Source organism: Arthrobacter mangrovi, from assembly GCF_026011795.1.
Taxonomy (GTDB): domain Bacteria; phylum Actinomycetota; class Actinomycetes; order Actinomycetales; family Micrococcaceae; genus Crystallibacter; species Crystallibacter mangrovi.
The window spans coordinates 1-47,583 of the sequence record NZ_BRVS01000037.1; the positions used below are offsets into that span (position 1 = coordinate 1).

A 47,583-nucleotide genomic window follows, 5' to 3' on the forward strand; every position below is an offset into this window, starting at 1 on the left:
CCGTCGTTATTCTTTGCCTTCTTTGCCTTCCTGCCTTCTTGCCTATTTAGGGGTGTTACTGCGGCTAGCGGGCGAGGTACTCCTCGTGCTGCCGATGCGCCTCGGCCACCTGCTCGCGGATCTTGTCCACGTCCTTGGCCTTGTTGCGGTACTTCGGCTCCATCTGCAGGATCTGGCGTTCTTCTTCGACCAGGGCCTTGAAGATGCGCTCGCGCTCCGCCAGGTCGGCGGTGTACCCGAGGTCCAGGTAGTTGACTGCGTGCCGGCGGGCGTTGTTGATGGCCGTCTGGGCCTTGCCGGCCTTGCTGAGCAGCGAGGCGATGACGGTGACCAGCAGGACGCCGATGATGACGGTCAGCGACAGCCCGGTGGTGATCTCGATGACCTCGACGGGCTCGCCGCCGTTGATGAACGGCAGGTTGTTCTCGTGCAGCGCGTGCAGGATCAGCTTCACGCCGATGAACGCCAGGATCGCGGCCAGGCCGTAGGAGAGGTAGATCAGGCGGTCCAGCAGGCCGTCGATCAGGAAGTACAGCTGGCGCAGGCCCATCAGCGAGAAGGCCGTGGCGGTGAAGACGATGTACACGTTCTGGGTCAGGCCGAAGATCGCCGGAATGGAGTCCAGCGCGAACAGGATGTCCGTTCCGCCGATGGCCACCATGACCAGCAGCATCGGGGTCAGGGCCCGCTTGCCGTCCACCTGGGTGAAGAGCTTGTCGCCGTCGTAGTAGTCAGTGGTGTGGAACATCTTCCGGGCCAGCCGGATGATGAAGTTGTCCGCCTCGTCGCCGTCCTTTTCCGGCTTGAGCAGGTTGCCCGCGGTGAGGATCAGGATGAGGCCGAAGGCGTAGAACACCCAGGCGAAGGAGTTGATCAGGGCCGCGCCGAGGAAGATGAAGCCAGTCCGCGCGATCAGCGAGAACACGATGCCGAACAGCAGCACCTTCTGCTGGTCCTCGCGGGGGACGTGGAAGCTGGCGATGATGATCAGGAAGACGAAGAGGTTGTCCACGGAGAGCGCCTTCTCCGTGATGTAGCCGGCGAAGTACTCCGAGCCCATGGCGCTGCCGCCGAAGATGAGCACCAGGATGCCGAAGACAATCGCGATGCCGACGTAGATGGACGACCAGACGGCCGCTTCCTTGAGCGTCGGCACGTGCGCCTTGCGGATGTGGAAGAAGTAGTCGAAGGCCAGCAGGGCCAGGATCACGACGATCGTGATGCCCCAGATCAGGGGTGGAACTGTCATCAGGTTCCTCTTTCGTAAGGTGGGTAGCAGCGTACCCGCAAGTCTCTTCCCCGGCTGCTGCCAGGCACTGCATCCGGCAGGGCATCGGTGCCCGACGTGTTGACGGCTGCAGCGCTTCGGAATACTCCCTTACGCACTGCCCATTGTATCGGCACCCGCGCCGTGCGGACGAATCGGGGAGGTCCTGCGGTTTTCGGCCGGTCGCGGACGAAGGTCCCGCTGCAGCCTCGGTCTGTCACTGGTCGAGCAATATCTCGGAGGCTTCGGTGGAACGGTCTTCGACTGTGGTCGGCGCCTCCAGGTGCACCGCCCCGGACGGAATGATGCCGGCGCCGCCGAAGCGTTCCATGACCCTCAGCTGCGCCACGACGTCCTCGCCGGCATGGGCCGCGGGCAGGTCCTTCCAGAAGGCGAAGCCGCCGCAGTCCAGCAGGGCCTGCCGGTCGAAAAGGACACAGCCGCCCACCCAGGCCACACGGTACAGCCGCCAGCTTCCCGCCGGAATGCGCAGCCGGGCGGCGATGTGCGCGAGGTTGGCGGCGTTGTGCAGCGTCCAGCGCCCGAACGCCTCGTCCTCGCGGCGGATCCGCTCCGGCCGCACGGGTCCGTCCCACAGCTCGAACGGCCGCTGTTCGTCCGGCCGGACGTCGTCCAGGTAGGACAGGCCCTGCACGGCCGAACCGACGAACCCGCAGCCGGCCTCGCGCAGGGCGGCGGTGAGCCGGGCCAGCATGCCAGGTTCCAGCCAGACGTCGTTATCGAGGAACAGCACCAGCGGCGCCTCGGCCAGGCCCAGCAGGAAGTCGCGCTGTTCGGCCATGCCCCGGCGCGGCAGGTGGTGCTCCAGCCGGACGGGCCGGCCCTGGGCCTGCAGCACGCGGACCATGGCGGCGGCCGAGGGCTGCTCCCAAGCGGGCCCGGGTTCCGTCTGGTCGCTGATGATGACGCCGAAGGAGGGGCCGTCCTGGGCGGCCAGGCCGGCGAGCGTCACCGCCAGCGCGTCCTCGCGTCCGTAGCTGGGGATCAGCACCTGCAGCTCGGGCGTGTCCGCTGGCGGCAGGGGGCTGGCCCACTCGGCCGCGCCGCGGCGGCCGGGACGCCCGGGAACGTCGCCTGACAGGACGCCGGGCCCCTGGCCGGCGGCGTCAGGGCCGGGGCTCATGCCGGACCCGTCCCGGCGGCCGGTTCCCCCGCCCCGTCCTGGGCCCGGATCCGCCTGACCACCGCCGTCGTCGAATGGTCCGAGACGTAGTCCAGGATGGCCAGCTGCCCGCCGTAGGCTTCCACCGCCGGGGTTTCGGCCAGCATCTGGGCCGAATAGTCCCCGCCCTTGGCGTAGATGTCCGGCCTCAGGGATTCGATCAGCGGGATCGGCGTGTCCGTATCGAAGACGGTCACGTAGTCCACGCAGCTCAGCGCGGCCACGACGCCGGCCCGGTCGGCCGCCGGATTGATCGGCCGGTCCGGTCCCTTCAGCCGGCGCGCGGACGCGTCGCTGTTGAGGGCCACCACCAGCACGTCCCCGAGCTGCTTAGCCTGCGTCAGGTAGCTGGTGTGCCCGCGGTGCAGCACGTCGAAGCAGCCGTTGGTCAGCACGATCCGTTTGCCCGCGGCGCGTTCCGTCGCGATGGCGCGGGCCAGCTCGTCCGCGCCCAGCGCGGCCTCGGTGAAGGCGCCCAGGTGTCCGGCGAGGTCCGCAGTGCTGCAGACGGAGGTGCCCGGACGGTGGACGACGACGTCCGCGGCCACCTGCGCCAGGTCCTGGCTGGTGGTCAGCGGCAGCCCGGCCGCGCGGGCCAGCGTCAGGCACGCCACGAAGGTGTCGCCTGCGCCGGACGCCTGCTTCTCGCTCACCGGAGATGCCCACGTCCGGTGCGTGCCGCCGTCGTGCGTCAGCAGCAGGGTACCGTCCCGGTCCAGGGTGGACACCACGGCGCGGGCGCCGGTCGCCGCGAGCAGGTCCGGCGCGGCCTCTGCCAGCAGGCCGGCCCGGTCCGTCTCCGGCTCGAACGCCAGCTCCAGCAGGCGCGCAGTCTCCTGGGCATTGGGGGTCACCAGGTCGGGCCCCAGGGTGCGCCAGCGGCGGAGATCGTGGGCATCCACCACCAGCAGCTTGCCCTCGCGCTGCAGGTGGAGCACGTCCGCCAACGGTCCTTCCAGGGCGCCGGAACCGTAGTCGCACAGCACGACGGCGTCCGAGCCCGCCACCGCGTCCGGCAGCGCGGCGGCCAGCTGCTGCAGGGCCTCGGCCGGCGGCCGCGGGGTGCTCTCGTCCATCCGCAGCATGATCTGGTCGCCGCCAATCACGCGGTACTTGGTCGTGGTGAGAACGTCCGGGTGCTCGATGAGCCCGGCCGTATCCACGCCCGCGGCGGAAAGGAGGCCGCGCAGCCTGCTGCCGGCATCGTCCGGTCCAACGAGGCCGACCATCCGCACCTTCGCACCGAGGGCCGCCAGGTTCATGGCGGTGTTGGCGGCGCCGCCCGGGGCGTAGTCGCGGTGCGCCATGTCCACCACCGGCGCAGGAGCTTCGCGGCAGAAGCGGTCGATCCGGCCGCTGAACCAGCCGTCCAGCATCACGTCGCCGACCACGGTCACCAGCGGCGCCGCCTCGGCCAGCCGCTCCGGCAGCCAGGCGGCCAGCCCGGAGATGCCGGAGAGCCCGGCGCTCATCGTGTGGCTCCGCCGGGCAGGCCCAGATGGACCACCTTGACCTGGACGAATTCGTCCAGCAGTTCCGGCCCGTAGCCGAATCCGTGGCCGCTGTCCCGCCGCGGCTGGGCGGAGCCGCCCGGCGCCCCGCCGAAGACGGCATTGACCTTCACGGTGCCGACGTCCAGGGCGGCAATGGCGCGCTGCGCGTGCTCCATGTCGGCGGTCAGTACGGTGGCGGCCAGCCCGTACCGGCCGGCGGCGGCCAGTTCCAGTCCTTCCTCGAAGCTGTCCACCACGCGCACGGGGGCCACCGGGCCGAAGGTTTCCTCCTGCATGACGGCCATGCTCTCGGTGCAGCCAAGCAGCACCGTGGCCGGGTAGTACGAGCCCGGCCCCTCGGGCAGGGCCCCGCCTTCCGCGGCGACGGCGCCGGCGGCGATGGCCTCGTCAACCTGGCGGTGCACCTCGCGGCGCAGCCGGTCATCCACGAGCGGGCCGAGCAGGGCGCCGGCATTGCGCTGCCTGGCCTCGGCCACCAGCGCCTCGCAGAACGCGTCGGCCACCGCGCGGTGCACGTAGATCCGCTCCACCGAGGTGCAGATCTGCCCGCTGTTGGCGAAGGCCCCCAGCGCTGCCTGCCCGGCGGCCCATACCGGATCCACGCCGTCGTCGACGAGCAGCGGATCATTGCCGCCGTTCTCGCGGACCACATGGGCGCCGCGCTCGGCCGCGGCCCGCGCGATCCGTGCACCGGTGGCGCTGGAGCCGACGTGGGCGTAGACGTCGATGCCGGGCAGGCCGGTCAGGGCCTCCCCCACCGCGGGTCCGCCGGTCAGCGTGATCAGGACGTCGGGTGGCAGGACGGCGCCGAGCATGTCGCCGAGCCGCTGGCCCAGCTGCGGGCAGCGCTCGCTCGGCTTGTGCAGCACCGTGTTGCCGGTGGCCAGCGCCGCACCGAGCAGGCCCGCGGCCACGGCCACGGGATCGTTCCACGGCGTGAGCAGGGCCGCCACGCCACGGGGCTCCGCCACGGTGTAGTCCGCGGCCAGCCGCCCGCCGAGCAGGCTGTGGCCGCGGTGCACCGGGGCCAGCTCGGCATACTGGCGCAGCGTGGAGGCTCCGGCGAGGACTCCCTCCAGCGCCTGGTCCTCGGGGCGGCCCGTCTCCCGCGCATTCAGCGCCGCAAGCTCGGCGGCCCCGGCCTGGAGCGCGTCCGCAGCGGCGTGCAGGAAGCCGCCGCGCTCGGCGGCGTCGCGCTGAGCCCATCCAGCCTGCGCCCGCCGGGAGGCCGCAACGGCCTGTTCCACCTCGGCGGGGCCGGCCTCGCAGACGGTTCCGGCCACGCTGCCGTCGCGGGGGTCGAGGATCGTGATGGTGGCCTCGCCTGCGTGCAAGGCGGTCCCTGAAACCGTTGTCATTACGCTCCCTACTGTTCGGATCCGGCCGCGGTTCCCGGGCCTCTTCCCTTCTCTCCGTACCCCGTTGGAGGCCCTCTCAGACGGAAGGAACGAACCTTTTGACAGCTCTGGCCACCGCCCGGTCCAGCACTTAGGGTGAAGCTGGAAACCGCCCTTGCCGCGAGCCGCCGGCAGCCGGGACACCAGCCGACCCTGAAGGAGGAGCCCATGCAGCACCAGCCACCCGCCCAGGGCAACGGAACCGAGGAGCGCGGCGCCGGTGGCCGTTCCGCCGGAGCCGCCGCAGATGCCACCGGCGGTGCGTCTTTCGGGGGCGAGCGCCTCGCGCCGGACGCCGCCCACGGGCCGGGCATCGGGCCGATCCTCGAACGCTTCGAGGGCGTGCGCCGCATCGCGGTGCTGCGCGGCGGCGGCCTGGGGGACATGATGTTCGCTGTACCCGCCATCGAGTCCCTCGCGGCGGCCTACCCGGAGGCGGAAGTTACGCTGCTGGGCACCGAAGCCCACGCCGTGCTGTTCCGCGGCCGGCCCGGTCCGGTGCACCGGGTCGAGCCGCTGCCCTTCGCCGAGGGCGTGCGTCCCGGCCCGGAAGATCCGGAAGCCGTGGAGGACTTCATGGAGCGGATGCGGGCCCGGAAGTTCGACCTGGCGGTGCAGCTGCACGGCGGCGGCCGCAACTCCAACCCCTTCCTGCTGCGCCTCGGTGCCCGGCACACCGTGGGAACGCGGACCGAGGACGCCGCCGCGCTGGAGCGCAGCGTCCCGTACCTCTACTACCAGCACGAGGTCCTGCGCGCGCTGGAAGTCGTCGGCCTTGCCGGCGCCGCCCCGGCCGCCCTGCAACCGCAGCTGGCCCCGCTCCCGGACGAAGAGGAGCTGGCCTCCGGCTGGCTCGATCCGGGCCGGCCCTCACTGGTGACCATCCACCCGGGCGCCACCGACGCCCGCCGCCGCTGGCCGGCGTCGTCCTTTGCCCGGGTGGCCGCCCGGGCGGCTGCGGACGGCAGCCAGGTGCTGCTGGTCGGCGACAAGACGGACGTCCCGCTCGCCGACGAGGTCGTGGCCTTGGCACGGGAACACACGGACGACGGCGGCAGCATCCGTTCCGCGGCGGGGCGCCTGTCGCTGGCCGAGCTGTCGGCCGTGCTGCGGGCCAGCGACGTCATGCTGGGAAACGACAGCGGCCCGCGCCATCTGGCGCAGGCCGTGGGGACCCCGACGGTCGGGATCTACTGGGTCGGGAACCTGATCATGGCCGGGCCGCTGGGGCGGACCCTGCACCGGGTGCACCTGTCCTGGATGACGCACTGCCCGCAGTGCGGGGCGGACGTGACCCAGGTGGGCTGGACCGCACCGCACTGCGGGCACGAGTTCGCGCTGACCGAGCAGGTCCGCGCAGAGGATGTCTACGCGGACCTGGCCCAGCTTAGGGCCACGAGTCTTCTTCTTCGTGGCAAATAACCATCTCGCGCACCTCGCAGCCGCGCGGCTGGCCGAGCGCGAACAGGATCGCCTCGGCCACCCGCTCCGGGTCGTTCAGGCGTGAATCGTCCTGCGGCTTGTACTGCTCGGTGCGGTCGTCGAAGAAACGCGTTTTCATGCCCGCGGGAATCATCGTGGTGACCCCGATGCGGCCGCGGGTCTCCGCGGCGAGGGCGCGGCTGAAGCCGACCACGCCGAATTTCGACGCGCAGTAGGCGGTGGCGTCGGAAACCGCCTTGATGCCGAGCGAGGAGGCGACGGTGATGACGCGGCCGTGGTTCGCTTCCAGGTAGGGCAGCGCGGCCCGGACCACGGAGACCGTGCCCAGCAGGTTGACGCCGATCACCTTCTCCCATTCCTCCGCCGGCACGTCTTCCAGCCGGCCGCAGCGGTCGATCCCCGCGGCGGTCACGACGGCGTCCAGTCCGTCGAGCGACTCCGCCGCCTCGCGCACGGCGGCGGCGACGGCCTCGCGGTCGGCCACGTCCACTTCGAGCGCCTTGGCTCCGGCCACCCGGCTCACGTCGCGGTCCAGCACCACCGGGGTGCCCCCGGCCGCGCGGACCGCCTCGACCACGGCGGCACCGAGCCCGGAGCCGCCTCCCGTGACCAGGACGCGGCCGGGATTGCTGGCTGCTGCGTTCATGAATGTTCCTCCTTCAGTTGACGGTTCTGCGTGCGCGCCGCTCAGCCGACCTTGGCCAGGGCTGCGGCGAGTTTGGTGGTGGACCGCGCCGGGTAGTAGGGCACGGTGACGGTCTGGCCGCCCCAGGATTCGAGCAGCCTGGCCTCGGGCAGCTGGTCTGCCGTGTAGTCCCCGCCCTTGACCCAGAGGTCCGGACGGAGCCGATCCAGCGCCGCCTCGGGCGTCTGCTCGTCGAACACCAGGACGGCATCCACGCATTCGAGCGAGAGCAGCAGTTCGGCCCGGTCCTGCTGGTTCATGATCGGGCGTTCGTCGCCCTTGAGCCGGCTGACGGACGCGTCCGAATTGAGGCAGACGACGAGGCAGTCGCCCAGGGACCGGGCGGCCGCGAGGGTGCGGGCATGGCCGGCGTGCAGCAAATCGAAGCAGCCGCCGGTCGCCACGACGGTCCCGCCCGCGGCGCGCGTCTGCTGGGCGACGGCGAACGCGTCCGTGTCCCCGTGCAGCTGCGGCGGCGCGGGGGCCTCGTGCAGTCCGTCCACCCCGCCCGCGGCCAGGAAGGACGCGGCCTCCTGCACCGCCCGCTCCGCGGCGGAGGCGATGCCGTTACCGGAGGCCAGTCCGACGGCGAGCGCGGCGGCGAACCGGTCACCGGCGCCGCAGGGGTCGACCGCGCTGACCTTCGGCGCGGGGATGGCCTGCGGCAGGCCGCCGTCGTCGAGCACCAGCGCGCCCGCGGCGCCGAGGGTGACGACGATGGAACGGCAGGACCAGCGCCGGCGCAGTTCGGCGGCCGCCCGGGCGGCGGTCGCGGTGTCCCGGCCGGACAGCCCCGCGGCCTTCAGTGCCTCGGACAGGTTCGGGGTCACGGCGCTGGCGCCGGGGACCGGTTCGGCACCGGCGGGGTGCGGGTCCCAGACCACCGGGATCGTGGCCGCCAGCTCGCTGAGCAGCCCGCGCAGTTCGGCATTCGCTGCCAGCCCCCGCCCGTAGTCCGCCACGATGACTGCGTCCGCCGCGGCTACCGCCGCGAGCATCTCCGGCGTGGCCACCGGGACCGGGGCGTCGCCGCAGCCTTCGTCGAAACGGACCACGGCCTGGCCCCTGGCCCGGATCCTGGTCTTGACCGGCGTGGGTGCGCCGGATAGGCCGGCGACCACGTCGATGCCTTCCAGTTCCCGGCGCAGCAGGACGGACGCGCCGTCGTCGGACATCACCGTGACCAACCGGACGTCGCGGCCGTCGCGCTCCAGCATGCGGGCGACCAGCCCGGCGCCGCCCGCGCGGCGCTCCGTCGCCGCCACGTCCACCACCGGGACGGGGGCATCCGGAGAGAGGCGGCTGGCCTCGCCGTTGACATCGGCGTCCAGCAGGACGTCTCCCACCACTACGATCTTCATCGGGCGTTCCCCTCTCCGCCGACGCGGGCCTGGCGTGCCACCGCGGCGTCGAAGGCGCGGCAGATCATGTGCACGGCCATCAGATGCCCTTCCTGCGCGTTGGCCGGCAGCCCCTCCACCGCCACGAATTCGTCGCAGCTGCGGGCGAGCGGGTTGGGCGCCGCGCCGGTCAGGGCCCACGTGGTCACGCCGACCCTCCGGGCCGCTTCGACCGCGTTGAGCAGGTTCGGGCTCTTGCCGCTCGTGGAGAGCAGGATCAGCACGTCGCCGTCGCGGCCGTGTCCCAGCACCTGCCGGGCGAAGAGCTGGTCGTAGCCGTAGTCGTTGGCGATGGCAGTGACCGCGGAGGACTCGGCGTGCAGGGAGATGGCGGAAAAGGCCTCGCGTTCGCCGTCGAACCTTCCCACCAGCTCCGCGGTCAGGTGCTGGGCCTCGGCCGCGGAACCGCCGTTGCCCGCGGCGAGCAGCCGGTGCCCGCGCATCAGCCGGCCCGCCAGTTCGTCGCCCCACGCGGCAAGCCGTGCCGCCTGGGCGCGCAGGGAGTCGACCGCCGGGGCGACCTCGTCCAGGTGGGACAGCACGGCATCGACGGAGTCCCCGCCGGCTTGCCTGGCAGGGTTTGCCGGGAGCGGCACCAGGGCGGGGACCGGCGCGTACGATTCGGCCGCTTCCGGTCCGGCCGGCCGCGCCGCGGCCGCCAGGCGCCTCACAGCGCCTCTCCTTCCAGCACGTGCAGCGAGCCGCGCCGGGCGCCGGAGCTGCGGGCCAGGCCATAGGCCCGCTCGGTGTCCGCGGCGACCCGGTCCCAGGTGTACCGGGTGCGCACCCGCTGGCGGCCCGCCCGGCCGAGTTCCGCGGCGAACTGCGGGTCGGACAGCAGGACGGCGAGTGCCTCCGCCACCGCCTCCGGATCCCGCGGCGGCACGTGCAGGCCGGTCTTGTGGTCCACCACCGTGTCGATCAGGCCGCCGACCGAGGCCGCGACCACGGGGACGCCGCAGGCCATCGATTCCAGCGGGACGATCCCGAACGGCTCGTACCAGGGCACGCAGACGACGGCGTCCGCGCTGCGCAGGACGGCCGGGATCTGCTCGCGCGGTACCTGGCCGCGCAGGACGACCTGCTCCTCAACGCCGAGTTCGCGTGCCAGCGACAGCAACCGCTGCGCCTCGGGATCCGCGGCCAGCCCATCGGGGCCCGCCGATCCGCCGACCACCAGCAATTCGACGTCGTCGATGCCCCGGTCCTTCAGCAGCTTCAGGGCCTGCACCGAAATGTCCACGCCCTTGCGCGGCACCATCCGGCCCAGCGTGACAATGCGGTGCCTGCGCCCGCGCTCCTCCGCCGGGCCCTCGGCCTCGAAGAGGTCCACATCCACGCCGCAGGGCGCAATCGACACGTTGCCCCGCGGGATCCCCATCGCGGCCAACTCGAACACTTCGTCGGAGCAGGTGGCGATGATCCGGTCCACGCTGCGTCCGACATTCGGTTCCAGCCACGCCCGCTGTTCCGGGCTGGTGTCCTGCGCGCCCTGGTGCCGGCGCTTCACGGTGCCGAGCGCGTGGAAGGTCTGCAGCACCGGCACCGGGTAGCCCTCGCCGGAGTGCCGCCGTGCCGCGTCGAGTGCGGCAACGCCTGACATCCAGAAGTGCCCGTGCACCACGTCCGGCGGATTGCCTCCCCAGTCCGCGCTGATGCCGTCCGCCAGTTCGCCCATGTAGGGCAGCAGCTCATCCTTCGGCACGGACTCGGCGGGACCCGCGTCCACGTGCACCACTTCGACCCCGGGCCGCATGGACACCCGCACCGGGAGGTCCCGGCTATCCCGCCGCGTGTAGACGGTGACGAAGTGCCCCCGCCGGGCCAGGGCGGCGGACAGCTCGGCCACGTGCACGTTCTGGCCGCCGGCGTCCACTCCCCCCAGCACGGCCAGCGGGCTGGCATGCTCTGAGACCATCGATATCCTCACAGCTGACTCCTCTCGGTCACTGCCATCAATCTGCCGGCGCCGGTCGCGGCTTCGGCCAGCACGGCGTCCCAGTTCTGCAGGAACGCCGCCAGGGAATAATGCTCGAGCGCGGCCTGCCGGGCGACGGCCCCGCGCGCCCTGGCTTCCTCCGGTTCCCGGACCAGCCGCGCGGCTTCGGCCCGCAGGTAGTCCACGTCCGCGGAGATAGCGCCGGCCTCCGGCGGCACCGCCCGGGCGGCTTCCGTCGTGGCCAGCACGATCACGGGCATGGCCAGGTGCATCGCCTCCAGCAGGGCCAGGCCCAGCGAGGTCCAGCGCAGCGGGTGCAGGTACGCGCGGCGGCGGGCCAGCTCGGCATGCAGCCGCCGGCCCGGCAGGTCGCCGCATACGGCGAGCCGGTCCGGGCCCAGCCCCACGGCCTCGGGGAGCCCGTCGCCGCCCATCCCGAATACGTCCAGCGGCGCCGCCTCCGCGAAGCCGGGCAGCAGGTCCGTCCCGGTCACCCGCCACCGCCGCACCGGCTCGTTGACCACCACGCCCAGCCGGTCCAGCTCGCCGGTGTAGAGCGGGCCGGGGTCCACGATGCCGTGCTCGATCACGGTGGTGCGGGCACTGCCGCAGTCCCAGAACAGCCGGTTGAAATGCGTGACGTGGACGATCGGGATCTGCTGCTGGTCCGACAGCGGGTGCACCGAGTTCGGGACTCCGCCCTTGGGCGTGTTGTGCTCCAGGAACACCGCCGGAAGGTCCTTGCCGGGGCGCCGGCCCAGCAGCCGGGCGCATTCATCCACCTCTTCCGGGCGCTGCAGGACAACGACGTCGATGTCCTCCTGCCCGAGCATCTCCGGCGCCACGTCGCGGACGTTTTCGGGCCACTCGCGGCCGGCCCGGCCCAGGCCCCAGGGGCCGCCTTCCGGGGTCGCGGGAAGCAGGTACTCGTGCTGCCCGCGCACGAAGGCGTCGGTCCAGCCGCCGTGCACGTGCCACAGCAGGATCTTCATCCGTTCCTCATTTCTCTCCGGGCGGGCAGCGAGGCCACGCCAAGGCACAGCCGCTGCACGGCCGCCACGACTTCCTCCGGCGCCACGTCGGCAAGGCAGGGATGCCCCGGCACCGGGCATTCGCGCGCCCGGCTCAGCCGGCACGCCGCGTTCTGGTCCCCGAGCAGCTCCACTGGCACCTTGTACGGCGCCCAGCGCACGGCCGGAACCACGGGCGAGAACAGGCTCACCACCGGGGTGCCGACGGCCGCGGCCAGGTGCGCCGGTCCGGTGTTGCCGGTGACGACGGCGGAGGCCCCGGCCAGCACGCCGGCCAGGCCGCGCAGGTCCGTTTCGCCCCCTAGGTCCAGCGCGTCCGGCCCGGCGACCGTGGCGGTGAGGCCGCGCTCCTTCGGACCGCCGGTGACCACGACATTGAAGCCGGCGGCGACCAGCAGCTCCACGGCCGCGGCGTGGTGCAGCGGGGGCCACGCCCTCGCCGGCACCGCCGCGCCCGGGTGCACCGCCACGTACGGGCGGCCGCCGAACAGCTCCGGCGCATCCGGGACGTCGCGCACCCGCAGCCGTCCGTCGTCGTTGGCGGGAAGCCGGTAACCGGCCGCCGACGCGATGCGCAGCGCCCGCTCGGCCTCGGGCTGGTCTTCGGGGAAGTCCTCGCCCGGCTTCAGCCGGACGTCGAGCAGCGAGCCGGCGTAGTCCACCGAGGCCCCGGTGATCCGCCGGACGCCGGCGAGCCGCAGCAGCATGGCGAGCGGCAGCGGCGACTGGTGGAAGGAGGTGAGGATGACGGCCTCGGTGACCGACCGTGAGCGCACCCAGTCCTGCAGCACGGCGAGGTGCTCGATGCTAACGGGCGGGGCCGGGTCCACGATCCACGGGCTCGCCCACGTGAACACCTCGGCCACGCCCGGGAGCAGCTGCCCGGCCGCGGCGCCCTGCGGACCGCAGAGCATCAGCACCTCGTTGGGTCCGGAGTCGTTCCCAGCCGCGATGGCCCTGACGGCGGGCCCGGCCAGCAGGACATCGCCGGCGCTATCCAGCCGCGCCACCAGCACGCGGCTCATCGGCCGCCTCCGGGCAGCCCGTCCGCCGCCTGCAGGAGAGGGCTTCTTTGTTCCCGCGCCGGCGCCGGGCCTTCCGCCCCGAACAGCAGCTCCAAGGCAGCCGCCAGGTCGGGCGCCACGAGGTCCGCCGCCTCGATTTCCTCCGCGCGGGTCACCGGAGTGGGCACCAGCACGCCCCGGGCCCCCGCCGCGGCGGCCGCCTCCACGTCCGCGCCGATGTCCCCCACGAACGCAACCTCGTCCGGCCGCAGCCCGAGCCGCTCGCAGGCCCGGAGGACCATGCCCGGCTGCGGCTTGCGGCAGACGCAGCCGTCCCCGGGCCCGTGCGGGCAGATCTCCCACACGTCGAAGGGACCCAGCAGCTCCTCCACCCGCGCGTTGACGGCGTCCACCTGGCTCCGGTCGAGCAGGCCGCGGGCGATGCCGGACTGGTTGGTCAGCACGCCGCAGGAGAGGCCGGCGGCCCGTACGGCGTCCAGCGCCGCACGGGCGCCCGGCATCGGGCGGACGAGGGCCGGATCGCCGTTGTAGGGAACGTCGATGACCAGCGTCCCGTCCCTGTCGAAGAGGACGGCGCGCGGCGGGGGCTGAGCCGAAGAAGTCATATCAGGACTGTTCCCGCCTCGGGCAGCGGCTAAACACTTCAGCGCCGACTTCTTTTCGCCGCGGCCGGATCCCGGCCCAGGCGCATGCCGGGTTCCCGCGTATTTGCTGGCCGCATTTCCCTGCGGCTGTGCCGCGTGCCGGGCCGCTCTGGCAGGATGAAGCCATGCAGCCAGAAACCGAACCGGGCAGGACCCCGGCGACCGATGGACTGGAACCGGACGGCCGCCCCGAACTGCTGGTGCTGCGCGCGCTGAAGCTGGGCGACCTCCTGGTGGCCGTGCCCGCGCTGCGCGCGCTGCGCCGCGCCTACCCGGACCACCGGATCCTGTACGCGGCCCAGGCGTGGCTGCGCCCGATGACGGAACTGGTCGGTTCCGTCGACGACCTGCTGGACACTCACGGCCTCGACGTTCCCATCAGCCTCTCCCCCGGCCGCGTCGACATCGCGGTCAACCTGCACGGCAACGGCCCCGAAAGCCGCGGCCGGATCGAAGCGCTGCGGCCCCGGCGCCGGATCGGCCATGCGTCGCCCGGCTGGGACGGCCCCGGCTGGCCGGACGGACTGCACGAGCGTGAGCGCTGGGCAAGGCTCCTGGACTGGCACGGTATCCCGGCCGATCCGCTGGACTACCGGCTGCACCGTCCCGCCGAGCGGACCAGCCGCCCCGGCGCCGCCGTCCTGCACGTGGGCGCCGCCTACGGCAGCCGGCTCTGGCCCGCGGACCGCTTTGCCGCCGTCGCGCGCGAACTGGCGCTGGCGGGCCACGACGTCGTCTTTACCGGCAGCGCGGGAGAACGGGCGCGGGCCGAGGAAGTTGCCGGGCTGGCCGGCCTCGGCCCCGACACCGTGGTCGCGGGCCGCTATTCGCTCACCGAATTCGCCGCCGTGATCGCCGATGCCGCCGTCGTGGTCTCCGCCGACACGGGCGCCGCGCACCTGGCCTCGGCCTACTCGCGGCCCTCCGTGGTCATGTTCGGCCCCGCTCCAGTGGCCGAATGGGGTCCGCCGCCCGGGCCGCACATCGTGCTGACGGACGAGGCACAGCGGCGCGGCGACACGTTCTCTACGGAGCCGGATCCGGCACTGCTCGCCGTGACTCCCGACGACGTGCTGGAAGCCTTGTCCGGCCTCGGGATCATGCCCGGCGCCGGCATCCTCTCACCGGAGCCCGCGATCCGCACCGATTCATGACCAGCGCGTATCTGTGAGCATCTATTCGTGACCCGCCCGTATTCGTCGCACAATGCGGATTTAGTCATCGGCACCGCTCCGCTCGGATCGGCCTCTCCCTGTGGAAGCGCCTATGCGGTGCGCAGCCGCGGGGCAGGGACGGCCTCCGGTTCGCCCAGCAGCCGGCGCTGCAGCCGGACCAGGATCCGCGACAGCGCGCGCGAAACCTGCATCTGGGTCATGCCGACCCGCTCCCCCACGCGCTGCTGCGATTCCTCCTCGAAGTACCGGTAGTAGAGCAGCTGCTGCTCGCGGGGCGCCAGCTCCCGGATGGCGGCGCGCAGCATCACGAGCTCTTCGGTCCGCTCCAGGCGTTCGTCCGTGCCGCCCAGCGCGTCGGCGAGGCTACGCCCGTCCGGCGCGCTCTCGAGCGATTCCGGCCGCATGCTGCTTTGGCAGTTCAGGGCCTCGGCCACCAGCCGCGGGGCCTCCCCGACCTCGCCGGCAAGTTCGGCCAGCGAGGGCTCGCGGCCAAGCCGCTGGGCCAGCTCCGGGACCGTCCTGGCCAACACCGTGCGCAGGTCCTGCAGCTGGCGCGGCGGCCGGACCATCCAGCAACTGTCGCGCAGGTAGCGCTTGAGCTCTCCGGTCACCGTCGGAACGGCGTAGGACGGGAAATCCGTGCCGCGGTCCGGGTCGAACCCGCGCACGGCCTTGATCAGGCCCATCCGCGCCACCTGCTTCAGGTCGTCCAGGTCCCGCCCCGCGCCCGCATACCCCTTCGCGGCAGTCTCCGCGATCTCGAGGTGTCCCAGGACAAGTTCCTCTTCGAGCGCCAGGCGCAGTGAACCGCTGGCGGCTCTGGCCTGGCGGAAGAGCACGGTGCGGTGGGTGAGGGCAGGCTTCATGGGGCGTCACTCTCTGGTCTGTGGCCGTGGGCTGGACCCCACGTTCACCCCCAGAGAAACATAAGCATGCTTACAAGGCAACGGCTTTTCGGGAAAATCCCGCCGGAAATCTTTTCCTACCCCGGGAGAAGAAGGTATAAGCCGCCAGAAGCGTCCTAGGCCCGGGCTCCGGACCGCGGCGGCCTGCCGCCCGGCTTGCCGCCGGCCTTCCCGTCGACCAGTTTGAGCCCGATCACACAGCCGATAATGCCCGCTAGGAACAGCATCTTCAAGAGTCCGGCAGGCTCCCCCGAGAACAGGACCGCGTACAGCACGGTCAGCACCGCGCCCAGCCCGGTCCATACCGCGTAGGCCGTGCCGATCCCGATGCCCCGCATCGCATATCCCAGCCCGGTCATGCTCAGCACCACGGCGACCAGGAAGACCGCCGTTGGCCCCGGCTGCGACAGCCCCTCCGAGTAGTCGAGCGCGGTGGCCCACACCGCCTCCAGCACGGCGCTGGCGATCAAGACAATCCAATGCATGGCGCTACCCCACGGCCTTCAGGCCGACGACGCAGCCGATGATGCCCAGGAGCAGCAGCACCTTCGCGAAGCCGGCCCGTTCACTGCCGAAGACCATCGCATAGGCCGCGGTCAGCACGGCACCGATGCCGACCCACACGGCGTACGCGGTTCCGACCGGGATCGCCGTCATCGCAAACGCCAGTCCGGCCAGGCTCGCGGACATTGCGGCAAAGAAAATGACCGTCGGCCAGAGCCGGCGGAAGTTCCGGGAGCGGCCCAACGCCGTCGCCCACACCGCCTCAAGCACGCCCGACAGGACCAGAATTATCCATTCCATCGAATAACCTCATGGCCAGTCTTGTCGCGTGCCGGGTACTGATCCCTCGTCCGGAGGCCCCGGATCGGGGCCTTGCCAACGAAGATAGCAAAGTACGACGGCGGAGCGGGACTTTGGTGGCCGAGCGCACCAAAGGATTCGCCCGGGTCCGGTCCGTTCGGTGGCGCTGCGTGGCACGATGTAGCCATGGAGATCGCGCAAGCGCCGGCCACCCACCGCCTGCAGCCCGGCGCGCCCAGCGAGGAAGACATCGACCTCTACCGCACCCTGGGCGCCAACGCGGCGGCCGGCGTCGCCGTCGTCGCCACCTCCGTCCGGGGCCGTGACTACGCCGCCACCGTCACCGGCTGGCTGCCGGTCTCCTACGATCCGCCGACCATGCTCGTGAGCCTCTACGGCGAGTCGCGGATCGGCGAGGCCGTCTCCGCCAGCCGCTACTGGACCCTGAGCCTGCTGACCGGCAGCCAGCAGGGCATCGCCAATTGGCTCGCCAGCCCGGGTACGCCGCTGGAGGGGCTGATGACCCAGGTTCCCTTCCGCCGCGGGGAGGTCTCTTCCGCGCCGATCATCGACAACGCGCTCGCCTTTTTCGAACTGGAAACCGTCGCCACCCATCCGGCCGCCACCCATCTCCTCGTCGTGGGGGAAGTCCGGGCCATGGGCACCCTGGCAACGGGACGGGACGTCCTCGACCCGCTGGTCCATTTCGGATCCGCCTACCACCGGCTCAACCGCTGACCCAAGGACAGGAACAGGTACCCATGACTATCGACCGAAGCCTGGAGCAGGAAAACCGGCCCGCGCCCGACAGCGACCGCAAGCCCGATTCGCCCACGGACATCTCGAAGCGCTCCTGGGGCTATATCTTCAAACGCACCCTGAACGAGTTCACGGCGGACAAGTGCACCGACCTCGCCGCCGGCATGACCTACTACGCCGTGCTCTCGATTTTCCCCGGGCTGCTTGCCGTGGTCTCCATCCTGGGAATCTTCGGCCAGGGCGAGGCCACCACCCGGACGATCATCAGCCTGCTCGAACAGCTCGGCGCCCCGGCGGACGCGCTCGCCCTGATCGAAGGGCCGATCAACCAGCTGACCACCTCCAACACAGCCGGGCTCGCGCTGGCCGTCGGTATCATCGGCGCCATCTGGACCGCCTCCGGCTACGTCCGCGCCTTCGGCCGGGCCATGAACACCATGTACGACGTCGAAGAGGGCCGCCCGGTCTGGAAGCTCTATCCGGTCATGCTGGGCGTCACCCTCGCGCTCGTGACCGTCGTCGTGATCATGATGCTGCTCCTCATCCTGTCGGGCGGATTCGCCCAGGCCCTCGGCGACATGATCGGCCTCGGCGAAACGGCGCTCATGGTCTGGAACATCATCCGATGGCCGATCCTCATCCTGCTGGTGGTCTTCATGATCGCCCTGCTCTACTACGCCACCCCGAACATCAAGCAGCCCAAATTCCGCTGGCTGAGCATCGGGGCCGTCGTCGCCATCGTCACCATGGGCCTGGCCACCGCCGGTTTCGGCTTCTACGTAGGCAACTTCGGCAACTACAACGCCACCTACGGCGCCATCGGCGGCGTGATCGTGCTGCTGCTGTGGATCTGGATCATGAACGTCGTGCTCCTGCTCGGCGGGGAGCTCGATGCCGAGATCGAGCGCGGCCGGGAACTGCAGGCCGGCATCAAGGCCGAGGAGAAGCTCCAGCTCCCGCCGCGCGACACCAAGCACAGCCGGAAGCTCAGCGAAAAGGCCCTCGGCCTCGTTAATGACGGCCGCGACCTGCGGACCTCGCACGCCTATCCGGAACACCGGAACGACTAGCCCGCAGGCTCCCCGCCCGCGGCACCGCCGTCCTAGACTTGGCAGATGAGCGAGCAAGTCAACGCGGCCTCGGTGGCCGAAGCACTGCAGGACATGATCCTCCACAACGAAGACGTGGACCGCTTCCTCGACGAGCTGTCCGTCTATTCCACGCGCATCCTCGGCGACAAGGCCGACATCCATTGCGGCGTGACCCTCAAGCGGCACAAGCGCTCCACCACCGTGGCCCACAGCGATCCCACCGCGCGCCAGCTGGACGAAATCCAGCACGGCTTCGGGGAGGGCCCGTGCCTGGCGGCCATCGCCACGGGGACGACGACCATCGTGCAGGACGTTCGGACCGACGACCGCTGGCCGGAATACTTCTCCGCGGTCGCCAAGCACGGCTACTACTCCATGATGGGCGTGCCGCTCCTGCTCGAGGCCGGCGGCGGCGCCGCCCTGAACTTCTACGCCGCGCAGCCCGGGGCCTTCACCGGAGAAACGGCCCGGGTGGCCGAGGGGTACGGGCACCAGGCCTCGCGGGCCCTGCAGCTGGCCCTGCGGGTGGCCGAACACGCCGACACCGCGTCCCATTTGAAGGCGGCCATGGAATCGCGGACCACGATCGACCTGGCCGTCGGCATCATCATGGGCCAGAACCGCTGCAGCCAGGAGGAGGCCTTCAACATCCTCAAGTCCGCGTCCAGCAGCCGGAATATCAAGCTCCGGGACGTCGCCGCCGGGATCGTCGCCAGCCTCGGGAGTCCTGCGAGCACCCACTTCGACGACTGACCGGCGGCCAACCCGCGGCTCACCCGCGGTGCTGCCGGCAATACCGGCGGAAGGGTTGTCCGCCCTCCGGCCGTGGGATAGGTTGCAGGCACATGGCGCCAGCCCAGGGAGAGAGCCGATGGAAGCCGAAATCATCCTGCACGTCGACGGCAGCCGCCGCGCGCTCACCATCGACACCCGGACCACCCTGCTCGATGCGCTGCGCGACCGGCTCGGCGTCTACTCGCCGAAGAAGGGCTGCGACCACGGACAGTGCGGGGCCTGCACGGTGCTGCTCAACGGCCGCCGGGTCAACTCATGCCTCGTCTTCGCGGTCGCCCAGGACGGCGCGGAGGTGGTCACCGCCGCAGGCCTCGCCGAGGGCGGAAACCTGCACCCGGTCCAGCAGGCCTTCCTCGACCAGGACGCCTTCCAATGCGGGTACTGCACTCCGGGACAGGTCTGCTCCGCCGTTGGCATGCTCGCCGAGGCGGACGCCGCCCAGCCGAGCTACGTCACGGAAGGCTTCCGGCCCGAGGACTCCCCGGCAGCCGCGGACCTCGATGACGAGGAGATCCGCGAGCGAATGAGCGGCAACCTCTGCCGCTGCGGCGCGTACGTCAACATCGTCGCCGCCGTCCGGCAGGCAGCCGCCGGGGGATCGGGCGCATGAAGCCGTTCGACTACCGGCGCGCCGTTGCACCCGAGAGCGCCATCGCCGACGTCGCCGGCAATCCCGAGGCCGCCTACCTTGCCGGCGGGACAAACCTCGTCGACCACATGAAGCTGGGCATCGCCGAGCCTCGCCTGCTGGTGGACATCACTTCGCTTCCGCTGGATGAGGTCGCGGAGACGCAGGACGGCGGCGTGAGCATCGGCGCCAACGTGCGCAACAGCGACCTCGCCGCCCATCCGCTCATCCGCAGCCGCTACCCCGTACTTTCCCAGGCCCTGCTTTCCGGGGCCTCCGGCCAGCTGCGCAACCTCGCCACCACCGGCGGCAACCTCCTCCAGCGCACGCGCTGCGTCTACTTCCAGGATGTCACCACGCCCTGCAACAAGCGCGCGCCCGGCTCCGGCTGCTCGGCGCTGGAGGGCTACTCGCGCTACCACGCCATCCTCGGCGCGTCGGATGACTGCATCGCCGTGCATCCGTCGGACATAGCCGTCGCCCTCGCGGCGCTGGACGCCACCGTCGTCGTCCAGGGCCCCTCCGGCGAGCGGAGCATGGCGCTGACGGACCTGCACCGCCTGCCGGACAGCCGCCCGGACCTGGACACGGTCCTGGAGCACGGGGACCTGATCACCGCAGTCCGGCTGCCCGGCCTGCCGTGGGCGGAGCGCTCGGCCTACCGCAAGGTCCGGGACCGCGCTTCCTACGCCTTCGCACTTGTTTCCGTCGCCGGCGCGGTGGAGCTGGAGGACGACGGCGGCGCCCCGGGAGAGGTGCCTGTCATCCGCCAGGTACGGATTGCCTTGGGCGGAGTCGCCCACAAGCCCTGGCGCGCAACCCTCGCCGAGGAAACCCTCCGCGGGGTCCAGGCCACGCACGAGAACTTCCGGGCGGCCGCCGACGCCGAGCTGGAACGCGCCGCCCCCGTGGGAGACAACGCCTTCAAGGTGCCGATGGTCCGCAACACCATGATTTCCGTGCTGCACGAACTCACCCGGGAGTACTCATGACCGCCCCCTTGGAAGCCCGGGCCATGGGCAGCAGCATCGAGCGGCTCGACGGCGTAGCAAAGGTGACCGGAACGGCCCCCTATGCCTGGGAACAACCCGTCGAGCGCCCGGCCTACCTGCATCCGGTCCAGTCGACCATCGCGCTGGGCCGCGTCACCGGCATCGATACCTCCGCGGCCGAAGCCCTGGACGGCGTCATCGCCGTCCTGACCCGCCACAATGCGCTGCGGCTGGAAGACACCTCGGACGGCGAGCTGGCGATCCTGCAGGACGACGCCGTGGGGTTCCGCGGCCAGTTCATCGGCGGCGTCATCGCCGAGACCCCGGAAACCGCCCGCGAGGCAGCAGCCCTCGTCACCGTCACCTACGACCAGGAGGCCCACGACGCCCGGCTCAGCGCCGACCGGGACGACCTCGACGCGCCGGACCAGGTCAATGCCGGGTTCCCGACCGACACCGTCCAGGGGGATCCCGATGCTGCCCTGGCGGGCGCCGCCGTCGTTATTGACCGCACCTACACCACGCCGGCCGAACACAACAATCCGATGGAACCGCACACCACGGTGGCGCAGTGGACGGACAACGGGCTGGTGCTCTACGACTCCACCCAGGGCGTCCACCAGGTGCGGCGGGCGCTCGCGCCGGTCTTCGGCCTGCCCATCGAGCGGATCCACGTCACCAGCCCGCATGTGGGCGGCGGGTTCGGCTCCAAGGGCCTGCCCCACTCGCACGTCATCCTCGTGGCCATGGCGGCACAGCTGAGCGGCGGGCGGCCGGTCAAGCTCGCGCTGACCCGGCAGCAGCTCTTCTCGGTCGCCGGCTACCGCACCCCGACCATCCAGCGGGTCCGGCTGGGGGCCGACCGCGAAGGCCGGCTCACCGCCATCGTCCACGACGTCGTCGAACAGACCTCGAAAATCAAGGAGTTCGCGGAACAGACCGCGGTGCCGACGCGCATGATGTACGCCGCGGAGAACCGCAGGACGACGCACCGGCTCGCACGGCTGGACGTGCCCGTTCCGTCCTGGATGCGCGCGCCCGGTGAATGCCCGGGCATGTTCGGCCCCGAGGTGGCCATGGACGAGCTGGCCGAGGCCTGCGGCGTGGACCCGATCGAGGTCCGCGTCCGCAACGAACCGCACATCGATCCGGAAAGCGGCCGGCCGTTCGCCAACCGGCACCTCGTCGCGTGCCTGCGCGAGGGCGCCCGGCGGTTCGGCTGGGAGCAGCGCGACCACCGTCCGCGCGTGAGGCTCGACGGCGACTGGCTGGCCGGGACCGGCGTGGCGAGTTCCACCTATCCAGCGCGCAGCCAGCCCGGTTCGGTGGCCCGCATCCGCTTCGCGGACGGGCTGTTCAACGTCTCGATCGGGGCGGCGGACCTGGGCACCGGGACCTGGACGGTGCTGACGCAGGTGGCGGCGGACGCCCTGGGGGTAGGGGTCGGGGACGTCCGGCTGGAGATCGGGGATACGGCCCTGCCCAAGGCCAGCATTGCCGGCGGATCCACCGGCCTGGCCAGCTGGGGCACGGCGATCGCCGAAGCGGGCGAGACCTTCCTGACCAAGTACGGCACGGAGCCGGAGGATGGCGACGAGCTGGAGGCGGCGGCCCCGAAGAATCCCGCCGCCGACGAGTACGCCATGCATTCCTTCGGCGCCCAGTTCGCCGAGGTGAAGGTCCACCGCTTCACCGGCGAAATCCGGGTGTCCCGCATGCTCGGCGTGTTCTCCGCGGGCCGGATCGTCAACCCGCGAACGGCTCGCTCGCAGTTCCTCGGCGGCATGACCATGGGGCTCGGCATGGCCCTGCACGAGCACAGTGTCATGGACCCGCGGTTCGGCATCATCGTCAACCACGACTTCGCGGAGTACCACATCCCGGCCAACGCGGACGTGCTGGACATGGACGCCATCTGGCTCGACGAGGTGGATGAACATGCGGGCCCGCTGGGCGCCCGCGGGATCGGCGAGATCGGAATCGTCGGAGCCGCCGCGGCCATCGCGAACGCCGCCTACCACGCCACCGGCGTCCGGGTGCGGGACCTGCCGCTGACACCGGACAAGTTCCTCTGAGCAGAAGCGGGCCTCAGACGCTCCGCCACTCCTCGCCCGTGATGTGGCTGCCGGCCTGCGGGCCCATCTGCAGCATGCCGCCGTCCACCGCCCAGGACGCGCCCGTGACATAGGCCGAGGCCGGGGAGGCCAGGAACGCGACGACGGCGGCGACTTCCCGCGCGTCGCCCGGCCGGCCGAGCGGAATTCCAGGTCGCGAAACGGTCCGCGGGTCCAGGTCCGTCTGGCCGGTCATCGGAGTCGCGATTTCGCCGGGCGCCACCGTGTTGGCAGTGATCCCGTGCTCGGCAAGCTCGAGGGCGATGGTCTTCACCAGGCCGCCCAGGCCGTGCTTCGCCGCGTCGTAGGCCGCCGATCCGACCCGGGGCTGATGCTCATGGACGCTGGTGACCGCGATGAGCCGGCCCCCGGAGCCCTGCTGGAGCATGATCCGAGCCGCACGCTGCAGGCACACGAACGCCCCGTCCAGGTCGGTGGCGACGACCTCCCGCCAGGTCTCGTAGCTGGTGTCGAGGAACTTCCGGCTCGCGCCAGTGCCCGAGTTGTTGACGAACACGTCCAGCCCGCCCAGGTCCCGGGCGAGAGCATCGATCACTTCGCCGCACCCGGGCAGCTCGGTGAGGTCCAGCCGGGCCGTCACCGCGCGGCGGCCCAGGGACCGGACCTCGCCGGCTGTCTGCTCCGCGCCGGCCTTGTCCTCATGCCAGGTGATGCCGACATCCATGCCGGCCTCCGCGAGCGCGACGGCGGTGGCGCGGCCGATCCCGGAGTCCGATCCGGTCACGATCGCGGTCTTCGGCGCAAAGGTGCTCACAGCAGTTCTCCCGTCTGCTTAGGTCCTGCCTGCCATTGTGGCCGAGGGCCTCCGGCGCCGCCAGCGCCTGGGCCAGGTCCGTTCTGCCCAGGTCCGTCCTGGCAGGTCCGTCCGAGCCTGCAGGGCGCGCCCGCATGATGAACACCACATGAACGGGAGGCGGAGGTTGTGAAAAAATGGACCATGCGTCCCATGCAGCACTCCAGCAAACTCCAGAACGTCCGCTACGAACTTCGCGGCCCCATCCTGCACGCGGCGAAGAAGATGGAGGCGGAGGGGCAGCGCATCCTGCGGATGAACCTGGGCGATCCCGCGCCCTTCGGGCTGGAGGCCCCGGAATCGATCGTCGTGGACATGATCCACCATCTGCGCGATTCCCAGGGCTACTGCGACTCCAAAGGCATATTCTCGGCCCGCACCGCGATCTCCCAGTACTACCAGACCAAGGGCCTGATGCAGATCGGCGTGGAGGACATCTTCATCGGCAACGGCGTCTCGGAACTCATCTCGATGACCCTCCAGGCCTTCCTCGAGAACGGCGACGAGGTGCTCATCCCGGCCCCCGACTACCCGCTGTGGACCGCCTCGGTCACGCTCAGCGGAGGCACGGCCGTGCACTACCTCTGCGACGAGACCAACAACTGGTGGCCGGACATGGCGGACGTCGAAGCCAAGATCACCCAGCAGACCAGGGCCATCGTGCTGATCAACCCGAACAACCCGACCGGGGCCGTCTACCCGCGGCACATCATCGAACAGTTCGCGGAACTCGCGCGCCGCCACGACCTGGTCCTCTTCTCGGACGAGATCTACGAGAAGATCACCTACGACGACGCCGTCCATATCCACACCGCGGCCGTCGCCGAAGACCTCCCGGTCCTGACCTTCTCCGGGCTGTCCAAGGCCTACCGCATGCCCGGCTACCGCGCCGGCTGGGTCGCCGTCAGCGGTCCGCGCGCCGCCACCGCCGCGTACCGCGAATCACTCGAACTGCTGGCCTCCCTGCGGCTCTGCGCCAACGTCCCGGCCCAGCACGCCATCCAGACCTCGCTCGGCGGCTACCAGAGCATCGGGGACCTCGTGAAGCCCGGCGGCCGGCTGCGCGAACAGCGCGACCTGGCCTGCAAGCTGCTCAACGAGATCCCCGGCGTCAGCTGCGTCCCGGCGGCCGGCGCCATGTACCTCTTCCCGAAGCTGGATCCGGCAGTCTACCCCTTCACCAACGACGAGCAGTTCGTGCTCGACCTGCTGGAAGACCAGAAGATCCTCGTCTCGCACGGCACCGCCTTCCACTGGCCGGCACCGGACCACTTCCGCTTCGTCATCCTGCCGTCCGTCGCCGAGATCGAAGAGGCCGTCCGGCGGATCTCGTCCTTCCTGGGCGTCTACCGGCGGAAGGCCGAAGCCCAGGCCCTGGCCGGAGCCTCGGGCATCCCGGCGCCCTGACCTACCGTCGTCGTTGCCGGAAGATCAGAGCCATTTCTTCCATTTGAAGGCTCCGTACAACGCCGCGCCGATGCCAACCATGAGCGCCAGGGCGAACGGATAGCCCCAAAGCCAGTCCAGCTCCGGCATGTGGTCGAAGTTCATGCCGTACACGGCGCCCACCAGCGTCGGCGCGAACAATATGGCGGCCCAGGACGAGATCCGCTTGACCTCCTCGTTCTGCGCCAGGCTCGTCTCGGTCAGCCGCTGCATCTCCTCGTTCTGGCGCTGCCCCACCAGTGTGGAGTGCACGCTCAGCGCGTTCTGCAGCAACGACCGGAACGCGTTGGCCCGGTCCACCACCCGGAAGACGTGGTCGTGGACGTCCCGCAGCCGCTCCCGCAGGTCGACGTCCAGCCCGTACTTCTCGGCCCCGCGCTCCAGCGTCGCCAGAATCTCGTCCAGCGGCTGAGTCGCCCGCTGGAACTCGATCACCTCCCGGTGCAGCTCGTAGATCCGGCGCGAGACGTCCGGGCTGCCGCCGAAGAGGTCGTCCTCGATCTCGTCGATGTCGTTCTCCAGCCCGGCGACGACCGGGGCGTATTCATCCACGACCTGGTCCACGATCGCGTAGAGGACGGCTTGCGGCCCCTTGGCCAGCAGCTCCGGCTTGCGCTCCATCCGCCGGCGAGCCTTGGCCAGGTTGGGCGACTCCGCATGGCGGACCGTCACCACGAAGTCCGGCCCCACGAAGACGTGCAGCTCGCCGAACTCCACCTTTTCGACGTCGTCGAGGTAGCGTGCGGGCCGCAGCACCATGAACAGCGTTCCGCCGTACCGCTCCAGCTTGGACCGCTGGTGGCCGCTCAGCGCGTCCTCCACGGCGAGGTCGTTCAGGTCGAACTCCTGCGCCACCGCCCGCACGTCGGCCGGGTCGGGACGGTACAGCCCGATCCATGCCATCCCGCCGGTCGTCCGCATCGTCATGAACGTCTCGTCCAGGCTGCCGGGGCTGGCTACCCGTTGTCCGTCCACGTACACGGCGTTGTCCACCAACGACATCTGCAGTCCTTTCCGCCGGCCTGCCTGCGCCGGACCACAGCCAATCTACCAACTGCCCCTTTGCCGGACGGTGCGTAAATTCTCCGTGAACTTCCAGCGCCTGCAATGGTGCCGTTCCGGCGCGTGGGACATGCTGGGATCCTGTCCGAATTCCCGATCCCGTGATCCCGTGGAGGAACCATGACGCAGTCCCGCCTCGACAACTGGGACCTGATGCCCGGCACCCTAGTGGAGATTCGCCGGAAGGGCCGGCACCTGCGGACGGGCCGGGTGGACGCGGTTTCGCTCGACGCCGAGCTGCTCTGGCTCGCGAACGACGGAGCCGTGCCCCGGCAGCTGTTCGAGAAGGCCGAGGGCTACGAAGTCTGGTCCTGCGATGCGCTGGAGGACGAGGGTCCCCTTCCGGTCGGAGGACAGAGGGTCTAGCGTGTCCGCATGGACTGGAAACTCGAGCTTGTCCCCGTGCCGGTGTCGGACGTTGACCGCGCCAAGCACTTCTACGTAGACCAGGTCGGGTTCAACGCCGACCACGACCACCAGGTCAGTCCCCAGCTGCGCTTTGTCCAGCTCACGCCCAAGGGATCGGCCTGCTCGATCGTGCTGGGCACCGGCATCACCGAAATGGCGCCCGGCTCCCAGAAAGGGCTGCAGATCGTGGTCGACGATGCCGCGGCGGCCCGCGAGGAACTCCTCAGCCGGGGCGTCGACGCCAGCGAAGTGGATGTCCAGCCGTGGGGCCGGTTCGTATACTTCAGCGACCCGGACGGCAACACCTGGGCGCTGCAGCAGCTGCCCTCCCGCGCCAGTTTCTAGACGCCCGACGGCGGCAACGGGCTGCGGTTCTGAGCGATTCCGGGCGGCCGTTTCCGCGAGCACGACGGCGCCGGCCGGCCCTTCGCACCGCGTCAGGCAAGCCTGCGGGTGCGGAGACCGACACATCGCGCCATATTTCGTAAATGCTGGACCCTCCCCGACATGCAGTGTTTACTTGGCAGAGCCTGCGCTGTTCACACTGCGGCGAGGAAACTGGATCTGTACGAGTAACCAAGATACGCATGTTGGGGAATGACGCATGAGCATTGACAACCGTCTGAAGGCAGTACTCGATGGCCTGGCCAAGGCCCACCAAGAGGGAACCACCGCCGGCGGCAGCGCCGTACTCGCGGAGGCCATCACTGCCTACCCGTTCGACGAGCGCGAGGGCGAACTGCTCTCGGGCGGCATTCCCCGGGGGCACAAAGCACTGACGACGGCGACCTCGAAGCTCGTCAAGGCGGGCTGGATCACCAAGGGCCGCGGCGGTTGGAAGATCACCCAGGAAGGTTTGGCCGCATCGGCTGCCTTCCCGGACGGCGCATCGCTGGCCGCAGCCCTCGCTTCCGGCGCGCCGGTGCCGCCGCTCCCCGCCGAGGCCAAGGCACGCAAGCCCCGGGCCGCGGCAAACGCTGCACAGCAGCCGAAGCGCCCGGCCGATGCACCCAAGGTCGCTGCCGCCTCCGCGTCCGCCCCGCCCGTGGTCACCGAAGCTGCCCCCGAAGCCGCCCCGGCTCCCGCCGAGGTTCCGGCACAGGAAGCCGCCCCGTCGTTCCCCCAGCCGGACGCCGTCGCCCTCGCCGGAAACTTCGCCGCCGTGCTTGGCGCCTCCGACTGGCAGCCTGAGGTCGAGCAGGTGCAGATGCGGCTCGACCCGTCGGACCAGCTCTGGAAGCTCGAAGTGGACCTCCCCGCCGGCTCCTACGCCTACAAGGCGGCCATCAACCGCTCCTGGGACGAGAACTACGGAGCGTACGGCCAGCGTGACGGCGCCAACCACGAAATCCACCACGCCGGCGGCCCGGTCCGGTTCCACTACGACCACCGCACCAAAGACGTCAGCGTCCACTAAAGCGAACATCTACGAAAGCTGCCCGGTTCGGCCCGCGCCATCCCGCGGCCGAACCCACAGCGCGCCGGAGGGCGGTCTTCATCATGAAGGCCGCCCTCCGGCAGTTCCGGTCGCCTCGTCCTCTCCGGCTTGCCCTGTCCGGATAAATTTGCAGCCCGGGGAATAAACCTGCCGGCCCTCCGGTTGACATAACTGAAGCCCGGTTCTTATGCGCAGCAGGAATCTCTCCGGTGGAAGCCTCGGCGCACGGATGTCATCCGCGCCCTTCCTGCCGGGTTCCCGCAGTCCGCGGCATCCGCTTCAAGCGGCCTACCGGCCCGATGACCCTTTCCGCCAGACACAGGAGGTACCCCTTTGACAGCCGCAGCCCGCAATCCCCTGGTCAGCCTCACACCTACCCGCATCCGCAACCTGGGCGCGCTGCGCCGCGGCGATGCGGTGGAAGCCCGCTTTCACAACGACGTCCAGTACCGCGGCCAGGTCGTCCGCACGGCCCCCGGGGTCGGCCTGGTCTGGATCCGCGACGAGGCCGGCGGACGCCGCCGGGCCGTCAGCGCATCCGACTACTCCATCTGGCGGGTCCCCGAGCAGGGCTAGGCCCGAGCGGCCTTCTCCCCTGCCAGCTTCCTGACAATGTCTCCCGCCGGTTCGGCTTCGGCTTCCCGGTAGCCGACGCCGGCCCACAGGGACATCAGTTGGGCATCCTGGGCTGCCGCCGCCGCGGCACGGACCGGGCGGGTCACCTGGTTGACCTGCGGGTACACCGCCGGGGCAAAGCCCGTGAAGCGCTGGATGAAGTCATTGTCCACGCCGCGCGCCACCCGGCCCGAGAACGCCCGGGTCAGCACGGTCCCGGCGCCGCGCAGGCTGTGCAGTGCGTCCTTGTAGAACGGCGCCGCACCGGATTCCGGCGAGCGCAGCAGCGCGGTTCCGACCTGCACGGCGGACGCTCCCAACTCCAGCGCAGTGCGAACATGGCTGGGCTTGCCGATCCCGCCGGCCGCGATCAGCGGCAGATCGACCTCCTCGCGCACGCGCGGCAGCAGTTCGGCCAGCGTCAGGTCATTCGGATCCGCGGCCACGCTGAACGTCGAGCGGTGCCCGCCCGCTTCGGTGGACTGGACGACCAGGGCGTCAGCTCCGACCGCCGCGGCCGCCTTGGCATCCGCCTCATCGGTGACCATGACAACGACGGCGGTGTCCACAGCGTGCAGCGCCTCCACCGTCCCGGTGTCCGGCAGGCCGAAGGTGAAGGACACGACCGCCGGCCGGACCCTCAGCAGCAGGTCGACCTTCTCTGCGTACTGGTCCGTATCCTGCCAGTCCGGCTCCGGAACGGGCTGTTCAAGGTACTCGGCCAGCCGCCGCCGATAGGCCTCAAGCGCCTCGACGTCGTCCTTGCCGGGCGTGCCGGCCCCCGACGCGGGCACGAACAGGTTGACGCCGAAGGGCCCCCGATCCAGCGACCGCACCCGCGCGATCTCCTGGTCCAGCTTGGCCGGCGGTTTCAGCGCACCGGCCAGGAACCCCAGTCCGCCTGCCCGTCCCACCGCTGCGGCCAGCTCGGGCGTCGACGGGCCGCCTGCCATGGGAGCGCCAATCAGCGGGATGGCCAGGTCTGCTACGTTCCACATGATCGAAGACTACTATCCCTCCCCCGGGCACGGCGCCTTCCTGCCGGTCACGGGGCCTCCCTGCCGGTCACGCCGATTCCATCTCCGGGCCCGCATATTCCGACCCGCTCTTCCGGCCGGTTCCCTCGGCGCTCCTTCGTCGCTCCTTCACGCATATTCCACCGCCCTGCCCGATCCCCTCGACCCGGTACCGCCCTGACCGTTAGTTTGGAGCCATGGCTGCTGAGAATGATGGAACCGCGTCCCGCACCCGGTTGCTTGCCCGTGCCCTCGGCCGGGTCCAGGGAGTCGGCTTCCGCTACTGGGCCAGGGACCAGGCGGAACGGCTGGGTTTGACCGGCGCCGCCCTGAATGAACCGGACGGCACGGTGAAGATCGTGGCCGAAGGACCGGAGGCAGCCGTGGAGGAATTCCGGCTTGCGCTGGAATCCGGCCGCACGCCGGGCAGGATCGAACGGCTCGACGCCTCCTACTCCCGCGCCACGGGCGAATTCACCGAGTTCGGCGTCGGCTGACACCGGACGGCCGGGCGCCAGTTGACATCGGATGGTTCGGCGTCTGCCCACCCCCGACGCGGAACGGACCATGCCCGCGCGGAAGGCGCGGCTCCGGCGCGTTCTGCGGCGGGGTAGTCGGCTGGGTTGTCCGGCAGAGTAGTCCGGCAGGGTTCTTCGGCGGGAAGGCACCCTAGTCTTCCCGCCGGTGCAGGCTCAAGCTTTCGGGCCAAGTTTCGTGGAGTTTCCTTCAAACCCTTGGGGATTGGCCCCGAAGCGTGCTAAGCATGCTTACAGGTGAAGCAGACGCCTGATTCCCCCTTTGCGAAAGGTCGTCCGAAGTGACTGCCAAGAGCTTCCTATCCCCCGAAGACCCCTTCCCTGCCGATGTGCAGGCTCTGCCCGATGCCAGGCTCCATGTCCTGAACAGCCTGGTGCACCGCCAGATTGAGCGCGAGTACGTAGGAGCCAGCGGACCAAATCCCGAGACCGAGTTCCGGCTGGAAGAGCTCCGGATCGAACTCGACCGCCGGGAATCCCTCGCCAAACCGGCAATGGACCTTCCCGCTCCGCCGCCGTGCGGCGCCCCGCTCCCGGCCTGACCGGGTCCGGACCAGCGCGGGGCCTTCCCCCAAGGGCCCTGCGGCCAACCTCAGGAGGTTGCACCATGCAAACTGTCCACGATAACCCGGCGGACTCCGAATTCGACATGTATATCGATGGAGAAATCGCCGGCTGGGTACGGTACCGGGTGGAAGGCAGCGAAATCTGGATGCTCTACACCGCTATCGCCCGCGCTTTCCATGACCGGGTCCTCGCCGATCCACTGATCCAGACGGCGCTGGACGACGCCCACCGTCGCAGGATCGGCGTTGTTCCGTTCTGTCCGCTGGTCCGGCAGTACATGCGGCTGCACCCGCAGTACCTCGGACTGATTCCCGCAGATCGTTCGTCGCTGTTCCAGCCGCGCCGGCCGCTGGAGACTGCTGCCTCCTGAACAGGCACGGGTGGCGGCCTGCCCGGCTAGACTCGAAAAAGAGCAGCCGAAGCCGCAGACCGCAAAGGACACCCATGACCGATTCAGCGCACCACCTGCCCCGGCGCGCCGCCGTCGTTGTTAATCCCATCAAGCACGTCGACGTGGACCTGCGCGCACTGGCTGCCAAGGTCTGCCGCGGCGAAGGATGGGAGGAGCCGCTGTGGCTGGAAACCACCAAGGAGGACCCGGGCCAGGGCCAGACGCGGCAGGCGATCGACGAGGGCGTAGACCTGGTCATCGCGGCCGGCGGCGACGGGACGGTGCGGTGCGTGGCGGAGGAACTCGCCGGGACGGACGTGCCCCTGGGGCTGCTGCCGCTGGGCACCGGCAACCTGTTGGCGCGGAACCTGGATATCGACATCACTAATCCGGAGGGAGCGCTGCGCGCGGCCCTGTCCGGCACGGAGCGCAAGGTCGACGTCGTCCATATCACCGTGGACCATGCGCAGGAGTCCCACGTCTTCCTGGTCATGGCCGGCCTCGGGTTCGACGCGGCGCTGATGGGCGACACCCGGGACGACCTGAAGGACAAGGTCGGCTGGCTCGCGTACGTCGACGCCGGTATCCGCAACCTGCCCGGCAAGCCAACCAAGACGCGGATCACGATCGACGACGGCAAGCCGTTTGTCCGCCGGCTGCGCAGCGTTATGGGCGGCAACTGCGGCAAGATCGTCGGCGGGCTGGAGATCTTCCCCGGGGCCAAGATCGACGACGGCCTGCTGGAGATCATGACCGTGGCGCCGCAGGGGCGGCTGGGCTGGTTCGCGGTGCTCGCCGGCCTGCTCCGCCGCGGAAAGGGCAAGGACCCGTCGATCGAGTACTTCCAGTGCCGGTCCGCCGAGGTGCAGACCACGGAACCGCAGGACATCGAGATCGACGGCGACTACATCGGCAAGGGCACGCACCTGCTGCTGCGTGTCTACCCCAACTCGCTGCGCCTGCGCATGCCCTACGGACCGAAGGACCCGGCCGTTCTGGTCAGTCCCGAACCGTAACCGCCGGCGCGCCGCTAGACTGGCGGGCATGGCAGAAGCAAGCACAGTATTTGGTTGGGCCTTCGGCGATCCGGGGCGGGAAGCGGACGAGGCGTACCAGCAGGAGCTGCGCGACAGCGCCCTGGAGAACGCGCTGCAGGAGGCCGGCCGCAAGGGCGTGGAAGCCGACGCCGCCACCGCGGCCTACACCGTGGTGGACGGCGACGGCTCCCTGATCGACCATGGCGAAGCCGCACGCGGCCGCATCGTGGTCCGCTGCACGGTCAACGTCAGCGGACCCGGTGCAGAGAAGCTGCACGCGGAAGGCCCGATGAACGGCTGACCCCTAGCGCACCTTGTCCTTGAGGAAGGCGACCGCGCGCTTCCAGGCCAGCTGGGCTTCCTCCGGACGGTAGTTGCCCTGCGGGTTCTCGTCGTTGTGGAAGGCGTGCGGGGCGTCGTAGTAGAAGTACTCCACCTCTGCGCCCGACTCGCGCCGGATCTGCTCCGCCTGGGCCTTGGCCTTCTCCACGGGGTACGACGAGTCCTGCTTGCCGTAGTGGCCCTGGATGGCGGCGCGGACGCCGGCGTAGGAGTCCGGCACGCCCTGGCCCACCCCGTAGAACGGCACGGCGGCACCGATCTTCTCGCCCTGCTGCGCCGCGAGAGCGAGCACGAATCCGCCGCCCATGCAGAAGCCGATGGCGCCCACGGTCTTGCTGGTCACCGCCTCGCTGCCGAGCAGGTAGTCCACCGCGCCGGCCAGCAGCCGGGCGCCCTCCTCCTCCGGCAGCTTCGACATCATCTCCGCCGCTTCCTTGCCGTCATGGGCGATCCGGCCGCCGTAGAGGTCCGGAGCAAGCGCCACGAAGCCTTCGGCCGCCAGCCGGTCGGCTACATCGCGGATGTGGTCCACGAGGCCCCACCATTCCTGGATGACGATGACACCGGGGCCCTTGCCGGATTCGGGCAGGGCGAGGTATCCGTGGGCTTCACCTCCGGCAGACGGGAAAGTCAGGTTCTGGTGCGGGGTCGTCTCGGCCAAGTCTCCTCCTTCGTAGCGGAACGTACGGTCTTCAGTCTATGGACCCGGCCGCGCCGGTCAACGAATGGCCTCCAGGAAGGCCTCGACCATGGGGGCACCGGTGACGGCTCCGAGGTCGCCGTCCTCGACGAACACTGCGACGGCCAGGTCCCCCTGGGCGGCGATGACCCAGGAGTGGGTCTGCAACGGGTCCTTGTTGCCGTATTCGGCGGTGCCGGTCTTGCCGATCACCGGGTCTCCGGGCAGCGCCGCCAGGTTGGACAGGTAGCCGTCCGTCACGGCCGCGCGCATCATGGTCCGCAGCTGCCGCGCCTCTTCCTCGGTGAGCTCGGCGCCCTCGGCCGGCTTCGCCTCGCCGTCGTACCCGTCCACCAACCGCGGAACGACCAGTCCGCCGTTCTCCACGCTGGCCATCATGACCGCGAGCGCGAGCGGCGACGTCTGCACCCGGCTCTGGCCGATCAGGGACGCCGCGTGGGCGGTACCCTCGCTGTCCTCGCGCGGAATGGCGCCCCAGAACGCCTCCAGTCCGATATCCGCCGTCATGCCGACCCCGAGGGCTCCGGCGGCGTCCGCCAGCTGGTCCTGCGAGAGCTTCTCGTATTCCGAGACGAAGGCCGTGTTGCACGAATGGGCGATCGCCTCGGTCAGCGTGATCTGCCCTTGGAAGGCCGGGTCGTAGCCGTCCACGTTCTCGAAGGTCCGCCCGTCCGCCGTGAACTTGGCCTCGCAGTCGACGGTGGAGTCCGGCGTCAGGCCCTGCCGCATCAGGCCCAGCGCGGTGGCGATTTTGAAGGTGGAACCGGGCGCGTACTGGCCGAGGAAGGCGGTGTTGTAGCCCTCGCTGCCCGGGCCGTTGGCCGCCGCGAGGATCTCCCCGGTGGAGGGCCGCAGCGCGACGATCGAGCTCGGCGATTCCGTGTCCTGCAGCACCTTCTCGGCGGCGGACTGCAGCTTCGGCTCCAGCGTGAGCTGTACGTCCTTGCCGGCCTCCACGTCGGTGCTGAACAGCTCGCGGCGCGGCGCTTCCGCACCCTCGGCTTCCGCCTCCCCGACCGCGGACAAGCTCAGCCCCGGGGTGCCCGCGAGGTCTTTGTTGAACGCGGCCTGGATCCCCGAGGCGCCGATCGTCTCCCCGGCGACCACTGCGCCGTCGGACTTTTCAATGTCCTCCGCGGTAGCCTCGCGGACGCTTCCGAGCACGGCCGAGGCGAACTCCCGGGTGGGGGCCAGCGGCAGCTTGTCCTCTACGGCCAGGAAGCCGTCGATCGCGTCCAGCTTCTTTTGGTCCAGGTCTTCGAAGGCGGCCTCGCGCAGCGTGATGGCGTCCACGAAGGCCTCCTCGCCGTAGCCCTCGACCTTGGCGGCGTAGTCGGCGGCATCGATATCGACGACGGCGGCAAGCGCCTTGGCGGAGTCCGCGGCCTGCGCCTTCGTCAGCCCCTTCTTGCTGATCCCGACGACGCGGACCGGGCGTTCGGTGACGATCGGCTTGCCGGCCGCGTCCAGGATGTCGCCGCGTTCCGGCTCCGCCGTGTCGAGCGAGAGCTTCTCCCCGGCCTGCAGCGAGGGCTCCAGCACGGACGGCTTCCACTGGATCTGCCACGGAACTTCGCTGTTGTCGGAGCGGACCAGTCCGGCGGTGGAGGTGTAGGTCCAGTCCTGGTCGGAATCCGGAACGTCCCACAAGTAGTTGAGGGTGACGGTGGCCTGGTCCCCCTCGGGCTCCGAGATGGAAGACACCGAGACAGCGGGCTTTAGCGGGTCCGCGCCGGCCAGGATGCCGGCAAACTCTTCCTGGACCTGCGCCGGCTCCGAGGTGAAGGCCAGGCCGGAGACATCGCCCTTGGTCAGCGCCGCCGCGAGCGCGTCCGCGGTGCCGCGGCCGTCGTCCTGCGGAGCACAGGCCGTGGCCGTGCCCATCAGTGCCAAAACGAGTACTGCCCCTAATGCGCCGCGCTGCATGTTTCCCCCGGTCCTCGAACGTCCCTACTGAAACTATCCGCCGCCCGGCCGATCTGTCGATCCTTCCCGCGCAGGTCCGGGGCCGTGGGTACGATCGGAGCATGATCCGGGCAGAACGCATCGAGAACTATGTGGACCGGCTGGCGTCCGGGGAGCCGACGCCGGGCGGCGGTGCCACGGCGGCCGTCCAGCTGGCCCAGGCCGCGGGGCTCCTGTCCATGGCGGCCAACTTCAGCACCGGGGACGGCGGGTCCGGGCGGCAGGCGGAGCGCCTCGGAGCGGCGGCACGGAAGCTCATCCCGCAGGCCCTGGCCCTCGCCGACGACGACGAACGGGCCTTCGGCCAGGCCGCCGAGGCCTACAAGCTTCCCGCGGACACAGAAGCCGACGCGTCCCGCCGTAGCCGTGAGGTCCAGCACGGCCTGCGCCAGGCCGCCACGCCGCCGCTGGGGCTGGTGGAACTCGGCGGCACGCTGCTCGGTCTGGCCCGGGAGCTGGAACCGGAGGCAAATCCGAACGTGCTCAGCGACATCGCGGCCGCCGCCGCGTCCATCCGCTCCGCCGCCGGGACCGCCGCCGCCACGCTGGAAACCAATGCGGCCAACCTCGCCGACGAGACCGCCGTCCGCCGGCTGCAGGACGCGGTGGTGCAGGCGGACGAGCTGGCCGCGGGCTGCGACGCCCTTTCGGCGAGGCTTCGCGCCCGCATCCGGGCCAACAACGGCTAAGCCGGGCGAGATGCGCCGTGACCGCGTATTGCGGAACGGCTAACGCAACGGCTGGTGAAACGAACGGCCGGCAGCCTTGGCCGCGGCCAATCCGCCCCGTTCCGCAACCCGCGCTACGGTTCGGATGCAGTCCGGCGGGAGCCGGGTCCTTTTCGCCGCGGCGCGCCTAATGTGGGTCCATCATTCGCGCTATTTTGAAAGGCTCCGGCCATGAAGAAATTGCACGCGTGGCTGGCGGTCCTCCTGATGATCGTCGCACTGGGCCTTGTCGCTCCCAGTTCAGCCACCGCTGCATCCTATTGCGGCATCACCTGGGGATCACTCGCCAAATCGTCGTCACGCATGACCACCGCACCGATCACCAACGTTCGGGCCGGCAGGCATGCCTGCTACGACCGGATGGTCGTCGACATCAAGGGCAAACGCGCCGGATTCGACGTCCGCTACGTCAAGCATGTCCGTTCCGAAGGCTCGGGCTTCGTTGTTCCGCTGCGCGGGGCCGCCGACCTGCAGGTCGTCGTCCGCGCCCCGGCCTACAACAGCAAGGGCCAGCCGACCTACACCCCGCGGGACCGCAAGAACCTCGCCGACGTCTCCGATTTCCGCACCTTCCGGCAGATTGCCTGGGCGGGCAGCTTCGAGGGACAGACCACCATCGGCCTGGGCGTCCGCGCCAAGCTCCCGTTCCGCGTCTTCACCGTCGCCGGGCCGGGCTCCCGCTCGAGGCTGGTGATCGACGTCGCCCACCGTTGGTAGCAGGCGACCAATCCCAGCGAAAGTTGAAGCAAGCGCTTCTACAGCTGACGACGGCGGCCGCGCGGCCGCCGTCGTCAGCTTTTCCGTGTCACTGGGGTTCGTGTCACTGGGGTTCGTGTCACCTGGGTTCGTGTCACTCGGGTTCGAAGACGCTGCGCAGCCGGTCTTCTTCGTCCCGGCTGAGGTTGGTCTCCAGAAGTTCCGCCTTGGTTCCGGTGAAAGCTTCGGCCACCCTGTCCATCACGGCGCCGGCGGACAGCACGAACAGTGCCGAGGTGCCTGGCGTGACCTTTTCGCGGATGCGCCTGATGAACGAATCGTCAATGCCGACGTCCGCCAGCGATCCGGCGAGGCCGCCGACCGCAGCGCCGACCGCCGCGCCCAGCAAGGGGATGAAGAAGAGCAGGCCGAACAGGAACCCCCAGAAGGTTCCGCCCAGGGCCCCCGCACCGGCAAGGTTATGGGTTTGCCGCGTCTTCGGTTTCTTCGCCCCCGCAGGCCAGGACACCACGGCCGCGTCACGGACTTCGATGAGCCCCTTGGTCTGCAGATCCAGCAGGACCCGCTCTGCCTGCTCGGCGCCGTTCTCGTCCTCGAATTTCCACACTGAAAGAGTTGCCACGGCCGTACCTTCCATTTCCCGGCGGAGATGTGAACCTGTTCGAATACTGCCAAGCGGGCCGCTGTTTCGGATCACCCTTTTCGGGTGAACAGGGGCTGGTCCCGCGCCGGGTCCGCCGCCGGAACAGGAGCGCCCGGGTCAGCTGCCGGCGAGCTTGCCGGCCATCCGCTCCCGCATGGCCGCGCTGGCCGAGTTGAGGCCGATGATCTCCACCTCTTTGCCGTGCGCCCGGTACTTCTCGGTGACCGCATCGAGCGCGGCGACGGTCGAGGCGTCCCAGAGGTGCGAGGCGTGCATGTCGATGACGACCTTCCGCGGGTCGCGGGCATAGTCGAACTGGGTGTAGAGGTCGTTGGAGGAGGCGAAGAACAGCTCGCCGTCGACGGCGTAGGCCGCGACCTGCTCGCCGTTGAGTTCGAGCACGGTGCGTTCCACCGTGACGAGATGGGCCACCCGGCGGGCGAAGAGCACCATCGCGGTCAGCACACCGACGCCGACGCCGATCGCGAGGTTGTGGGTGGCCACCGTGACGGCGACCGTGGCCAGCATGACCGCGGTTTCGCTCTTCGGCATCATCTTCAGGGTTGAGGGGCGGATGCTGTGCCAGTCGAAGGTCGCGATGGATACGAAGATCATGACGGCGACCAGAGCGGCCATCGGAATCAGCGCCACGATGTCCCCGAGCGCCACCACGAAGACCAGCAGGAACGTGCCGGCAAGGAAGGTCGAAATGCGGGTTCGGGCGCCGGAGGCCTTCACGTTGATCATGGTCTGGCCGATCATCGCGCAGCCGCCCATGCCGCCGAAGAAGCCGGTGATGATGTTCGCCGCTCCCTGGCCCCAGGATTCGCGGGTCTTGCTCGAGCGCGTGTCCGTGATGTCGTCGACCAGCTTGGCCGTCATCAGGGACTCCAGCAGGCCAACGAAGGCCATCGCGAGGGCGTACGGGAAGACAACCTGCAGGGTGTCCAGGTTCCACGGCACGTTCGGAACGAAGAACGTCGGCAGGCTGTCCGGCAGCTGACCCTTGTCACCCACCGTCGGCACGGTGATGGAGGCCAGGACGGTGATGAGCGTGAGCACCACGATGGCGACCAGCGGCGCAGGCACCGCCGAAGTCAGCCTCGGGAGGCCAAAGACGATCAGCAGTGCCAGGGCGGTGAGCGGGTAGACCAGCCATGGAACGCCGAGGAGTTCGGGCACCTGGGCCAGGAAGACCAGGATGGCCAGGGCATTGACGAACCCGACCATGACCTGGCGGGGGATGAAGCGCATCAGCTTGGCGACGCCGAGCACCGCGAGGACAACCTGGACGACGCCGGCCAGGATCACGGCGGTGATGAAGTAGTCGATGCCGTGGGAGGCGACCAAAGGTGCGACCACGAGGGCAACGGCCCCGGTAGCCGCGGAGATCATCGCCGGCCGCCCGCCCAGGACGGCGATAGAGACCGCCATCGTGAAGGACGCGAAGAGTCCCAGCCGCGGGTCGACCCCCGCGATGATCGAGAAGGCAATCGCCTCGGGGATGAGCGCCAACGCCACGACGAGGCCGCCGAGGACCTCGGTCTTGAGCAGCCGGGGAGACTTCAGGGTGCGCAGCACCGACTGGCGTTCTTCGGGGGTCAGCGCCGGCGCGGCGCCCGTGGTCGCGGCCATGGATTCTTCCTTCACGCGGATAAGTCCTCGTCGGAGTAGCGCAGCGAAAGCCAGTTCTCGCGGCTGGCGAGCGCGGCCCCCTCGGCGTCCCCGGACTCAGCGCAGCTGATGATCCGGGCATGCTGTTCCACCGAGTTGCGGGCGGCCAGGCTGCCGAACCGCTTGCGTTCCACCCGGCGCAGCACCGGGGTCCACTGTTCGAGGACGGCAGCGACGGCGGCGTTTCCGCTGGCCGCCACGAGCACCCCGTGCAGTTGGTCGTCGGCCGCCAGCGCGCGGTCGACGTCCTGCTTCTCCAGGGCATCGGCGAATTCGGTGTTGGCGCCGGCCATGGCCGCGATCTCCGCTTCGCCCACCGACGGCACTGCCAGGCGGGCGGCCAGTTCATGCATGGCGGCGACGACCTGCTGGGCGCTGGCGGTGGATTGCTGGTCATACGGAGCCACCGTGGTGGCCTTGCCAGGTTCGGCGATCACCAGCCCCGCCCGCTCCAGCCGCAGCAGGGCCTCCCGGATCGGAGTCCGGCTGACGCCCAGCCATTCCTCGAGTTCGCTGTCGCGCAGCCGCTCCCCCGGCACGAGGGTGCCGTCGACGATGGCGTCGCGGATGGATTCATACACGTGGTCGCGCAGCAGCGAACGGCGGTGTACGCCGTGTTTCAACGGGATGGGCATGGGTCAATTTTACGGGTGCCGGCTGCCGCCGCATGCAATATATTGGGCCTCAGGCGGGAGACATTGGGCACCCGCAAGAAGTTTCGGACACCCGCAGCACCATTGCTCAGCTTTCTTAGCTTTCGATTGTGGCCGGCGGCGGTGGTGTGTAGCGTGGGGACCAGTGGCCACGGCTGGTCCGCGACGGCGGACCATTGATCCCCACGCTCGATTGATCCCCAGCTCGATTGATCCCCAGCCAAAGGAGGACACCATGGAAACTGTTGAAGAGACCATCGACGTGGCCGTTCCGGTCAGCACGGCCTACAACCAGTGGACCCAGTTCGAGTCCTTCCCGAATTTCATGTCGGGCGTGGAATCCGTCGCCCAGTTGACGGACACGACCAACCACTGGGTCACCAAGATCGGCGGCGTTGAACGTGAGTTCGATGCCGAGATCGTAGAGCAGGTCCCCGACCAGCGGATCGCCTGGCGCAGCATCGACGGCAAGTCCCACGCCGGCACCGTGACGTTCGAGCGGCTGGCCGAGGGCAGCACCCGGGTGAACGTGCGCTTCGCTTGGGATCCCGAGACCTTCGTCGAGAAAACCGGCGCGGCACTGGGCATCGACAGCGCCCGGGTGAAGTCGGACCTGCGCAAGTTCAAGGAGTTTATTGAGTCCCGCGGCGCCGAAACCGGCGCATGGCGCGGCGAGGTGAGCGACAGCGGCCCCACCGGCACCGCCGCCACGGGCCAGGCGGGAACCGGCAGCGTTCCGGAAAGCACGGACCTGCCCGGCACCGGCGGCCCCGGAACCGCCGGCCTCGACGACCTGCCTCCGGGCCGGTCCGTCTAGCCCGCCGTTTCGCAGCGAAAAGGGAAGACGCCTGCAGGGCCGTGCCTTCCGCCCGCACCCGGGATGGAAGGCCCGGCCCTGTCGCACTCCGCAGCAGTCACACTTCGGAACAATCAGCCGATGCGTGCTTGTTGTACGTGTTAGCGTTCAACGTCGCCGCCGCCAACAGGCGCCGGCCAACTGTCCAAAGGATCCGCACTCATGAATCGTCGCCGTCTTTCCCTGCTCGGAGCAGCCGCCGCCCTCACGCTTGCAGTGGCCGGCTGCGGAGGTTCCCAGCCCGCCCAGGACGGCTCGAGCGGTTCCGCCAGCGCTGCCCCCGTCACGCTGGAACAGGTGAAGAAAGACGGCGTACTGACCGTCGGCACGGAAGGCACCTACCGCCCGTTCTCCTTCCACCAGGACGGCGCCGGGGAGCTGACCGGTTACGACGTCGAAGTCATCACCGAGGTCGCGAAGAAACTGGGCGTGGAGCCCAAGTTCGAGGAGACCCAGTGGGACGCGATCTTCGCCGGCCTGGAGGCCGGACGCTTCGAGGTGATCGCCAACCAGGTGACCATCAACGACGAGCGCAAGGCGAAGTACGACTTCTCCGAGCCGTACACCGTCAGCAACGGCGTCATCGTCACCAAGGCGGACAACTCGGACATCACCTCCTTCGCAGACCTGAAGGGCAAGACCACGGCGCAGTCACTGACCAGCAACTGGTACACGCTCGCCAAGGATTCGGGCGCCAACGTAGAGTCCGTCGAAGGCTGGGCCCAGGCCGTCTCCCTCCTGGAGCAGGGCCGCGTCGACGCGACCATCAACGACAACCTCACCTACCTCGACTACCAGTCCACTAACAACAACAAGGACATCAAGGTCGCCGCCACGACGGAGGACCAGTCGAAGGTGGGGCTGGCCTTCCAGAAGGGCAGCACCGACCTGGTGGACGCCGTCGACAAGGCACTGGACGAGCTGCGCGCCGACGGCACCCTGGCCAAGATTTCCGAGAAGTACTTCGGCGAAGACGTCTCCCAGTAGTCAGGTCCGGAAGGCATCTCCCGGTAGGACGCTGCGGCCCGGCCCGTCCCGGCCTCAGGGCTCGGAGACGACGCCGAGCCGCAGTGCCGCGCCTACGTACATGCCCGCGAACGCCCGGGCTGTCTGCTCTACTGCCGAATCGGCCGGCAGGAACGAGCTGGAGTGCAGCGCGCGCGGATGCTCCGGAGCCACCACGCTCTCGTGGCCGTCCACCCCCAGGAAGGCCATCAGCCCCGGTACCTTCTGCGTGAAGAAGGCGAAGTCGTCGGAGCCGCAGCTGCGAAGCGGCTCGCCCAGCCGCAGGCCCGCGCGCTGGACCCACTGTGCGCCGAGCCGGGCCATCTCGTCGTCGTTCACCAACACCGGATCGCCGCGGTCGATGCTTACCACCGCGCGTGCTCCGAAAGCCATTGCCTGGTGCTCGGCGACCTCGCGCAGCCCCCGGTGCATGCGTTCCTGGTCTTCGGCCGTCATGCTCCGCAACGTGCCGGCCAGCACGGCCATGTCCGGTATGACGTTGCGGGCCGTTCCCGCGGACAGCATGCCGACCGTGAGCGTCGCGGCTTCCACCGGGTTGACGCTGCTGCGGACGAGGTCATAGAGGGCGAGCGTGATCCGGGCCGCGATCGGCACTGGATCGACCGCTAGATGCGGATAGGCGCCGTGGCCGCCCCGGCCGTGGACGGTGATCGTGAATTCGTCGTAGGCGGCGTTGACGCTTCCGCCGAGGATGCTGACGGACCCCGCGGGCAGGGCATGGTGCACGTGGACCGCCAGCACCGCCCCGATCCCGGCCGCCTTCAGTCCCCCTTCGTCCACGATGTCGCGCGCACCGGAGGGGTGGCCTTCCTCGCGCGGCTGGGCGATCGCCACCACCGCGGCGGGCAGCCGGACCCTGCCGGCGGCACGCACGAACGCGACCATGGCGGCCTGGTGCACATCGTGCCCGCAGGCGTGCATGACGCCGTTCTCCGCGGCCCACTCGACCCCGGTGGCCTCGTACAGCGGCAGCGCGTCCAGCTCGGCCCGGACCCCCACGGCGGGACCGAAATCCGGCCCGGTGCGCGCCAGGAAGCCGGTCCCCGCAATGGACCGGACGGGCAGTCCCAGCGCCGTGGCCAGGGTGGCCGCGGCCGGCGCCTCCTTCCCGGACAGGCAGGGGTACTGGTGCAGGCTGTGGCGAAGGGCGACGGCGGCGTCCAGCTCGCCGTCCAGCGCCTTGTTCAGCGCCTCGAACAGTTCCCCGGCAGAGTGGATCATGGGCCCTCCAACCCGCATGCGCGCTCCGCGTGGCGGAGCTGCTGAACCCGGCGATACGTTGGCATCCCGCTGGATCCGGTCACGCGCGATGGGCTGATTAAACTACTTCCGGCGTGCCGCGGGAAGGGCCGGGGCGGCCCGCTTCCGCCCGTGCACTAGCCTGAACCTATGGATGTGGACTGGGAGCTGTTCTGGACGTCGCTTTGGCCGATTGTCCAGGGCGGCCTGACGGGGACCATTCCGCTGTCCCTGGCCAGCTTCGCCCTCGGGCTGCTGCTGGCCCTGGTGGTGGCCCTCATGCGGCTGAGCGGCAACGCGGTCCTGGCCGCCCTCGGCCGCGCCTACGTATCGATCATCCGCGGCACGCCCCTCCTGGTCCAGCTGTTCGTGATCTTCTACGGGCTGCCCTCGATCGGCATCGTGATCCCGCCGTGGCCCAGCGCCATCATCGCCTTCTCGCTCAATGTCGGCGGCTATGCAGCGGAGATCATCCGCGCCGCCATCCTCTCCGTACCCAAGGGCCAGTGGGAGGCCGGGCACACAATCGGCATGTCGAGAGGACTGACGCTCCGCCGGGTCATCCTGCCGCAGGCCGCGCGGGTCTCGGTCCCGCCGCTGTCCAACACGTTCATCTCGCTCGTCAAAGACACCTCGCTCGCGTCGCTGATCCTGGTGACCGAGCTGTTCCGGCAGGCGCAGGAAATCGCGGCGTTCAGCCAGGAATTCATGCTCTTGTACCTGGAGGCCGCCCTGGTCTACTGGGTCTTCTGCCTGGTGCTCTCCAGCGGACAGACCCGGCTTGAAAGGAGGCTGGGCCGCTATGTCGCCCACTGATCCCCGCACCCCGTCCGAGGGCGGCACCCCGTCCGACCCCCGCACCCAATCCGAGGGCGGCGGCGCCAACGATCCGATCGTGGCCGTGACGGAGCTGCGCAAGTCCTTCGGCGAGAACCACGTGCTCAAATCGATCGACCTGTCGGTCGCGCAGGGACAGGTTCTGGCGCTGATCGGCCCCTCCGGTTCAGGCAAGACCACCGTGCTGCGCTGCCTGAACGGCCTGGAAATTCCCGACGGCGGACGGGTCGCCTTCCGCGCCGGACCTTCCGTCGAGTTCGGTCGGCCGGTCTCCCGCCGCCAGCTGGCCGCCCTGCGCGACCGCTCCGGCATGGTGTTCCAGCACTACAACCTGTTCCCGCACCGCACCGTACTGGAGAACGTCATCGAGGGCCCCGTCCAGGTACAGAAGCGGCCGAAGGATGAGGCCGTCCGGGAGGCCGAGGACCTCCTGCGCCGGGTCGGCCTGCAGGACAAGAAGGACCAGTATCCGCACCAGCTTTCCGGCGGACAGCAGCAGCGCGTCGGCATCGTCCGCGCACTGGCGCTCAAACCCGCCCTGCTGCTATTCGACGAGCCGACCTCGGCACTTGACCCGGAACTGGTGGGCGAGGTGCTGCACGTCATTAAGGAACTCGCCGACGAAGGCTGGACGATGGTGATGGTCACCCACGAGCTGGCCTTCGCGCGCGAAGTGGCCACCGAAGTCGTCTTCATGGACGGCGGCGTCGTCGTTGAGCGCGGCCACCCGGACCAGGTGCTGCGCGACCCGCGCGAAGAGCGGACCCGCCAGTTCGTGCACCGGCTGCTCAATCCCTTCTAAGTACCGCCGCTGCCAAGCCCCCCTCCGAGCAACCTTCCGAGCACCGCGCCAGGCTCCTGCCCGCAGTCCTTAAAACAGCCGAGCCGGCCGGCAGTCCCCCCGACTACCGACCGGCTCTATGTTGCTTGCAGCGGTTAGCTGTTGCGGCGCTTGAGCGCGACAGTTCCGGCAGCGCCGGCGACCAGGAGCAGGCCCGCTCCGCCGATGCCCCACAGGACAGCGGGATCGGTCTCAGTGGTGGCGCCGGAACGGTCCACGTCCAGCTTCTCCGGGCCCTTGCCCGCAGCGCCTGCTCCGCCGGTCACGACGATGGAGGCCGTGCCGACGACGCCGGTCTCGTCACCGGTGACGGTCACCCAGTGGCGGCCCGCCTTCTCGAACGTGACCTCTTCGGAGACCTCGCCCTCGGCGTTTGCGGCGGTGTCGATGGACTGATCGCCCTTGGTGTTCTGGGCCGACTGGTTCTGGGCCACGTAGACGGTGGCTTCTTCATTGGCTTCCAGGCCGCTCGCCGTAACCACGACGCTCTCGCCGGCGGCGACGCGCGCGTCGGAGACGGTGACGGACTGCTCGGGTGCAGGGTAGTCGGCGGTGTTGGCATGGGCCGCCGTTCCTGAGGTGAACGCGATGGCCAAGGCCAGCGTCACGGTTGAAAGAGTCTTCTTCATAGCTTGATACTCGCTTCAGTTAGGGGGTGTCAGAATCGAAATCAAAACGATCGTTCTTCGGGCAGAGAAAACGGCACAGCTGGGGACTGCACCGTCTTGTCGAATGTATCGTTTAACTTCGCATCTTCCGAGACCCGGAGGCAGAATTCGGCCGATGTTGCGCAAAGTTCACTTTCGCCCGCAACGGCCCGCGCCGCCGTCGTTCTTTCCTGCTTGCCGGGCGTTACCGCGGACTCGGCGTGCCGGGACATAGTCTGTATAGGACCCGATTCTGAGACTGTGAAGGAGTATTCCTTGCTTGCGATCGACCTGCTGCCAGACACGATGGTGACGCAGTCGGCCATGCTGCTGCTGGCCTTCGTGCTCTCCGCGGTCGTGGGAATCGAGCGCGAGCGCAAACTCAAGAGCGCCGGACTCCGAACACACACACTGGTGGGGCTGGGGTCGGCGCTGTTCACCTTGGTCTCCGCCTACGGCTTCGAGAACGTGATCGGCAGCGACGTGGTCCTGGACCCCTCCCGCATCGCGGCTCAGATCGTCACCGGCATCGGCTTCCTGGGCGCCGGTGTCATCTTCGTCCGGCGCAACGCCGTGTCCGGCCTGACCACCGCCGCGTCCATCTGGATGACCGCAGCCATCGGTATGGCCTGCGCGGCCGGCATGCCGCTCATCGCGGTTCTGGCGACCCTGCTGCACCTGGCCACCGTCGTCGTCCTGGCGACGGTCGGAAAGTGGGTCTCCCCCGGCGACAAGGTCCGCGACTTCAGCGTGGAGGTGCAGGACGAAGAGGGCGTGCTGCAGCGCGTGGTGGATCGGGCAGCCGAACTGGGTTTCGAGGCCGCTTTGAGCCGCACGCGGCGCTTCCGCCGCGACGACGGCCAGGCCATGCTGCATGCGGACCTGCGGATCCAGCACGCCGCCGGATCCCTCGACAAGCTGGTGCAGGGCCTGTGCGCCATGGAAAAGGTCTCCGCGGTCCAGGTGGTCAGCGACGAGAACACCTGATGGGATAATTCGATCCATGACCTTCGCGATCGCCTATCAGGGAGAACCCGGCTCCAATTCCCACATGGCCTGCACTGAAGTGCGCCCGGATTGGGAGGCCGTGCCATGCGCCAGCTTCGAGGACACCTTCGCCAAGGTCGCCAGCGGAGAAGCCCAGCTGGCGATGATCCCGATCGACAACTCGATCGCCGGACGGGTGGCGGACATCCACGCGATGCTTCCGGAAACCTCGCTGCAGATCATCGGCGAGCATTTCCTGCGCATCCGCTTCAGCCTGCTCGGCATCCCCGGATCCAGTATTGAACAGGCCCGCGAAGTGCACAGCCATATCCACGCGCTCGGCCAGTGCCGCAAGCTCATCCGCCAGCACGGCCTGAAGCCCGTTATCGCCGGGGACACGGCAGGCTCCGCGCGCGAAGTCAGCCAGTGGCAGGATCCAACCAAGGTCTCCCTCGCCCCGCCGATGGCCGCGGAGCTGTACGGGCTGGATGTGCTCGCCACCGACGCCGAAGACGACCCGACCAACACCACCCGGTTCATCCTGCTCGCGGACAAGAGCCCGATCCCCACCCGCGCAGAGCTGCCCGGCCCGGCCGTTACCAGCTTCGTCTTCCGGGTCCGCAACGTGCCGGCCGCGCTCTATAAGGCGCTGGGCGGGTTTGCCACTAACGGCATCAACATGACCCGCTTGGAAAGCTACATGGAGGGCAACGAGTTCGCTGCCACTAAGTTCATGGTGGACGTCGAAGGCCATCCCGAGGACCCCGCCATGGTTCACGCCTTTGAGGAGCTGGAGTTCTTCACCACCAAGATCAAGATCCTTGGGGTCTACCCGGCGGCACCCTTCCGGCTTTCGCACGGCGGCAGCAACAACTAACGACGGCGGGGCCTCGCTTCGTTGCCGTTTTCGGCTGCCGTTGGTCCCGGCCATTCATAGTGTGCCCCGGTGTTTCTTCCGCCAGCCCAAGACATCCGGGCAAACTAGCTGATCGGTGGCCGGCTTACCGCCGGCGGAGTAAGACCCCCCTGCCTGCATCTCCAATTATCCGGCTGGATTACTGGCCCGATTGGCAGGCCTCTCCGCTCATTGGACCCGCGCTGGTCCCGACAGCGGGTTGGCGCGCGTGACAGAGGCCGGAGACCTAACGCATCTGGAGACCGCAGACTTGCCGCGCACGTGGACACCGGACATCTGCACACAGCCTAGAAGGGTGGTGGGGTGGTGTCGTTGTAGGGGTCTGGTGGCGGGGGTGGGGGTGGTTGGAGGCCGTGGCTGATCCAGGAGCCGTCGGGGTAGCTGGTGTAGGTTTGGCCGGTCCTGGTTTGGTGGCGGATGACGCCGTGGGGTTGCTGGGTGGTGTGCCAGTCGTCGTTGTGTTTGGCCAGGTGGTCCGGCTTGCAGCGCAGGGCGAGGTTGTCCAGTTCGGTTTTGCCGCCGTGTTCCCAGGCCAGGGTGTGGTCGAGTTCGCAGTGCTTCCAGTGGGTGCGGCAGCCCAGTCCGCGGCAGGTTTGATCGCGTAGGCGGATTTCTCGTTTGAGCCATTCGGGCGGGTGGCGCATTTCGCGGGCCACGATCACGGCTTTGTTGTGTTCGTCGGTGATGACCG

At 69.6% G+C, this 47,583-nt stretch carries 51 protein-coding genes and 1 riboswitch; of the genes, 26 read left to right on the forward strand and 25 right to left on the reverse strand.

The annotated features are described in order from the left end of the window. Nucleotides 1-64: 64 nt before the first annotated feature. From AHIS1636_RS19565 to AHIS1636_RS19580, 4 genes are all read right to left on the reverse strand, one after another. Nucleotides 65-1,249 (reverse strand): TerC family protein, encoded by a 1,185-nt coding sequence (locus tag AHIS1636_RS19565; protein ID WP_264797540.1) that lies wholly within the window; start codon nt 1,247-1,249, stop codon nt 65-67. A 235-nt stretch (nt 1,250-1,484) separates the two neighbouring features. Then, on the reverse strand, nt 1,485-2,411 hold the full coding sequence (locus AHIS1636_RS19570; protein WP_264797541.1) for a glycosyltransferase family 2 protein: 927 nt from the start codon (nt 2,409-2,411) through the stop codon (nt 1,485-1,487). Continuing rightward, on the reverse strand, nt 2,408-3,922 hold the full coding sequence (gene rfaE2, locus AHIS1636_RS19575; protein ID WP_264797542.1) for a D-glycero-beta-D-manno-heptose 1-phosphate adenylyltransferase: 1,515 nt from the start codon (nt 3,920-3,922) through the stop codon (nt 2,408-2,410). The genes AHIS1636_RS19570 and rfaE2 overlap by 4 nt, the downstream gene beginning before the upstream one ends. Then, complete coding sequence (locus tag AHIS1636_RS19580) at nt 3,919-5,322, reverse strand: aldehyde dehydrogenase family protein (protein WP_264797543.1); 1,404 nt, start codon at nt 5,320-5,322, stop codon at nt 3,919-3,921. The genes rfaE2 and AHIS1636_RS19580 overlap by 4 nt, the downstream gene beginning before the upstream one ends. A gap of 207 nt (nt 5,323-5,529) precedes the next feature. Here AHIS1636_RS19580 and AHIS1636_RS19585 point away from each other — a divergent pair, with 207 nt between their 5' ends. Further along, the gene (locus AHIS1636_RS19585) at nt 5,530-6,783 is read left to right on the forward strand and encodes a glycosyltransferase family 9 protein (RefSeq protein WP_264797545.1); all 1,254 of its coding nucleotides are present in this window, start codon (nt 5,530-5,532) and stop codon (nt 6,781-6,783) included. Here AHIS1636_RS19585 and AHIS1636_RS19590 read toward each other — a convergent pair. From AHIS1636_RS19590 to AHIS1636_RS19620, 7 genes are all read right to left on the reverse strand, one after another. After that, complete coding sequence (locus AHIS1636_RS19590; RefSeq protein ID WP_264797546.1) at nt 6,749-7,450, reverse strand: SDR family oxidoreductase; 702 nt, start codon at nt 7,448-7,450, stop codon at nt 6,749-6,751. The genes AHIS1636_RS19585 and AHIS1636_RS19590 overlap by 35 nt on opposite strands. Before the next feature lie 41 nt (nt 7,451-7,491). Next, nucleotides 7,492-8,850, reverse strand: a complete 1,359-nt coding sequence (locus tag AHIS1636_RS19595; protein ID WP_264797547.1) for a PfkB family carbohydrate kinase — start codon at nt 8,848-8,850, stop codon at nt 7,492-7,494. Next, a complete protein-coding gene (locus tag AHIS1636_RS19600) occupies nt 8,847-9,488 on the reverse strand; it encodes a D-sedoheptulose-7-phosphate isomerase (RefSeq protein ID WP_264797589.1) in 642 nt (213 codons plus the stop codon). The genes AHIS1636_RS19595 and AHIS1636_RS19600 overlap by 4 nt, the downstream gene beginning before the upstream one ends. Nucleotides 9,489-9,556: 68 nt before the next feature. Then, nucleotides 9,557-10,819 (reverse strand): glycosyltransferase, encoded by a 1,263-nt coding sequence (locus AHIS1636_RS19605; RefSeq protein ID WP_264797548.1) that lies wholly within the window; start codon nt 10,817-10,819, stop codon nt 9,557-9,559. Then, on the reverse strand, nt 10,816-11,820 hold the full coding sequence (locus AHIS1636_RS19610; RefSeq protein ID WP_264797549.1) for a glycosyltransferase: 1,005 nt from the start codon (nt 11,818-11,820) through the stop codon (nt 10,816-10,818). The genes AHIS1636_RS19605 and AHIS1636_RS19610 overlap by 4 nt, the downstream gene beginning before the upstream one ends. Beyond that, nucleotides 11,817-12,884: a glycosyltransferase family 9 protein gene (locus AHIS1636_RS19615; RefSeq protein ID WP_264797550.1), complete on the reverse strand. Its 1,068-nt coding sequence runs from the start codon at nt 12,882-12,884 to the stop codon at nt 11,817-11,819. Before AHIS1636_RS19615 ends, AHIS1636_RS19610 begins: the two co-directional genes overlap by 4 nt. Next, on the reverse strand, nt 12,881-13,489 hold the full coding sequence (locus AHIS1636_RS19620; RefSeq protein WP_264797551.1) for a D-glycero-alpha-D-manno-heptose-1,7-bisphosphate 7-phosphatase: 609 nt from the start codon (nt 13,487-13,489) through the stop codon (nt 12,881-12,883). Before AHIS1636_RS19620 ends, AHIS1636_RS19615 begins: the two co-directional genes overlap by 4 nt. Before the next feature lie 164 nt (nt 13,490-13,653). Between AHIS1636_RS19620 and AHIS1636_RS19625 the strand changes: the two genes are divergently transcribed. After that, nucleotides 13,654-14,682: a glycosyltransferase family 9 protein gene (locus tag AHIS1636_RS19625; RefSeq protein WP_264797552.1), complete on the forward strand. Its 1,029-nt coding sequence runs from the start codon at nt 13,654-13,656 to the stop codon at nt 14,680-14,682. A gap of 110 nt (nt 14,683-14,792) precedes the next feature. Here the strand turns inward: AHIS1636_RS19625 and AHIS1636_RS19630 are convergent, their stop codons facing one another. The 3 genes from AHIS1636_RS19630 to AHIS1636_RS19640 form a co-directional block, all read right to left on the reverse strand. Then, nucleotides 14,793-15,569, reverse strand: a complete 777-nt coding sequence (locus tag AHIS1636_RS19630) for a sigma-70 family RNA polymerase sigma factor (protein ID WP_264797553.1) — start codon at nt 15,567-15,569, stop codon at nt 14,793-14,795. Nucleotides 15,570-15,724: 155 nt separating this feature from the next. Then, on the reverse strand, nt 15,725-16,093 hold the full coding sequence (locus AHIS1636_RS19635) for a DMT family transporter (protein WP_264797554.1): 369 nt from the start codon (nt 16,091-16,093) through the stop codon (nt 15,725-15,727). A 4-nt stretch (nt 16,094-16,097) separates the two neighbouring features. Beyond that, a complete protein-coding gene (locus AHIS1636_RS19640; RefSeq protein ID WP_264797555.1) occupies nt 16,098-16,412 on the reverse strand; it encodes a DMT family transporter in 315 nt (104 codons plus the stop codon). Between the two features lie 10 nt (nt 16,413-16,422). Continuing rightward, a riboswitch (guanidine-III (ykkC-III) riboswitch) is annotated at nt 16,423-16,488 on the reverse strand. Nucleotides 16,489-16,598: 110 nt separating this feature from the next. On the opposite strand from AHIS1636_RS19640, the gene AHIS1636_RS19645 reads away from it, so the two are divergent. The 6 genes from AHIS1636_RS19645 to AHIS1636_RS19670 all read left to right on the forward strand — a co-directional run bounded on the left by AHIS1636_RS19645 (nt 16,599) and on the right by AHIS1636_RS19670 (nt 22,752). Further along, nucleotides 16,599-17,150 (forward strand): flavin reductase family protein, encoded by a 552-nt coding sequence (locus AHIS1636_RS19645; protein ID WP_264797556.1) that lies wholly within the window; start codon nt 16,599-16,601, stop codon nt 17,148-17,150. A gap of 23 nt (nt 17,151-17,173) precedes the next feature. Next, nucleotides 17,174-18,241 carry a YihY/virulence factor BrkB family protein gene (locus tag AHIS1636_RS19650; protein ID WP_264797557.1) on the forward strand — a complete coding sequence of 356 codons (1,068 nt, stop codon included), beginning with the start codon at nt 17,174-17,176 and terminating at the stop codon, nt 18,239-18,241. Nucleotides 18,242-18,286: 45 nt separating this feature from the next. Then, entirely contained in the window at nt 18,287-19,015 is a 729-nt protein-coding gene (locus tag AHIS1636_RS19655) for a GAF and ANTAR domain-containing protein (RefSeq protein ID WP_264797558.1), read from the forward strand. A gap of 118 nt (nt 19,016-19,133) precedes the next feature. After that, nucleotides 19,134-19,667, forward strand: a complete 534-nt coding sequence (locus AHIS1636_RS19660; RefSeq protein ID WP_264797559.1) for a (2Fe-2S)-binding protein — start codon at nt 19,134-19,136, stop codon at nt 19,665-19,667. Then, nucleotides 19,664-20,677, forward strand: coding sequence for an FAD binding domain-containing protein (locus tag AHIS1636_RS19665; RefSeq protein WP_264797560.1), 1,014 nt, complete (start codon nt 19,664-19,666; stop codon nt 20,675-20,677). The genes AHIS1636_RS19660 and AHIS1636_RS19665 overlap by 4 nt, the downstream gene beginning before the upstream one ends. Continuing rightward, complete coding sequence (locus AHIS1636_RS19670; RefSeq protein ID WP_264797561.1) at nt 20,674-22,752, forward strand: xanthine dehydrogenase family protein molybdopterin-binding subunit; 2,079 nt, start codon at nt 20,674-20,676, stop codon at nt 22,750-22,752. The genes AHIS1636_RS19665 and AHIS1636_RS19670 overlap by 4 nt, the downstream gene beginning before the upstream one ends. Before the next feature lie 13 nt (nt 22,753-22,765). On the opposite strand, the gene AHIS1636_RS19675 is transcribed toward AHIS1636_RS19670, so the two are convergent. Beyond that, entirely contained in the window at nt 22,766-23,566 is an 801-nt protein-coding gene (locus tag AHIS1636_RS19675; RefSeq protein WP_264797562.1) for an SDR family oxidoreductase, read from the reverse strand. A 183-nt stretch (nt 23,567-23,749) separates the two neighbouring features. Here AHIS1636_RS19675 and AHIS1636_RS19680 point away from each other — a divergent pair, with 183 nt between their 5' ends. Beyond that, nucleotides 23,750-25,012 (forward strand): pyridoxal phosphate-dependent aminotransferase, encoded by a 1,263-nt coding sequence (locus AHIS1636_RS19680; protein ID WP_264797563.1) that lies wholly within the window; start codon nt 23,750-23,752, stop codon nt 25,010-25,012. A gap of 24 nt (nt 25,013-25,036) precedes the next feature. Here AHIS1636_RS19680 and AHIS1636_RS19685 read toward each other — a convergent pair whose 3' ends face one another. Then, complete coding sequence (locus tag AHIS1636_RS19685) at nt 25,037-26,053, reverse strand: magnesium and cobalt transport protein CorA (RefSeq protein ID WP_264797564.1); 1,017 nt, start codon at nt 26,051-26,053, stop codon at nt 25,037-25,039. Nucleotides 26,054-26,233: 180 nt separating this feature from the next. Between AHIS1636_RS19685 and AHIS1636_RS19690 the strand changes: the two genes are divergently transcribed. The 4 genes from AHIS1636_RS19690 (at nt 26,234) to AHIS1636_RS19705 (ending at nt 28,535) form a co-directional block, all read left to right on the forward strand. Further along, a complete protein-coding gene (locus AHIS1636_RS19690) occupies nt 26,234-26,479 on the forward strand; it encodes a hypothetical protein (protein WP_264797565.1) in 246 nt (81 codons plus the stop codon). Between the two features lie 9 nt (nt 26,480-26,488). After that, entirely contained in the window at nt 26,489-26,866 is a 378-nt protein-coding gene (locus AHIS1636_RS19695) for a VOC family protein (protein WP_264797566.1), read from the forward strand. A 259-nt stretch (nt 26,867-27,125) separates the two neighbouring features. Next, entirely contained in the window at nt 27,126-27,938 is an 813-nt protein-coding gene (locus AHIS1636_RS19700; RefSeq protein ID WP_264797567.1) for a pullulanase X25 domain-containing protein, read from the forward strand. A 354-nt stretch (nt 27,939-28,292) separates the two neighbouring features. Then, nucleotides 28,293-28,535 carry a hypothetical protein gene (locus tag AHIS1636_RS19705; RefSeq protein WP_264797568.1) on the forward strand — a complete coding sequence of 81 codons (243 nt, stop codon included), beginning with the start codon at nt 28,293-28,295 and terminating at the stop codon, nt 28,533-28,535. Here the strand turns inward: AHIS1636_RS19705 and AHIS1636_RS19710 are convergent. Further along, entirely contained in the window at nt 28,532-29,572 is a 1,041-nt protein-coding gene (locus AHIS1636_RS19710) for an NAD(P)H-dependent flavin oxidoreductase (RefSeq protein WP_264797569.1), read from the reverse strand. The genes AHIS1636_RS19705 and AHIS1636_RS19710 overlap by 4 nt on opposite strands. Before the next feature lie 215 nt (nt 29,573-29,787). On the opposite strand from AHIS1636_RS19710, the gene AHIS1636_RS19715 reads away from it, so the two are divergent. From AHIS1636_RS19715 to AHIS1636_RS19735, 5 genes are all read left to right on the forward strand, one after another. After that, on the forward strand, nt 29,788-30,087 hold the full coding sequence (locus tag AHIS1636_RS19715) for an acylphosphatase (RefSeq protein ID WP_264797570.1): 300 nt from the start codon (nt 29,788-29,790) through the stop codon (nt 30,085-30,087). Between the two features lie 320 nt (nt 30,088-30,407). Then, nucleotides 30,408-30,668, forward strand: a complete 261-nt coding sequence (locus tag AHIS1636_RS19720) for a hypothetical protein (protein WP_264797571.1) — start codon at nt 30,408-30,410, stop codon at nt 30,666-30,668. 65 nt (nt 30,669-30,733) lie between these two features. Continuing rightward, on the forward strand, nt 30,734-31,063 hold the full coding sequence (locus tag AHIS1636_RS19725) for a GNAT family N-acetyltransferase (protein WP_264797572.1): 330 nt from the start codon (nt 30,734-30,736) through the stop codon (nt 31,061-31,063). A 74-nt stretch (nt 31,064-31,137) separates the two neighbouring features. After that, the gene (locus AHIS1636_RS19730; protein WP_264797573.1) at nt 31,138-32,100 is read left to right on the forward strand and encodes a diacylglycerol/lipid kinase family protein; all 963 of its coding nucleotides are present in this window, start codon (nt 31,138-31,140) and stop codon (nt 32,098-32,100) included. Nucleotides 32,101-32,128: 28 nt separating this feature from the next. Then, entirely contained in the window at nt 32,129-32,422 is a 294-nt protein-coding gene (locus AHIS1636_RS19735) for a hypothetical protein (RefSeq protein WP_264797574.1), read from the forward strand. 3 nt (nt 32,423-32,425) lie between these two features. On the opposite strand, the gene AHIS1636_RS19740 is transcribed toward AHIS1636_RS19735, so the two are convergent. Continuing rightward, nucleotides 32,426-33,124 carry a dienelactone hydrolase family protein gene (locus tag AHIS1636_RS19740; protein ID WP_264797575.1) on the reverse strand — a complete coding sequence of 233 codons (699 nt, stop codon included), beginning with the start codon at nt 33,122-33,124 and terminating at the stop codon, nt 32,426-32,428. 57 nt (nt 33,125-33,181) lie between these two features. Then, the gene (locus AHIS1636_RS19745) at nt 33,182-35,047 is read right to left on the reverse strand and encodes a penicillin-binding transpeptidase domain-containing protein (RefSeq protein WP_264797576.1); all 1,866 of its coding nucleotides are present in this window, start codon (nt 35,045-35,047) and stop codon (nt 33,182-33,184) included. Nucleotides 35,048-35,190: 143 nt separating this feature from the next. Here AHIS1636_RS19745 and AHIS1636_RS19750 point away from each other — a divergent pair, with 143 nt between their 5' ends. Both AHIS1636_RS19750 and AHIS1636_RS19755 read left to right on the forward strand, forming a co-directional pair. Then, complete coding sequence (locus AHIS1636_RS19750) at nt 35,191-35,817, forward strand: cyclodeaminase/cyclohydrolase family protein (RefSeq protein WP_264797577.1); 627 nt, start codon at nt 35,191-35,193, stop codon at nt 35,815-35,817. Between the two features lie 210 nt (nt 35,818-36,027). Continuing rightward, a complete protein-coding gene (locus tag AHIS1636_RS19755) occupies nt 36,028-36,573 on the forward strand; it encodes an AMIN-like domain-containing (lipo)protein (RefSeq protein ID WP_264797578.1) in 546 nt (181 codons plus the stop codon). 133 nt (nt 36,574-36,706) lie between these two features. Here the strand turns inward: AHIS1636_RS19755 and AHIS1636_RS19760 are convergent, their stop codons facing one another. From AHIS1636_RS19760 to AHIS1636_RS19770, 3 genes are all read right to left on the reverse strand, one after another. Beyond that, nucleotides 36,707-37,195 carry a DUF1269 domain-containing protein gene (locus AHIS1636_RS19760; protein ID WP_264797579.1) on the reverse strand — a complete coding sequence of 163 codons (489 nt, stop codon included), beginning with the start codon at nt 37,193-37,195 and terminating at the stop codon, nt 36,707-36,709. Nucleotides 37,196-37,333: 138 nt separating this feature from the next. Continuing rightward, nucleotides 37,334-38,851: a SulP family inorganic anion transporter gene (locus AHIS1636_RS19765; protein WP_264797580.1), complete on the reverse strand. Its 1,518-nt coding sequence runs from the start codon at nt 38,849-38,851 to the stop codon at nt 37,334-37,336. 11 nt (nt 38,852-38,862) lie between these two features. Next, nucleotides 38,863-39,525 (reverse strand): GntR family transcriptional regulator, encoded by a 663-nt coding sequence (locus tag AHIS1636_RS19770; protein ID WP_264797581.1) that lies wholly within the window; start codon nt 39,523-39,525, stop codon nt 38,863-38,865. A 253-nt stretch (nt 39,526-39,778) separates the two neighbouring features. On the opposite strand from AHIS1636_RS19770, the gene AHIS1636_RS19775 reads away from it, so the two are divergent. Both AHIS1636_RS19775 and AHIS1636_RS19780 read left to right on the forward strand, forming a co-directional pair. Next, a complete protein-coding gene (locus AHIS1636_RS19775; RefSeq protein ID WP_309298645.1) occupies nt 39,779-40,360 on the forward strand; it encodes an SRPBCC family protein in 582 nt (193 codons plus the stop codon). Nucleotides 40,361-40,561: 201 nt separating this feature from the next. After that, a complete protein-coding gene (locus tag AHIS1636_RS19780) occupies nt 40,562-41,386 on the forward strand; it encodes an amino acid ABC transporter substrate-binding protein (RefSeq protein WP_264797582.1) in 825 nt (274 codons plus the stop codon). 54 nt (nt 41,387-41,440) lie between these two features. On the opposite strand, the gene AHIS1636_RS19785 is transcribed toward AHIS1636_RS19780, so the two are convergent. Then, a complete protein-coding gene (locus AHIS1636_RS19785) occupies nt 41,441-42,646 on the reverse strand; it encodes a M20 metallopeptidase family protein (protein ID WP_264797583.1) in 1,206 nt (401 codons plus the stop codon). A gap of 168 nt (nt 42,647-42,814) precedes the next feature. Here AHIS1636_RS19785 and AHIS1636_RS19790 point away from each other — a divergent pair, with 168 nt between their 5' ends. Both AHIS1636_RS19790 and AHIS1636_RS19795 read left to right on the forward strand, forming a co-directional pair. After that, entirely contained in the window at nt 42,815-43,480 is a 666-nt protein-coding gene (locus AHIS1636_RS19790; protein ID WP_264797584.1) for an amino acid ABC transporter permease, read from the forward strand. After that, complete coding sequence (locus tag AHIS1636_RS19795) at nt 43,467-44,303, forward strand: amino acid ABC transporter ATP-binding protein (protein ID WP_275116389.1); 837 nt, start codon at nt 43,467-43,469, stop codon at nt 44,301-44,303. The genes AHIS1636_RS19790 and AHIS1636_RS19795 overlap by 14 nt, the downstream gene beginning before the upstream one ends. 134 nt (nt 44,304-44,437) lie before the next feature. Here AHIS1636_RS19795 and AHIS1636_RS19800 read toward each other — a convergent pair whose 3' ends face one another. Beyond that, nucleotides 44,438-44,971, reverse strand: a complete 534-nt coding sequence (locus AHIS1636_RS19800) for a hypothetical protein (RefSeq protein WP_264797585.1) — start codon at nt 44,969-44,971, stop codon at nt 44,438-44,440. Nucleotides 44,972-45,265: 294 nt separating this feature from the next. Here AHIS1636_RS19800 and AHIS1636_RS19805 point away from each other — a divergent pair, with 294 nt between their 5' ends. Both AHIS1636_RS19805 and AHIS1636_RS19810 read left to right on the forward strand, forming a co-directional pair. Beyond that, nucleotides 45,266-45,976 (forward strand): MgtC/SapB family protein, encoded by a 711-nt coding sequence (locus AHIS1636_RS19805; RefSeq protein WP_264797586.1) that lies wholly within the window; start codon nt 45,266-45,268, stop codon nt 45,974-45,976. Between the two features lie 16 nt (nt 45,977-45,992). Further along, nucleotides 45,993-46,853 (forward strand): prephenate dehydratase, encoded by an 861-nt coding sequence (locus AHIS1636_RS19810; RefSeq protein WP_264797587.1) that lies wholly within the window; start codon nt 45,993-45,995, stop codon nt 46,851-46,853. Nucleotides 46,854-47,179: 326 nt separating this feature from the next. Here the strand turns inward: AHIS1636_RS19810 and AHIS1636_RS19815 are convergent. Continuing rightward, on the reverse strand, nt 47,180-47,583 hold a 404-nt coding region (locus AHIS1636_RS19815), incomplete at its 5' end, for an HNH endonuclease (RefSeq protein WP_264797588.1).

Coding starts and splice junctions, on each gene's coding strand:
- AHIS1636_RS19565 (WP_264797540.1), bottom strand. CDS start 1,249: ATGACAGTTCCACCCCTGATCTGGGGCATCACGATCGTCGTGATCCTG.
- AHIS1636_RS19570 (WP_264797541.1), bottom strand. CDS start 2,411: ATGAGCCCCGGCCCTGACGCCGCCGGCCAGGGGCCCGGCGTCCTGTCA.
- rfaE2 (WP_264797542.1), bottom strand. CDS start 3,922: ATGAGCGCCGGGCTCTCCGGCATCTCCGGGCTGGCCGCCTGGCTGCCG.
- AHIS1636_RS19580 (WP_264797543.1), bottom strand. CDS start 5,322: ATGACAACGGTTTCAGGGACCGCCTTGCACGCAGGCGAGGCCACCATC.
- AHIS1636_RS19585 (WP_264797545.1), top strand. CDS start 5,530: ATGCAGCACCAGCCACCCGCCCAGGGCAACGGAACCGAGGAGCGCGGC.
- AHIS1636_RS19590 (WP_264797546.1), bottom strand. CDS start 7,450: ATGAACGCAGCAGCCAGCAATCCCGGCCGCGTCCTGGTCACGGGAGGC.
- AHIS1636_RS19595 (WP_264797547.1), bottom strand. CDS start 8,850: ATGAAGATCGTAGTGGTGGGAGACGTCCTGCTGGACGCCGATGTCAAC.
- AHIS1636_RS19610 (WP_264797549.1), bottom strand. CDS start 11,820: ATGAAGATCCTGCTGTGGCACGTGCACGGCGGCTGGACCGACGCCTTC.
- AHIS1636_RS19615 (WP_264797550.1), bottom strand. CDS start 12,884: ATGAGCCGCGTGCTGGTGGCGCGGCTGGATAGCGCCGGCGATGTCCTG.
- AHIS1636_RS19620 (WP_264797551.1), bottom strand. CDS start 13,489: ATGACTTCTTCGGCTCAGCCCCCGCCGCGCGCCGTCCTCTTCGACAGG.
- AHIS1636_RS19625 (WP_264797552.1), top strand. CDS start 13,654: ATGCAGCCAGAAACCGAACCGGGCAGGACCCCGGCGACCGATGGACTG.
- AHIS1636_RS19630 (WP_264797553.1), bottom strand. CDS start 15,569: ATGAAGCCTGCCCTCACCCACCGCACCGTGCTCTTCCGCCAGGCCAGA.
- AHIS1636_RS19635 (WP_264797554.1), bottom strand. CDS start 16,093: ATGCATTGGATTGTCTTGATCGCCAGCGCCGTGCTGGAGGCGGTGTGG.
- AHIS1636_RS19640 (WP_264797555.1), bottom strand. CDS start 16,412: ATGGAATGGATAATTCTGGTCCTGTCGGGCGTGCTTGAGGCGGTGTGG.
- AHIS1636_RS19645 (WP_264797556.1), top strand. CDS start 16,599: ATGGAGATCGCGCAAGCGCCGGCCACCCACCGCCTGCAGCCCGGCGCG.
- AHIS1636_RS19650 (WP_264797557.1), top strand. CDS start 17,174: ATGACTATCGACCGAAGCCTGGAGCAGGAAAACCGGCCCGCGCCCGAC.
- AHIS1636_RS19655 (WP_264797558.1), top strand. CDS start 18,287: ATGAGCGAGCAAGTCAACGCGGCCTCGGTGGCCGAAGCACTGCAGGAC.
- AHIS1636_RS19660 (WP_264797559.1), top strand. CDS start 19,134: ATGGAAGCCGAAATCATCCTGCACGTCGACGGCAGCCGCCGCGCGCTC.
- AHIS1636_RS19665 (WP_264797560.1), top strand. CDS start 19,664: ATGAAGCCGTTCGACTACCGGCGCGCCGTTGCACCCGAGAGCGCCATC.
- AHIS1636_RS19670 (WP_264797561.1), top strand. CDS start 20,674: ATGACCGCCCCCTTGGAAGCCCGGGCCATGGGCAGCAGCATCGAGCGG.
- AHIS1636_RS19680 (WP_264797563.1), top strand. CDS start 23,750: ATGCGTCCCATGCAGCACTCCAGCAAACTCCAGAACGTCCGCTACGAA.
- AHIS1636_RS19685 (WP_264797564.1), bottom strand. CDS start 26,053: ATGTCGTTGGTGGACAACGCCGTGTACGTGGACGGACAACGGGTAGCC.
- AHIS1636_RS19690 (WP_264797565.1), top strand. CDS start 26,234: ATGACGCAGTCCCGCCTCGACAACTGGGACCTGATGCCCGGCACCCTA.
- AHIS1636_RS19695 (WP_264797566.1), top strand. CDS start 26,489: ATGGACTGGAAACTCGAGCTTGTCCCCGTGCCGGTGTCGGACGTTGAC.
- AHIS1636_RS19700 (WP_264797567.1), top strand. CDS start 27,126: ATGAGCATTGACAACCGTCTGAAGGCAGTACTCGATGGCCTGGCCAAG.
- AHIS1636_RS19710 (WP_264797569.1), bottom strand. CDS start 29,572: ATGTGGAACGTAGCAGACCTGGCCATCCCGCTGATTGGCGCTCCCATG.
- AHIS1636_RS19715 (WP_264797570.1), top strand. CDS start 29,788: ATGGCTGCTGAGAATGATGGAACCGCGTCCCGCACCCGGTTGCTTGCC.
- AHIS1636_RS19725 (WP_264797572.1), top strand. CDS start 30,734: ATGCAAACTGTCCACGATAACCCGGCGGACTCCGAATTCGACATGTAT.
- AHIS1636_RS19730 (WP_264797573.1), top strand. CDS start 31,138: ATGACCGATTCAGCGCACCACCTGCCCCGGCGCGCCGCCGTCGTTGTT.
- AHIS1636_RS19735 (WP_264797574.1), top strand. CDS start 32,129: ATGGCAGAAGCAAGCACAGTATTTGGTTGGGCCTTCGGCGATCCGGGG.
- AHIS1636_RS19745 (WP_264797576.1), bottom strand. CDS start 35,047: ATGGGCACGGCCACGGCCTGTGCTCCGCAGGACGACGGCCGCGGCACC.
- AHIS1636_RS19750 (WP_264797577.1), top strand. CDS start 35,191: ATGATCCGGGCAGAACGCATCGAGAACTATGTGGACCGGCTGGCGTCC.
- AHIS1636_RS19755 (WP_264797578.1), top strand. CDS start 36,028: ATGAAGAAATTGCACGCGTGGCTGGCGGTCCTCCTGATGATCGTCGCA.
- AHIS1636_RS19765 (WP_264797580.1), bottom strand. CDS start 38,851: ATGGCCGCGACCACGGGCGCCGCGCCGGCGCTGACCCCCGAAGAACGC.
- AHIS1636_RS19770 (WP_264797581.1), bottom strand. CDS start 39,525: ATGCCCATCCCGTTGAAACACGGCGTACACCGCCGTTCGCTGCTGCGC.
- AHIS1636_RS19775 (WP_309298645.1), top strand. CDS start 39,779: ATGGAAACTGTTGAAGAGACCATCGACGTGGCCGTTCCGGTCAGCACG.
- AHIS1636_RS19780 (WP_264797582.1), top strand. CDS start 40,562: ATGAATCGTCGCCGTCTTTCCCTGCTCGGAGCAGCCGCCGCCCTCACG.
- AHIS1636_RS19785 (WP_264797583.1), bottom strand. CDS start 42,646: ATGATCCACTCTGCCGGGGAACTGTTCGAGGCGCTGAACAAGGCGCTG.
- AHIS1636_RS19790 (WP_264797584.1), top strand. CDS start 42,815: ATGGATGTGGACTGGGAGCTGTTCTGGACGTCGCTTTGGCCGATTGTC.
- AHIS1636_RS19795 (WP_275116389.1), top strand. CDS start 43,467: ATGTCGCCCACTGATCCCCGCACCCCGTCCGAGGGCGGCACCCCGTCC.
- AHIS1636_RS19800 (WP_264797585.1), bottom strand. CDS start 44,971: ATGAAGAAGACTCTTTCAACCGTGACGCTGGCCTTGGCCATCGCGTTC.
- AHIS1636_RS19810 (WP_264797587.1), top strand. CDS start 45,993: ATGACCTTCGCGATCGCCTATCAGGGAGAACCCGGCTCCAATTCCCAC.